Raw genomic sequence first — 56878 nt, 5'->3', positions numbered from 1 at the left:
GTCGTTCGCCCGCCGCTCGGCCTCGTGCCCCCGCCACAGCGGCGAGTCCGGTACGACGTCGGGTCCGGAGGCGATGGCGGCCTTGAACCGGTCCGGGTGCCGGAGGACGGACTTCAGCCCGACGAACCCCCCGGACGAGGACCCCATGAACGCCCATCCGTCCCGCGAGGCGAACGTCCGGAAATTCGCGCGGACGAAATCCGGTATGTCCTCGGTGATCCAGGTGCCCATGCGCGGCCGGCCCGGAATGTCACTGCCGTCGTAGTAGTAACGGGCGTCCGGGTTGAGAACGGGCATCACGACGACGAACGGCAGGCTTTTCCCCTCGCGGGACCACCGGGAGATGCTCGACTGGAGCCCGATTCCGGGTGACCTCCAGTAATTCGCCGGATATCCGTGCCCGCCCGGCAGGGCCACGAGAACGGGGAAGCCGCTGTGGGCGTACCTCGGTTCGAAATACTGCGGCGGCGCCCACACCCACACCCTGCCCGTGAAACCCGACTTCCGGCCGGTCAGCGTCGTGACGCCGATCCTGGTGCCGTCGCCCACCGTCCCCGCGACCGTGAACACCGCCCTCGGCCCGGTCGGGTAGACCGTCACGGGCCGTCCGGGCGCCGTTCCCGCGGCGGTCGCCGGACCGGTCGCGGGCCCGCCGAAGAAGAGCGGCACCTCCCCGTCGGTCTCGCCGCCGCCGGCGAGGGCGAGCACCGCGGCGAGCACGGGGACGAGCACGGCGGCGACGGGGGGAAACCTCCGGGACGGACGTGTCACGGCGCGACTCCGGTTCCTTCGGGACGGGGGGGCGGGGGACGGGGCGGTACGGGGGGGCGGTACGGGGCGGTGCGGGGACGGGAACGGCGGGGGCGATAGGGACGGTAGGGGCAGGGAGGCCCCGAGGGGGGCGAATCGGCCCGTTCCGAGCCGAAAGAGGGGGCGTGTCCGGCACGGCCACCCGTCCGCCACGGCCACCGCCCCGTCACGCGGAGGGCGGACGGAGGGCAGACGGAGGGCGCGCGGAGGGCACGCGGCGGGCGCGAGGGCGGCGCCCGGACGCCCCCGTCCCTCCCCGCACCACCCTGCGGAAGCCGCCGGAACCCCTGGCGTACGCTGGTTCGGTCCGTCAAATCCTCCGAAAGGGACGCGTCCGGTGACCGAGAAGGCCGAACTCCAGTCCGTTCTCGACCGCGCAGCCGAAGGCGGCCGGATCACCCCCGAGGAGGCGCTCGACCTCTACCGCTCGGCGCCCCTGCACGCCCTCGGCGCCGCCGCCGACGCCGTGCGCCGCCGCCGGTACGCGGGGACCGAGCACATCGCGACGTACATCATCGAGCGGAACATCAACTACACGAACGTCTGCGTGACGGCGTGCAAGTTCTGCGCCTTCTACGCCGCGCCGAAGGACACCAAGAAGGGCTGGACCCGGGACCTCGACGACATCCTGCGCCGGTGCGCGGAGACCGTGGAGCTGGGCGGCACCCAGATCATGTTCCAGGGCGGCCACCACCCGGACTACGGCGTCGAGTACTACGAGAAGCACTTCGCCGCCATCAAGGCCGCGTTCCCGCAGCTGGTGATCCACTCCCTCGGCGCCTCCGAGATCGAGCACATGGCCCGCATCTCCGGCGTCCCCGTCGAGGAGGCGATCGGCCGCATCCACGCCGCCGGCCTCGACTCCTTCGCCGGCGCCGGCGCCGAACTGCTGCCCGCCCGGCCGCGCAAGGCCATCGCCCCGCTCAAGGAGAGCGGCGAGCGCTGGCTGGAGATCATGGAGATCGCCCACGGCCTCGGCGTGGAGTCCACCTCCACCATGCTCATGGGCACCGGCGAGACCAACGCCGAGCGGATCGAGCACCTGCGGATGATCCGTGACACGCAGGACCGGACGGGCGGCTTCCGGGCCTTCATCCCGTACACGTACCAGCCCGAGAACAACCACCTCAAGGGACGCACGCAGGCCACGCTCTTCGAGTACCTGCGGATGATCGCGATCGCCCGGATCTTCCTCGACAACGTCGCCCACATCCAGGGCTCCTGGCTGACCACCGGCAAGGAGGTCGGCCAGCTCTCCCTGCACTACGGCGCCGACGACCTCGGCTCGATCATGCTGGAGGAGAACGTGGTCTCCTCCGCCGGGGCGAAGCACCGCTCCAACCGCCTGGAGATCATCGACCTGATCCGCAAGGCGGGCCGCGTCCCGGCGCAGCGCTCCACCACGTACGAGCACCTGGTCGTCCACGACGACCCGGCGAACGACCCGGTGGACGAGCGCGTCGCCTCCCACATCTCCTCGATCGCGATCGAGGGCGGCACGGCCCACCCGGAGCTGAAGCTCCTCGACGCCAACTGACGCGCGTGCAGACGATCCACGTCGCCGAGGCGTCGCCCGAGACCGCCGTCCTGGTCGACGGCGCCCTCGTCGCCGCCGTCGGCCCGTACGAGGACCTGGCCGCCGTCCGCCCCGAGGCACGGGTGCGGCGGTGGCCCGGCATCCTCACCCCCGGGCTCCTCAACCCGTTCGCGCCCGAACTCCTGGAGGGCATGTACCACCCGGACCCCCGGGAGGCCGAGGGGTTCGGCACCGAGCCGATCACCGGGGAACGGGCGCAGCGGATCTTCCGGGCCGACCCCTCCCGGCGCGGAGCCTCCGCGCGCCGGGGCGTGCAGCGGCTCCTCGCCCACGGGACGGTCGCCGTCGCGGGCGAACTGCGCGGCCGGGCCGCCGCGGACGCCGTGCGCCGGGCCGGCCTGGCCGTCGGCCGCCGTCCGGAGCGGCTTCCCGGACCGCCGTCCTTCTCCCCGGTGCCGCTGGTGCTCCTGCCCGCCCCGGTGCCGGGCGGCCCCGCCCGCTTCGCCGTCTTCGACGTCCCCGACCGGGCGGCCCTGGTCCGCCTCGGCGCCTCGACCTGCGTCGCCACCGTCCTGGGCGGCCGGCTGGTCCACCGGTCCCGCTGAACGCGCCCCGGCGGACCGCCCGTGCGCGCCCCGCCGGCCGGTCCGGTGCGTGCCCTGTCGACCGGTCTCGTGCGCACTCCGCCCACCGCTCCCGTGCGCACTCCGCCGGCCGGTCCCGTGCCCGTCCCGCTGGCCGGTCCCGTGCGTGCCCTGCCGGTCGGGGCGGCGGGCGCCCTGAGACAATGGGACCGCCCGCCCGTCTCCGATTCTGCGAGGCCGAACGCCCGTGACCCGCGCCACCCTGGACAAGCAGCCGCACGAAGTCGCCACCATGTTCGACGGCGTGGCGGCCAACTACGACCTCACCAACGACGTGCTCTCCCTCGGCCAGGACCGGCGCTGGCGCAAGGAGGTCGCCAAGGCGGTCGACGCCCGCCCGGCGCAGAAGGTCCTCGACCTCGCCGCGGGCACGGCCACCTCCTCGCAGCCCTTCGCCCGCGCGGGGGCGTACGTCGTCCCCTGCGACTTCTCCCTCGGAATGCTGCGGGTCGGCAAGCAGCGCCACCCGTGGATGCCGTTCACGGCGGGCGACGGCACGAGGCTGCCCTTCCGCGACGACGTGTTCGACGCCGTCACCATCTCCTTCGGGCTGCGCAACATCCAGGACACCGAGCGGGCGCTCCGCGAGCTGTACCGGGTGACGAAGCCCGGCGGCCGCGTCGTCATCTGCGAGTTCTCCCACCCCACCTGGGCGCCGTTCCGCACGGTGTACGAGGAGTACCTGATGCGCGCGCTGCCGCCGGTGGCCCGTGCCGTCTCCTCCAACCCCGACGCGTACGTGTACCTCGCCGAGTCCATCCAGTCCTGGCCGGACCAGCCCACCCTGGCGGGCCTGCTCCGGAAGGCCGGCTGGTCGAGGACGGCCTGGCGGAACCTGTCGGGCGGCATCGTCGCCCTCCACCGGGGCTTCAAGGCGTGACCCCCGCGCGGCGGTTCCGGGCGCGCCACCCGCGCCACGGCCCCGCGGCGCCCCCGGGCCGGCTCCGGGACGCACCCCCCCCGTGCCCCGCCCGCCCCTAGACTTCCCCCACCCTTCCCTCGACCCCTTAGGGAGACCCGCCGTGACCGAGCAGCAGCCCCTCTCCGAGCACAGCGCGGACGTGATCGTCGTCGGGGCGGGCCCGGCCGGCTCGACCACCGCGTACTACCTCGCCAAAGCGGGCCTGGACGTCCTCCTCCTGGAGAAGACCGCGTTCCCGCGCGAGAAGGTCTGCGGCGACGGCCTCACCCCCCGCGCCACCAAGCAGCTCGTCGCCATGGGCATCGACATCTCCGAAGAGGCCGGCTGGCTGCGGAACAGGGGCCTGCGGATCATCGGCGGCGGCGTCCGCCTGGAGCTGGACTGGCCGGAGCTCGCCTCGTACCCGGACTACGGGCTCGTCCGCAAGCGCGACGACTTCGACGAGCAGCTCGCCCGCCAGGCGCAGAAGGCGGGCGCCCGGCTGTACGAGCGCTGCAACGTCGGCGCCCCGGTCGTCGACGACCGCACGGGCCGCATCACCGGCGTCCACGCCAAGCTGGGCGAGGAGAAGCGCGAGGTCACCTTCCACGCCCCGCTGGTCGTCGCCGCCGACGGCAACTCCAGCCGGATCTCCCTCGGCATGGGCCTGCACCGGCGCGAGGACCGGCCGATGGGCGTCGCCGTCCGCACGTACTTCACGTCCCCCCGGCACGACGACGACTACCTGGAGTCCTGGCTGGAGCTGTGGGACCGGCGCGGTCCGCAGGACCGCCTCCTGCCCGGCTACGGCTGGATCTTCCCCATGGGCGACGGCACGTCCAACGTGGGCCTCGGCATCCTCAACTCCTCCAAGGCCTTCCGCGAGCTGGACTGGCGCGAGGTCCTCAAGGCCTGGTGCGCCTCCATGCCGGAGGACTGGGGCTACACCCCGGAGAACATGACGCAGCCGATCCGGGGCGCCGCCCTGCCGATGGCCTTCAACCGGCAGCCCCACTACACCAAGGGCCTGCTGCTCGTCGGCGACGCGGGCGGCCTGGTCAACCCGTTCAACGGCGAGGGCATCGCGTACGCCATGGAGTCGGGCCAGATCGCGGCGGACGTCATCGTCCAGGCCCACGCCCGCGCCACCCCGGCCCAGCGCGAACTGGCCCTGCGGAACTACCCGCAGGTCCTCAAGGACACCTACGGCGGCTACTACACGCTGGGCCGCGCCTTCGTGAAGCTCATCGGCAACCCGAAGGTCATGAAGATCGCGACCCAGCGCGGCCTCACCCACCCGCTCCTGATGAAGTTCACCCTGAAGATGCTGGCCAACCTCACCGACCCGACGGGCGGCGACGCGATGGACCGCGTCATCAACGGACTGTCGAAGGTGGCGCCCAAGGCCTGACCCCCGGCCCGGGGACCCGCCCGGCCGGGCGCGCCGGACCGCCGCACGGCCCATGGCGGTCCCGGACCGGGGACGGCCGGCGGGGTCGCGGCCGGAAGCGGACGCGACCCGGTCGCGGCCGGCCGCCGCGGATGCGGCAGCATGGGGCGCGCGGCCGGTCGTCGGGGGGAGTGTCGCGATGTCTCTGTTCTCCTTCGCCCGGGGGCGGCGCACCACCACGGCCACGAGGGGTCCGGGCGGCGGGCGGCTGCCGTGGACGGCGGTCACCGCGGGGATCGTGGCCATGACGGTCTCGTACGCGGGGCCGCTCGCGCTCGTCCTGGCCGCCGCGAGCGCCGCCGGACTGAGCGCCGCGCAGAGCGCGTCATGGATCTGGGCGGTGTCCGTCGGGGCGGGAGTGACCTGCGTCGGGCTGAGCTGGTGGAGCCGGACCCCGGTCGTCACGGCGTTCTCGACGCCGGGCGCGGCCATCCTGGTCACGGCGCTGCCGCAGCACGGGTACGCGGAGGCGGTCGGCGCCTTCCTCGCGGCGGGCGTCGCGGCCACGGCCCTGACGGCGACCGGGGTGTTCGCCCGGCTGCTGGCCCGCGTGCCGGAAGGCGTCGTCTCGGCGATGCTCGCCGGAATCCTCTTCTCGTTCGGGACCGGGATCTTCACCTCGGTCCGCTCCGCGCCGCTGCTCGCGGGCGGGATGCTGCTCGGCTACCTGCTGGCGCGGCGCTTCCTCCCGGCGTACGCGGTGGTGTGCGCGCTCGCCGCCGGTCTCGTCCTCGCCGGGGCGACCGGCGGGCTCCACCTCGCCGTGCCGGGCTCCGGACTCGCCCTGCCGCACCTGACCGTGCCGGAGTTCTCGGCCGGGGCGCTCGTCGGCATCGGCGTGCCGCTGCTCGTGGCGACGCTCGCCGGGCAGTACGCGCCGGGCATGGCGGTGCTGCGGGCGGACGGCTACGCGCCCGACGAGCGGGTGGTGTGCGGGACGACGGGCGCGGTGTCGGTGCTGCTCGCGCCGTTCGGCTCGCACGCGGTCAACCCGGCGGCCATCACGGCCGCCATCTGCACGGGCCCGGACGCGCACCCGGACCCGGCCCGGCGCTGGGTCGCCGGGGTGAGCTGCGGCATCGGCTACCTGGTGGTCGGCTGCTTCGGCTCGACGCTGGTGGCGCTCTTCACCGGCCTGCCCGGCGCGCTCGTCGCGACGCTGGCGGGGGTGGCGCTGCTGGGCGCCCTGTCGGGGAGCCTGGTGCGGACGGTCGCCGGGGAACGGGGCCGCGAGGCCGCCGTGGTGACCTTCCTCGCGACCGCGTCGGGGGTGACGGTCGGCGGGGTCGGCTCGCCCTTCTGGGGACTGCTCGCCGGTCTCCTCACCTACGCCCTGGTCGAGGCCCGGCGGACCGGCGGCGGGCCGGCCGTCCCGCCGGGCGGGGACCGCGCCCCGGAACCGGCCGGTGGCGCGGAACCGGCCGGTGGCGCCGGGCACGGAGGCGAGGCCGCCGACCACGCGACGCACCGCCCGTCCTGAGGCCCCCGCCGTCCTGAGGCCCCCGCCGTCCTGAGGCCCTGCCCTGCGGTCGGCCCCTGCCCGGCGGACGGTCCGCCCGTCCTGAGGCTCCCGCCCTGCGGTCGGCCCCTGCCCGGCGGTCGGCCCCCGCCCGTCCTGAGGCTCCCGCCCTGCGGTCGGCCCCTGCCCGGCGGTCGACGCCCGCCTGCCCTGAGGCCCTGCCCGGCGGACAGCCCTCGCCTGGCGGTCGCCCTCTGCCCGGCGGTCGGTGCCTGCCCGGCGGAGCGTCCCCGGCGCCGGTCGGCCTCCGGCCTCCGGTCGGCCCGGCGCCGGTCGGCCTCCGGCCTCCGGTCGGCCCCCGGTCGCCGGACGGCCGTCCCGCCGCCCGGCCCTTCCGCGCGGAGCCGCGCCCGTCCACCCGCTCCCGTCCGTCCGCCCGTCCCCGCCGGTCCGCCCGCCCGCCGGTCCTGCCTCCCCCCGCCCACGGCGAAGGGCCGTCACTCCCCCGAGGAGTGACGGCCCTTCGCCGCGGAACGGGAACGCTCAGAGGATGCGCACGGCGCCCGACGGCGGGTCCCAGTCGAGCGAGCGCTCGACCACGCCGGTGGACGAGTTCTGCGCGCCGACGTACTTGCCGCCGCCCACGTAGACGGCGACGTGGTACGAGCCGCTGCGGCTGCCCCAGTACAGGATGTCGCCCGGCTGGAGGTTGCCCAGGGAGACGGAGGTGCCCATGCTCGACTGCTCGTACGAGATGCGCGGCAGGTCGATGTTGGCCTGGCGGTAGGCCGCCTGGACGAGGCCGGAGCAGTCCCACGAGTTGGGGCCCGTGCCGCCGGTGACGTAGGAGTCGCCGATCTGCGCGCGGGCGAAGGCCACGATCGCGGCGGCGGAGCCGGTGGGGGCCTGGGCGCGCTCCTCGCCGCCGGAGGTGCTGGAGCCGCCGTCGGAGGACGACGACGAGCCGCCGTCGTCCGACGCGGTCGTGGTGACGGTGGCGAGCTGGGCGCGCGCGCGGCTGCGGGAGGCGCGCTCCGCGGCCTCCTCGGCGGCCTTGCGCTCCTGCTCGGCCTTGAGGCGGGCCTTCTCGGCGCGCTCGGCCGCGGCCTTGCGGTCCGCCTCGGCCTTGGCCTTCGCGGCCTCCTTGGAGGCGTTCAGGAGGGCCGCGTCCTCCATGCTGCGGAGGTTCTGGTCGAGCGCTTCCTGCTGGGACGCCTCGGCGGAGGCGGCGACCGCGCTCGCGAGGTCGGTACCGGCGCCGAGCGAGCCCAGGGTGGGCATCTCGATGGTCTCGGTCACCGGGTCGGCACTCGCCGGCCCGGCGGCACCGGCCACCGCGATGGTGCCGAGGACGCCACCGGCGACTCCGGCCCGGAGCGCGAGCTTCGAGGCGCTGCGGCGGGGTTTCCGGTGGCTGGGTATGTGAGCGGAGTGGGACATGGGAACAACCGCTATCAGGGCATCGAGGTTCCCTTCAAGAAACGTGGAGTGCGCCACAGTTGCGTCCGGAGCCTGTGAATCCGCTTCCTGCGCAGCCTTATTGACGCCGTAACGGGCAAAACGGGCACGAGCCATCTGGGCCTTGATCAAGGGTTTTCAATGAAAAGCCCGAATTGCCCGACGCTTACCACCTCTTGACGAGGTTGGCCAAGCCCTCTTCTTTCGGGGCGTCAGCCCCGTGACGCACGTCACAGTCGCGCTCGTGAAAACGCGCACGCGTCCACCTCCGTACGCGCGACCCCCCGACCGGACTACGGGCGGGCCCTTTACCACCCTCGCGAGTCCAGGGCCAATTTGCTTGTAACCGTCATCCCTTGATAGTGCGCACCCCCTCCGATCAGCGGTTTCCGGTCCGGTTGTCACATCTGGTGATCACCTGGGCGCTTCGCGCGACAAGATCACCGCTCATCCGGCTTCATGATCCTTCGTCAGGTGGTGGAGATCACAAACCCACTGTCGTACCCCGTGTCGCAGATCACAGAGGGGCAGGCATAAGATGCGGGGCAGCCGGGCTTGTGAACTGCCTCACATGGGGGCGATCTTTCACGGGCCGGTGGTGCGGTCCAACGGTCAAGGACGACTGGAAGGAGCGAGGAGCGTGAATGCGTACGCGCCCGTCCTCGTGCTCGGCGCCCTGGGTGCGGGGTTTGCGATCTTCTCCGTGGTCATGGCCACGCTTATCGGTCCAAAGCGGTACAACAGGGCGAAACTTGAGGCGTACGAGTGCGGCATCGAGCCGACACCCACGCCCGCCGGGGGCGGCCGCTTCCCGATCAAGTACTACCTGACGGCGATGCTCTTCATCGTCTTCGACATCGAAATCGTCTTCCTCTACCCCTGGGCCGTCACCTTCGACGCCCTGGGGCTTTTCGGGCTCGTGGAGATGCTGCTCTTCGTGCTCACCGTCTTCGTCGCCTACGCCTACGTGTGGCGGCGCGGCGGCCTGGAATGGGACTGAGGGGCTGAGGGACACACTCATGGGACTCGAAGAGAAACTCCCGAGCGGCTTTCTGCTGACGACGGTCGAACAAGCCGCGGGCTGGGTGCGCAAGGCGTCCGTCTTCCCCGCGACCTTCGGCCTCGCCTGCTGCGCCATCGAGATGATGACCACCGGAGCCGGCCGGTACGACCTGGCCCGCTTCGGCATGGAGGTCTTCCGCGGCTCGCCGCGCCAGGCCGACCTGATGATCGTGGCCGGCCGGGTCAGCCAGAAGATGGCCCCCGTCCTGCGGCAGGTCTACGACCAGATGCCCAACCCCAAGTGGGTCATCTCCATGGGCGTCTGCGCCTCCTCGGGCGGCATGTTCAACAACTACGCGATCGTGCAGGGCGTCGACCACATCGTCCCCGTCGACATCTACCTGCCCGGCTGCCCGCCGCGCCCGGAGATGCTGCTCGACGCGATCCTCAAGCTCCACCAGAAGATCCAAGGCTCCAAGCTCGGCGTGAACGCCGAGGAGGCGGCGCGCGAGGCGGAGGAGGCGGCGCTCAAGGCACTGCCGACCATCGAATTGAAGGGCCTGCTCCGGTGAGCGACGAGACACCCAACCCAGAGAAGGACCTCAGCGCGCAGAACCTGCCGGGCCAGCGCGGGGACCACGGCGAGGAGATCCGCGTCCAGCGCGGCATGTTCGGCGCGCAGAGCGGCGCCGACACCTCCGGCTACGGCGGCCTCGTCCGCTCCGTACGGCTCCCCGGCCCGGCCGTCCGCCCCTACGGCGGCTGGTTCGACGAGGTCGCCGACGAGCTCGAGGGCGCCCTGGAGGAGCAGGGGCTCCTCCCGGAGAACGCCATCGGGAAGACGGTCGTCGACCGCGGCGAACTCACCTTCCACATCGAGCGCGAGCATCTCGTCCGCGTGGCCCGCACCCTGCGCGACGACCCGGCGCTCCGCTTCGAGCTCTGCACCGGCGTCTCCGGCGTCCACTACCCCCACGACAAGGGCCGCGAGCTGCACGCCGTCTACCACCTGCGCTCGCTCACCCACGGCCGGCTGATCCGGCTGGAGGTCTCGGCCCCGGACGCCGACCCGCACGTCCCGTCCCTCGTCTCCGTCTACCCGACGAACGACTGGCACGAGCGCGAGGCGTACGACTTCTTCGGCATCGTCTTCGACGGCCACCCCGCCCTCACGCGGATCATGATGCCGGACGACTGGCAGGGCCACCCGCAGCGCAAGGACTACCCCCTCGGCGGCATCCCCGTCGAGTACAAGGGCGCCCAGATCCCGGCTCCGGACCAGCGGAGGTCGTACTCGTGAACACCCCCAACGCCTCCGCGCGGGAGACGACGGAAGGCACCGTCTACACGGTGACCGGCGGCGACTGGGACGAGGTCGCCCGTTCCGCCGCCCGCGCCGACGACGAGCGGATCGTCGTCAACATGGGCCCCCAGCACCCGTCCACCCACGGCGTGCTCCGCCTCATCCTGGAGATCGACGGCGAGACCGTCACCGAGGCCCGCTGCGGCATCGGCTACCTCCACACCGGCATCGAGAAGAACCTCGAATACCGGACCTGGACGCAGGGCACCACCTTCGTCACGCGCATGGACTACCTGACCTCGTTCTTCAACGAGACCGCGTACTGCCTCGGCGTGGAGAAGCTGCTCGGCGTCACCGACCGCATCCCGGACCGCGCGAGCGTCGTCCGCGTCCTGCTCATGGAGCTCAACCGGCTCTCCTCGCACCTGGTCTGCATCGCCACCGGCGGCATGGAACTCGGCGCCACCACGATCATGATCTACGGCTTCCGGGACCGCGAGATGATCCTGGACCTGTACGAGCTGATCACCGGCCTGCGCATGAACCACGCGTTCATCCGCCCCGGCGGCCTCGCCCAGGACCTCCCGCCCGGCGCCGTCGACGCCGTGCGCGAGTTCGTGAAGACCATGAAGAAGAACCTGCCGGAGTACGACAAGCTCGCCACCGGCAACCCCATCTTCAAGGCCCGCATGCAGGACGTCGGACACCTCGACCTCGCCGGCTGCATGGCCCTCGGCGCCACCGGGCCGATCCTGCGCTCCGCGGGCCTCCCGCACGACCTGCGGAAGACCGACCCGTACTGCGGCTACGAGACCTACGACTTCGAGGTCCCGACCGCCGAGACCTGCGACTCCTACGGACGCTTCCTGGTCCGCCTGGAGGAGATGCGGCAGTCCCTGCGGATCGTCGAACAGTGCCTCGACCGCCTGGAGCCGGGCCCGGTCATGATCGACGACAAGAAGATCGCCTGGCCCGCGCAGCTCGCGCTCGGACCCGACGGCCTCGGCAACTCCCTCGACCACATCAAGAAGATCATGGGCACCTCCATGGAGGCCCTGATCCACCACTTCAAGCTGGTCACCGAGGGCTTCCGGGTCCCGCCCGGCCAGGCGTACGCCGCCGTCGAGTCCCCCAAGGGCGAGCTGGGCGCGCACGTCGTCTCCGACGGCGGCACCCGCCCCTACCGGGTCCACTTCCGCGACCCGTCCTTCACCAACCTCCAGGCCATGGCCGCGATGTGCGAGGGCGGCCAGGTCGCCGACGTCATCGTGGCCGTCGCCTCCATCGACCCCGTGATGGGAGGCGTCGACCGATGACCGAGCAGATCAGCCTGGGCATGCCCCAGCTCCCCGCCCCCGGCTACCCGGCGGACGTCCGCGCCCGCCTGGAGGAGGACGCGCGGGCGATCGTCGCCCGCTACCCGGACTCCCGCTCCGCGCTCCTGCCGATGCTGCACCTCGTGCAGGCGGAGGAGGGCCACGTCACCCGCACCGGCATGGCGTTCTGCGCCGACGTCCTCGGCCTCACCACCGCCGAGGTCACGGCCGTCGCCACCTTCTACACCATGTACCGGCGCAAGCCCTCCGGCGACTACCAGGTCGGCGTCTGCACCAACACGCTCTGCGCGGTCATGGGCGGCGACGCGATCTTCGAGGAGCTGAAGGAACACCTCGGCGTCGGCAACGGGGAGACCACCGGGGACGGCAAGGTCACCCTCGAACACATCGAGTGCAACGCGGCCTGCGACTTCGCGCCCGTCGTGATGGTCAACTGGGAGTTCTTCGACAACCAGACCCCCGAGTCCGCCAAGAAGATGGTGGACGACCTGCGGGCCGGACGGACCGTCGAACCCACCCGCGGCGCCCCGCTCTGCACCTTCAGGGAGACCGCCCGCATCCTCGCCGGCTTCCCCGACGAGCGCCCCGGCGCCGTCGAGGCCACCGGCGGCGCGGGCCCCGCCTCCCTCGTCGGCCTGCGGCTGGCCAAGGGCGAGCGGCCGCACCACCGCGTCGTCCACCCGCGCGGCGAGACCTCCGGACCGGGCGAGGACCCCGGACGCGGCGAAACCTCCGGACAGGAGGGGAAGTGATGACCTTGGCAACCGAGATCAGCAACAACAGCAGCCCCGAGAAGCTCCTCGCCCCCGTCCTCTCGGCCTTCTGGGACGAACCCCGCTCCTGGACCCTGGAGACCTACGAGCGCCACGACGGCTACCAGGGGCTCCGGCGGGCCCTCGCGATGAGCCCCGACGACCTCATCGCCTACGTCAAGGACTCCGGCCTCCGCGGCCGCGGCGGTGCCGGCTTCCCCACCGGCATGAAGTGGCAGTTCATCCCGCAGGGCGACGGCAAGCCGCACTACCTCGTCGTCAACGCCGACGAGTCCGAGCCCGGCACCTGCAAGGACATCCCGCTCCTCTTCGCCAACCCGCACTCCCTCATCGAGGGCATCGTGATCGCCTGCTACGCGATCCGCTCGAACCACGCCTTCGTCTACCTGCGCGGCGAGGTCGTCCCCGTCCTGCGCCGCCTCCACGAGGCCGTCCGCGAGGCCTACGCCGCCGGCTACCTCGGCACGAACGTCCTCGGCAGCGGGCTCGACCTCGAACTCACCGTGCACGCCGGCGCCGGCGCGTACATCTGCGGCGAGGAGACCGCCCTGCTCGACTCGCTCGAAGGACGGCGCGGCCAGCCCCGGCTGCGGCCCCCCTTCCCCGCGGTCGCCGGCCTGTACGCCTGCCCCACCGTGGTGAACAACGTCGAGTCCATCGCGTCCGTTCCCGCGATCCTCCACAAGGGCAAGGAGTGGTTCACCTCCCTGGGCAGCGAGAAGTCCCCGGGCTTCACGCTGTACTCGCTCTCCGGGCACGTCGCCTCGCCCGGCCAGTACGAGGCCCCCCTCGGGATCACCCTGCGCCAGCTCCTCGACATGGGCGGCGGGATGCGCCCCGGCCACCGCCTCAAGTTCTGGACCCCCGGCGGCTCCTCCACCCCGATGTTCACCGACGAACACCTCGACGTGCCCCTCGACTACGAGGGCGTCGGCGCCGCCGGCTCCATGCTCGGCACCAAGGCGCTCCAGTGCTTCGACGAGACCACCTGCGTCGTCCGGGCCGTCACCCGCTGGACCGAGTTCTACGCCCACGAGTCCTGCGGCAAGTGCACCCCCTGCCGGGAGGGCACGTACTGGCTCGTCCAGCTCCTGCGCGACATCGAGGCCGGCAAGGGCGCGATGTCCGACCTGGACAAGCTCAACGACATCGCCGACAACATCAACGGCAAGTCGTTCTGCGCCCTCGGCGACGGCGCCGCCTCGCCGATCTTCTCCTCCCTGAAGTACTTCCGCGAGGAGTACGAACAGCACATCACGGGCAAGGGCTGCCCCTTCGACCCGGCCAGGTCGACCGCCTGGGCGGACAACCACAAGGAGGTGACCGCATGACCGTCACCGCGTCCGGACCGGCGGGCGGCAGCGGCCCGGCCGTACCGCCGGAGGACCTCGTCACGCTGACCATCGACGGCATCGAGGTCTCCGTCCCCAAGGGGACCCTGGTCATCCGCGCCGCCGAACAGCTCGGCATCGAGATCCCGCGCTTCTGCGACCACCCGCTCCTCGACCCCGCCGGCGCCTGCCGCCAGTGCATCGTCGAGGTCGAGGGCCAGCGCAAGCCCATGGCCTCCTGCACCATCACGTGCACCGACGGCATGGTGGTGAAGTCGCAGCTCACCAGCCCCGTCGCCGAGAAGGCCCAGCACGGCGTGATGGAGCTGCTGCTCCTCAACCACCCGCTCGACTGCCCCGTCTGCGACAAGGGCGGCGAGTGCCCCCTGCAGAACCAGGCCATGTCCCACGGGCAGGCCGAATCCCGCTTCGACGGCGTCAAACGCACCTACGAGAAGCCGGTCCCGATCTCCGCCCAGGTCCTCCTCGACCGCGAGCGCTGCGTGCTCTGCGCCCGCTGCACCCGCTTCTCCAACCAGGTCGCGGGCGACCCGATGATCGAGCTGATCGAACGCGGCGCGCTCCAGCAGGTCGGCACCGGCGAGGGCGACCCCTTCGAGTCGTACTTCTCCGGCAACACCATCCAGATCTGCCCGGTCGGCGCCCTCACCTCCGCCGCCTACCGCTTCCGCTCCCGCCCCTTCGACCTCGTCTCCACCCCGTCCGTGTGCGAACACTGCGCGGGCGGCTGCGCCACCCGCACCGACCACCGGCGCGGCAAGGTCATGCGGCGGCTCGCCGCCGAGGACCCGGAGGTCAACGAGGAGTGGATCTGCGACAAGGGCCGCTTCGGCTTCCGGTACGCCCAGCAGCGCGACCGGCTCACCACCCCGCTCGTCCGCGAACCCGCGACCGGTGAACTGCGGCCCGCCTCCTGGCCCGAGGCCCTGGAGGCCGCCGCCCGCGGACTCGCCCGCGGCCGGACCGGCGTCCTGACCGGCGGCAGGCTGACCGTCGAGGACTCCTACGCGTACGCCAAGTTCGCCCGGGTCGCCCTCGACACCAACGACGTCGACTTCCGGGCCCGGGTCCACTCCGGCGAGGAGGCCGACTTCCTGGCCTCCGCCGTCGCCGGACGCGGCCGGGACCTGGACGGGACGGGCGTCACCCACACCTCCCTCGAAGCCGCCCCGGCCGTCCTCCTCGTCGGCCTGGAGGCCGAGGAGGAGGCCCCCGGCGTCTTCCTGCGGCTCCGCAAGGCCTGGCGCAAGCGCGGCCAGAAGACCTACGCCGTCGCCCCCTTCGCCACCCGGGGCCTGGAGAAGGCGGGCGGCACCCTGCTGCCCGCCGCCCCCGGCACCGAGGCCGAGTGGCTCGACGCCCTCACCTCCCGGATCGGCCTGGAGGGCGACGGGCTCGCCGCCGCCGAGGCCCTCCGCCGGGACGGTGCCGTCATCGCCGTCGGCGAGCGCCTGGCGGGCGTGCCCGGCGCGCTCACCGCCGCCCTGCGCGCCGCGACCGCCACCGGCGCCCGGCTCGTGTGGATTCCGCGCCGCGCCGGCGAACGCGGCGCCGTCGAGGCGGGCGCGCTCCCGGCGCTCCTCCCCGGCGGCCGGCCCGCGACCCACCCCCGCGCGCGCGAGGAGGTCGCCGCCGTCTGGGGCGTCGGCGACCTCCCCGCCCGCCCCGGCCGCGACACCGGCCGGATGCTGGAGGCCGCCGCCACCGGCGAACTCGCCGCCCTGCTCGTCGCGGGCGTCGAGGTCGCCGACCTGCCGGACCCGGCCCGCGCGCGCGAGGCCCTGAACGCGGCCTTCGTGGTCTCCCTGGAGCTGCGGCCCGGCGAGGTCACCGACCGCGCCGACGTCGTCCTGCCGGTCGCCGCCGTCGCCGAGAAGGCCGGCACCTTCCTCAACTGGGAGGGCAGGGCCCGGATGTTCGAGGCCGCGCTCAAGCCGGAGCAGATGACCCGGCCGCTCGCCCCGAGCGACACCCGCGTCCTGCACATGCTGGCCGACGCCCTCGCCCGTGCCGGGGGCGCCGACGGACGCGGCCGGCTGGACCTGCCCGACGTCCAGGCCGCGCGACGGGAACTGGACCGGCTCGCCGGCCGGTCCCCCGAGCGGGCCGCCGAGCCCGCCGAGCCCGGCCGGCCGGCCCCCCGGCCCGGCGACGGCGAGGCCGTCCTCGCCGGACACCGGCTCCTCCTCGACCTCGGACGGCTCCAGGAGGGCGACACCGCCCTGGCCGGGACCCGTCACGCGGCGGTCGCCCGGCTCTCCGCCGCCACCGCCGCCGGCACCGGCGTCAAGGACGGCGACCTCCTGGAGGTCACCGGCCCCGCCGGCTCCGTCGCCCTCCCGCTGCGGGTCACCGAGATGCCCGACCGCGTGGTCTGGCTCCCGCTGAACTCGACCGGGCACGGCGTCCTCTCCGACACCGGCGCCCACCCGGGCGACCTGGTCCGCATCGGCCCGGCCGCCCCCCGCCCCGCCGACCTCACGGAGGTGCAGGCATGAGCGTGCCGCTCGCCGCCGAAGACCTGTCCATGTTCGGCACGGACCCCTGGTGGCTCGTCGCGGTCAAGGCCGTCTTCTGCTTCGCCTTCCTGATGGTGACCGTGCTCTTCTCCATCGTGTGGGAGCGCAAGGTCGTCGCCTGGATGCAGCTGCGCGTCGGCCCCAACCGTCACGGCCCCTGGGGCCTCCTCCAGTCCCTCGCGGACGGCATCAAGCTGATGCTGAAGGAGGACGTGATCGTCCGCCGCGCCGACAAGGTCGTCTACGTCCTCGCCCCGGTCGTCGCCGCGATCCCCGCCTTCATGGCCATCGCCGTGATCCCCTTCGGACCGGCGGGCAACGAGGTCTCGATCTTCGGCCACCGCACGGCGATGCAGCTCACCGACCTGCCGATCGCGATGCTGTACGTCCTCGCGGTCGCCTCGGTCGGCATCTACGGCATCGTCCTCGCCGGCTGGTCCTCCGGCTCCACGTACCCGCTCCTGGGCGGCCTGCGCTCCTGCGCGCAGATGATCTCGTACGAGATCGCCATGGGCGCGGCCTTCGCCTCCGTCTTCCTCTACTCCGGGTCGATGTCGACCTCGGCGATCGTCGAGGCGCAGGCGGACCGCTGGTTCGTGATCCTGCTGCCGGTCTCGTTCATCATCTACGTCGTCACGATGGTCGGCGAGACCAACCGCGCGCCCTTCGACATGCCGGAGTCCGAGGGCGACCTCGTCGGCGGCTTCAACACCGAGTACTCGTCCATCAAGTTCGCGATGTTCATGCTCGCCGAGTACGTGAACATGGTGACGGTCTCGGCCGTGACGACCACCCTCTTCCTGGGCGGCTGGCGGGCCCCGTACCCGCTCTCCGCCTTCTGGGAGGGCGCGAACCACGGCTGGTGGCCGATGCTCTGGTTCGTGATCAAGGTGCAGCTGCTGCTGTTCTTCTTCATCTGGCTGCGCGGCACCCTGCCCCGCGTCCGGTACGACCAGCTCATGAAGCTCGGCTGGAAGGTCCTGATCCCGGTCTCCGTGGTCTGGCTGATGCTGGTCGCCACCGTCCGGGCGCTGCGCAACGAGAACATCGCGTTCACCCACATCGTCCTGTACGTGGCGGGGGCCGTGCTCGCCCTGCTCCTCCTCTCCTTCGTGGTGGACCTGTTCCGCGACCGGAAGGCGAAGACGGCGGCGCCCGCGCCCGGGGACGAGCGCCCCTTCGACCCGATGGCCGGGGGCTTCCCCGTACCGCCCAAGCCCGGACAGTCCCTGCCGCCCGTGCCCCGGCGCCGGTCGCGGCACCAGCGGGACCTCGTCGCCAGTGGCGCCCCCGATACCGCTCCCGCGAGTGATGGAAAGGAGACGGACGGTGTCTGACTTCCAGAACCCGGTGGCCGGTTTCGGCGTGACCTTCAAGGCCATGTTCAAGAAGCGGCTGACCGAGCAGTACCCGGAGCAGCAGAAGACGACGGCGCCCCGCTTCCACGGCCGGCACCAGCTCAACCGTCACCCCGACGGCCTGGAGAAGTGCGTCGGCTGCGAACTGTGCGCCTGGGCCTGTCCCGCCGACGCCATCTACGTGGAGGGCGCGGACAACACGGACGAGGAGCGCTACTCGCCCGGCGAGCGCTACGGCCGCGTCTACCAGATCAACTACGCCCGCTGCATCCTGTGCGGCCTGTGCGTCGAGGCCTGCCCCACGCGCGCGCTGACGATGACCAACGAGTTCGAACTCGCCGACTCCTCCCGCGCGAACCTGATCTACACCAAGGAACAGCTCCTCGCGGGCCTGGAGGAGACCATGGTCGACACCCCGCACGCGATCTTCCCCGGCATGACCGAACAGGACTACTACCGGGGCCTCGTCACCGAGGCGGCGCCCGGGACCGTCCGCCAGACCGCCGTCTCCAAGGGCGAGAAGGACGACCACGAAGAGGTGGACGCATGAGCACCACCCTCGCGGCGTACGCGACCTCCACGGGCGAGGCCGTCCAGTTCTGGGTCCTCGGCACCGTCGCCGTCGCCGGCGCCCTCTGCACGATCCTGATGCGCAGGGCCGTCCACTCCGCGCTCTGCCTCGCCGGCACGATGATCGTCCTCGCGGTCTTCTACCTGGCCAACGGCGCGTACTTCCTCGGCATCGTCCAGATCGTCGTCTACACCGGCGCGATCATGATGCTCTTCCTCTTCGTCGTCATGCTCGTCGGCGTCACGGCGGCGGACTCGCTGAAGGAGACCCTGAAGGGGCAGCGCTGGTGGGCCGCCGCCTGCGGCCTCGGCTTCGGCGTCCTGCTCGCCGCCGGCATCGGCAACGCCTCGCTCACCGAGTTCGCCGGACTCGGCGCCGCCAACAGCGCGCGCGGCGGGAACGTCGAGGGCCTCGCCGCCCTGATCTTCACCAAGTACGTCTTCGCCTTCGAGATCACCGGCGCGCTCCTCATCACCGCCGCCGTCGGCGCGATGGTGCTCACCCACCGGGAGCGCACCGAACGCGCCCGCACCCAGCGCGAGCTGTCCGAGCAGCGCGTACGCGAGGGCACGCACGTGCCGCCGCTGCCCGCGCCCGGCGTCTACGCCCGGCACAACGCCGTGGACATCGCCGGCCTGCTGCCCGACGGCAGCCCGGCGGAACTCACCGTCATGGGGACCCTGCGCAAGCGGGGCCAGATCCGGGACGTGTCCGCCGAGGCCATGGCCGACCTCAAGGCCCTGGAACAGCGCTCCGAGGAACGGCTCGGCCGGAACCGGGACGAAGAGGAGGCCACCCGGTGAATCCCGTCAACTACCTGTACCTCGCCGCCCTGCTGTTCACCATCGGTGCGGCCGGGGTGCTGATCCGGCGCAACGCGATCGTCGTCTTCATGTGCGTCGAGCTGATGCTCAACGCCTGCAACCTCGCGTTCGTCACCTTCTCCCGCATGCACGGCAACCTCGACGGCCAGATCATCGCGTTCTTCACGATGGTCGTCGCCGCCGCGGAGGTCGTCGTCGGGCTCGCGATCATCGTGTCCGTCTTCCGTGCCCGCCACTCGGCCTCGGTCGACGACGCAAGCCTGATGAAGCTGTGAGGGGCTGACCGTGGAAAATCTCATCGCTCCGCTCATCGGGGCGCCCCTGCTCGGCGCGGTCGTCCTGCTCTGCGGCGGCCGGCGCCTCGACAAGGCGGGCCACTGGATCGGCACGCTCCTCGCAGCCGTGTCCTTCGCGACCGGCCTGGTGCTCTTCGCCGACATGCTCGGCAAGGGCGCCGGGGAGAGGGCCCTGCACCAGCGGCTCTTCACCTGGGTCCCCGTCGAGGGCTTCCGGGCGGACATGGCGTTCCAGCTCGACCAGCTCTCCATGACGTTCGTCCTGCTGATCAGCGGGGTCGGCACGCTCATCCACGTGTACTCCATCGGGTACATGGAGCACGACGAGCGGCGCCGCCGCTTCTTCGGCTACCTCAACCTGTTCGTCGCGGCGATGCTCCTGCTCGTCCTCGCCGACAACTACCTGCTCCTGTACTTCGGCTGGGAGGGCGTCGGCCTCGCCTCGTACCTCCTGATCGGGTTCTGGCAGCACAAGCCCAGCGCGGCCACCGCCGCCAAGAAGGCGTTCCTGGTCAACCGGGTCGGTGACATCGGCCTCTCGGTCGCCATCATGCTCATGTTCACCACCTTCGGGACCTTCGCCTTCGGGCCGGTCCTGGAGGCGAGCGGGCAGGCGTCCCGGGGCACGCTGACCGCGATCGGCCTGATGCTGCTCCTCGCGGCCTGCGGCAAGTCGGCCCAGGTGCCGCTGCAGTCCTGGCTCGGGGACGCGATGGAGGGCCCGACCCCGGTCTCCGCCCTCATCCACGCGGCCACGATGGTGACCGCCGGCGTCTACCTGATCGTCCGCTCCGCCGACATCTTCAACGCCGCGCCGGACGCGCAGCTCGTCGTCACGATCGTCGGAGCCGTCACGCTCCTCTTCGGAGCGATCGTCGGTTGCGCCAAGGACGACATCAAGAAGGCGCTCGCCGGTTCGACGATGTCGCAGATCGGCTACATGATCCTCGCGGCCGGCCTCGGCCCGATCGGCTACGTCTTCGCGATCATGCACCTGGTGACGCACGGCTTCTTCAAGGCCGGGCTGTTCCTCGGCGCCGGTTCGGTCATGCACGGCATGAACGACGAGGTCGACATGCGGAAGTACGGCGGCCTGCGGAAGTACATGCCGGTCACCTTCGTCACCTTCGGCCTCGGCTACCTCGCGATCATCGGCTTCCCCGGCCTGTCCGGCTTCTTCTCCAAGGACAAGATCATCGAGGCGGCCTTCGCGAAGGGCGGCACCGAGGGCTGGATCCTCGGCGCGGTCACCCTGCTCGGCGCGGCCATCACCGCGTACTACATGACCCGCGTGATGCTGATGACCTTCTTCGGCGAGAAGCGCTGGCAGCCGGCGCCCGACGCCGACCGGACGCCCGACGCCGAACCGGCCGCCGGGCACGCCGCGGACCGCATGCCGCACCCGCACGAGTCGCCGAGGTCGATGCTGATCCCGATGGTGCTGCTCGCCGTCGGATCGGTCGCCGGAGGCGCGGTCTTCGAGTTCGCCGGGTTCGTCGAATGGCTGGAGCCGGTCACCGGCTACGCCCACGGCCACCCGCCGATCAGCGCCGGGGCCGTCACCGCCGCCACCGTCGCCGTCATGGTGACCGGCGTCGGGCTCGCCTACCTCCAGTACGGGCGCCGGCCGGTCCCGGTCACCGCCCCGCGCGGCTCGCTCCTCACCCGGGCGGCCCGCCGCGACCTGCTCCAGGACGACTTCAACCACGCCGTCTTCGTCACGGGCGGCACCCGCCTCACCCGCTCGCTCGTCCACCTCGACCACTCCGTGGTGGACGGCGCGGTCAACGGCACCGCGGCGGCCTTCGGCGGCCTCTCCGGCCGGCTGCGCAAGCTCCAGAACGGCTACGCCCGCTCGTACGCGGTCTCCATGTTCGGAGGTACGGCGGTGCTGATCGCCGCGACCCTGCTGATGAGGGCGGTGTAACCATCATGTCCTTCCCGCTCCTTACGGCGACGGCGGTGCTGCCGGCGGCCGGTGCGATCCTCACCGCCGCCGTGCCCGCCGCCCGCCGCACCGCCGCCAAGTGGCTGGCGCTGCTCGTCTCGCTCGCCACGCTCGTCCTCACCGGACTCGTCTTCGCCCGCTTCGAACCGGGCGGCGAGCGGTACCAGCTCACCGAGTCGCACGCCTGGATCAAGGACTTCGGCGTCCGCTACGAACTGGGCGTGGACGGCATCGGGGTGGCGCTGATCGCGCTCACCGCCCTGCTGATCCCGTTCGTGATCCTGGCGGGCTGGCACGACGCCGACCCGCTGGAGACCTCCTCGAAGAGGTGGCGCCCGACCCAGGGCTTCTTCGCCCTGATCCTCATGGTCGAGGCGATGGTGATCCTCTCCTTCGAGGCCACCGACGTCTTCCTCTTCTACATCCTGTTCGAAGCCATGCTGATCCCGATGTACTTCCTCATCGGCGGCTTCGGCGACGGCGCCCACGCGGGCTCCGACGAGAACGCGGCGGCCCGGCGCTCCTCCGCGGCCGTCAAGTTCCTCCTCTACAACCTGGCCGGCGGCCTGATCATGCTGGCCGCCGTCATCGGCCTGTACGTGGTCGCGGGGAACTTCTCGCTCACCGAGATCGCCGGGGCGCGGGCCAACGGCTCCCTGGAGATCGCGACCGGCACCGAGCGGTGGCTCTTCCTCGGCTTCTTCTTCGCCTTCGCGGTGAAGGCGCCGCTGTGGCCGCTGCACACCTGGCTGCCGAACGCGATGGGGGAGGCGACCGCCCCGGTCGCCGTCCTCATCACCGCCGTCGTCGACAAGGTCGGCACCTTCGCGATGCTCCGCTTCTGCCTCGGGCTCTTCCCCGAGGCCTCGAAGTGGGCCACGCCCGCGATCGTCGTCCTCGCCCTGATCAGCATCGTCTACGGGGCGCTCGTCGCCGTCGGCCAGCGGGACATCAAGCGCCTGATCGCCTACGCGTCGCTCTCGCACTTCGGCTTCATCATCCTGGGCATCTTCGCGATGACGAGCCAGGGCCAGTCCGGCGCCACGCTGTACATGGTCAACCACGGCATCTCGACCGCCGCCCTGATGCTCGTCGCCGGCTTCCTGATCTCCCGGCGCGGCTCGCGGCTCATCGCGGACTACGGCGGGGTGCAGAAGGTCGCCCCGGTGCTCGCCGGCACCTTCCTGATCGGCGGCCTCGCGACCCTCTCCCTGCCCGGACTCGCGCCGTTCGTCAGCGAGTTCCTGGTCCTGGTGGGCACCTTCGCCCGCTACCCGGTGGCCGGCGTCGTCGCCACCACCGGCATCGTCCTCGCCGCGCTCTACACCCTCGTCCTGTACCAGCGGACGATGACCGGGCCGGTGAGGGAGGAGGTGCGGAGGATGCCGGACCTGCGGTCGCGCGAACTGGCCGTCGTCGTCCCGCTGATCGCCGTCCTGATCTTCCTCGGAGTCTTCCCGAAGCCGCTCACGGACGTCGTGAACCCGGCGGTCCGGCACACCATGTCCGACGTCCAGCAGAAGGACCCCGCACCCGAAGTGGAGGCGGCCAAGTGAGCACTTCCGCCGTCGCAACCCCCGTCCCCACCCTGTGGGCGACCGCCGCCGGGCCGCTGGAGAAGATCCCGGCGCCCCACATCGAGTACACCCAGCTCGCGCCGGTGCTCATCGTGGTCGGCGCCGCGCTCCTCGGCGTCCTCGTCGAGGCCTTCGTCCCCCGCAGGGGCCGCTACCACGTCCAGGTCTTCCTGACCGTCCTCGCGCTCGCCGCCGCCTTCGCCGCCGTCGTCGGCCTGGCGGCCGGCGGGTACGGCTCCACGAAGGCCCGCATCGCGGCCATGGGCGCCGTCGCGGTCGACGGACCGGCCCTCTTCCTCCAGGGGACCATCCTCCTCGCCTCGGTCGTGGCGGTCCTCACCTTCGCCGAGCGCAGGCTCGACCCGGCCGACCACGGCCACCGGGTCGACTCCTTCGCCGCCGAGGCCGCCGCCGTTCCCGGCAGCGACCAGGAGAAGGCGGCCGTCAAGGCGGGCTTCACCACCACCGAGGTCTTCCCGCTGGCGCTCTTCGCCGTCGCCGGCATGCTGGTCTTCCCGGCCGCCAACGACCTCCTGACGCTCTTCGTCGCCCTGGAGGTCTTCTCCCTCCCGCTGTACCTGCTCTGCGCCGTCGCCCGCCGCAAGCGGCTGATGTCGCAGGAGGCCGCCCTCAAGTACTTCCTGCTCGGCGCCTTCTCCTCGGCCTTCCTGCTCTTCGGGATCGCCCTGCTCTACGGCTACGCGGGCACCGTCTCGTACGCCGGCGTCGCGAACGTCGTCGACGGCGCGGTCACCTCGGTGAACCCGGCGCTCGCCGGCACCATGGGGAACGACGCGCTGCTCCTCATCGGCTTCGCCATGGTCCTCATGGGGCTCCTCTTCAAGGTCGGTGCCGTCCCGTTCCACATGTGGACCCCGGACGTCTACCAGGGCGCCCCGACCCCGGTCACCGGCTTCATGGCCGCCGCGACCAAGGTCGCCGCGTTCGGCGCGCTGCTCCGGCTGCTGTACGTGGTGCTCCCGGGCCTCACCTGGGACTGGCGGCCGGTCATGTGGGGCGTCGCGATCGTCACCATGCTGGGCGGCGCGATCATCGCCGTCACCCAGACCGACATCAAGCGGCTCCTGGCGTACTCGTCGGTCGCGCACGCCGGGTTCCTGCTCGCCGGCGTCATCGCCGCCACCCCGGACGGCATCTCGTCCGTCCTCTTCTACCTGGGGGCGTACTCCTTCGTGACGATCGGCGCCTTCGCCGTCGTCACCCTGGTCCGGGACGCGGGCGGCGAGGCCACCCACCTCTCCAAGTGGGCCGGCCTGGGCCGCCGTTCGCCGCTGGTCGCGGCGGTCTTCGCGGTCTTCCTGCTCGCCTTCGCCGGCATCCCGCTGACCTCCGGCTTCTCCGGCAAGTTCGCGGTCTTCAAGGCGGCGGCGGACGGCGGCGCGGGCGCCCTCGTCGTGGTCGGCGTGATCTCCTCGGCGATCGCCGCCTTCTTCTACATCAGGGTCATCGTGCTCATGTTCTTCAGCGAGCCGAAGGCGGACGGCCCCACGGTCGCCGTGCCCTCGGTCCTGACGTCGCTCACCATCGCGGCGGGCGTGGCCGTCACCCTCGTGCTCGGCTTCGCGCCGCAGTACTTCCTCGACCTGGCGAACCAGGCGAGCGCGTTCGTGAGGTAGCCGGTTCCGTACGGACGCGGAGGGGCCCGGCTCGACAGGAGCCGGGCCCCTCCGCGCACTTCACCGCCGGAAGCCGCCGTGTCATCGTGGAGCCGCCCCTCATGGTCTGTACCAGTAGCGGAGAGGGAGGCGGCCGATGCGCGGCACCACCGTCCCACCGGGAACCCCCTGCGCCGTCCCCAGGGCCGGCGACCCGCCCGTGCACCGCCTGGAGGTCCGGCTCCCCGACGGGGTGCCCTTCGCCGCCGGCAGCTTCGACGCCGTCGGCCCCCTCTCCCGGGCCGCCTTCCCGCACCGGCACACCTTCTACGAGATCGTCCACGTCACCGCGGGCACCGGCACCCACGTCGTCGACCTGGAACGCCGGGAGCTGCGCCCGCCCCAGCTCGGGGTGATCCTGCCCGGGCAGGTGCACCACTGGGAGGGCGTGCGCGGGCTCGACGGGTCGCTCGCGCTGTTCACCCCGGAGTTCCTGGTCGGCGGGGCCGACGAGGAACTGCTGCGGCGGCTCGGCGAGCGGCCCTGGGCGGGGCTCGACGCCGCCGCGCACGAGCGCACGAGCCGGCTGATGGAGGAGCTGGCCGAGGAGTACCGGCACGGGGCCGACGGGTTCGCCGGGGTGCTGCGGTCCCTGCTCCACGTCCTCCTCGTACGGGCCGCCCGGCTGCCCGGCGGGGAAGGGGAGGAACCCGCGCGGGGCCCGGCCGGCGGGGCGGACGGGCCGGCCGGGGAGTTCCTGCGGCTGGCCCGCACGGCCGGGACCACCGGCCTCTCCGTACGGGAGTGCGCCGAGCGGATCGGGGTGACGCCCGGACACCTCACCGAGGTGGTGCGGGCGGCCACCGGCCGCACCCCCGCCGCGCTGCTGCGCCAGGAACGGGTGCGGGAGGCGCAGCGGCTGCTCGTCGCCACCGGGCTGTCCGTGCGGCAGGTGGCCGCGCGGGTCGGGTTCGACGACGCCGCCTACTTCTGCCGCTTCTTCCGCAGGGAGGTCGGGCGCAGCCCCGGGCGCTTCCGAAAAGACCACGACCGCCGTGCTCCGTCCATCGAACCCGGTGCCGCGGGCCCCTAGGTTCGTTGCCGATCCCAGACCCCACCCGAGGAGCCAGGCACATGGACCACGAGAACAGCACCGGGCACGTCAGCCGGAAGACCGTCCTGCGCGCCGCGCTCGCGGCCGGCATGGCGGCGCCCGCGGTGCTCATGGGCGTGCCCGCGCTCGCCCGCACCCTGGGCGCGGGCGACGAGCCGCCCGCGCTCACCCCCACGTGCGACGACGGCGACGACCCCACGCCCGAGCAGATCGAGGGGCCGTACTTCAAGCCCGACTCCCCGCTGCGGACCAGCCTCCTGGAGGCCAACACCCCCGGTGTCCGGCTCACCGTCAGCGGGTACGTCTTCGGGCTCGCCTGCCGGCCGATATCCGGCGTCCTGCTGGACTTCTGGCAGGCCGACACCAACGGCGCCTACGACAACACCGGGTTCCGCTTCCGCGGCCACCAGTTCACCGGCGCCGACGGCTCCTTCAAGCTCACCACGATCGTGCCCGGCCTCTACCCGGGCCGCACCCGGCACATCCACGTCAAGGCGCAGGCCCCCGGCCGCCCGGTGCTCACCACCCAGCTGTACTTCCCGAACGAGCCCCGCAACAACACCGACAGCATCTTCGACCCGCGGCTGCTCATGACCGTGCGGGACGCGGGCGGCGCGCGCGAGGCCGCGTTCGACTTCGTCCTCAACGTGGCGCAGGACCCGGGCCCCACGCCGACGTCCACCGCGACCACCCAGCCGCCGGGGGGCACCTGGACGGTCGGCACCGCCTACCGGGCCGGGGACGCCGTCACCTACGCCGGGTCGGGCTACGCGTGCCTCCAGGCCCACACGGCCCAGCCCGGCTGGCAGCCGCCGAACGTCCCCGCCCTCTGGCGGGCCGCCTGACGGTCAGGCGGTGACGGCGGGGGCGATCCGGCCCCGGACCTCGCCCAGGGCGACCCGGGTGCCGTCCGGGCCGGGCGCCCACGCCGTGAGGACGACCTCGTCGCCGTCCTCCAGGAACGTCCGCTTCCCGCCCGGAAGTTCGAGCGGGTCCCGCCCGTTCCAGGTCAGCTCCAGGAGCGAACCGCGCTGGTTCACCCCGGGCCCGGAGACCGTCCCGGAGCCGTACAGGTCGCCCGTGCGCAGGGAGGCGCCGTTCACCGTCATGTGGGCGAGCTGCTGGGCAGCCGTCCAGTACATCGTCGAGAACGGCGGCTCGGCCACCACCTCGCCGTTGATCTCGACGGAGATCCGCAGGTCGAAGCCGCCCGGCTCCTCCTCGTCCGCGTCGTCCAGGTACGGCAGGAGGGGGAGGTCCCGCGCGGGCGGGGCGGTCCGGGCCGCGTCCAGGGCCTCCAGGGGCGTCACCCACGCCGAGACCGACGTCTGGAACGACTTGCCGAGGAACGGGCCGAGCGGCACGTACTCCCACGCCTGCACGTCCCGCGCCGACCAGTCGTTGAGCAGCGTCACCCCGAAGACGTGCTCCCGGAAGGCGGAGAGCGCGACCGGCCTGCCCGGCTCGGACGGGGTGCCGACGAGGAAGCCGACCTCCGCCTCGATGTCCAGCTTGACCGAGGGCCCGAAGACCGGCGCCGGGTCCGCGGGCGCCTTGCGCTGCCCGGAGGGGCGCACGACGTCGGTCCCCGACACCACGACCGTGCCCGCGCGCCCGTGGTAACCGATCGGCAGGTGCTTCCAGTTGGGCGTCAGCGGCTCGCCGTCCGGACGGAAGATCCGGCCCACGTTCGTCGCGTGGTGCTCGCTCGCGTAGAAGTCGACGTAGTCCGCGACCTCGTAGGGCAGGTGCAGCGTCACCGTGTCCAGCGGGTGCAGCAGCGGTTCGACGTCCGGCCGGTGCGCGGGCACCGTCACCCAGGCCGTGAGCGCCCGGCGCACGTCGCGCCAGACGTTCCGCCCGGCGGCGAGCAGCGGGTTGAGGCTCGGCCGCGCGAGCAGCGACGCGTACGGGGAGCCGAGCGCGTGCGCCGCGGCCCCCGCGTCCAGCACGTACCCGCCGATCCGGACGCCGAGCCGGCGCCGGCCGGGCTCGTCGGCGGTGGAGAAGACGCCGTACGGGAGGTTGTGCGGGCCGAAGGGATCGCCCTCGGCCAGGTCGAGCGGGCTGTGCTCGGACATCGGTGCTTGCCTCGCTTTCCACGGGTGTGGGGGACACGTTACGGGGCGGGCCGCCGGGCGCGGATGACATGGATCACAGCGAAAGCGCGGCCCCCGTGAGCAACTGTCCGCCTTTGCTCGGTTTATGGCCGGGACGGGCCCCGCACCCGTTCCGAGCTGCGCGAACAGGGAGTTCGGAGGGCGGTGCGAAGATCTACGATCGCCACGGCGACGTGCCGCGTGAAGCGACTGCGGGCACCCGCGCCCGCTCGTCCCCGGCCTCCCGACCAGGAAAAGGTCCCCCCATGAAGTTCCGCCGCATCCTCGCGACCGCCGTGGCCGCCGCCGCCACCGCGCCGGTCGTGTTCCTGTCCGCCGCGCCCGCCTTCGCCGACACCCCGCCGGCCCCCGCGCAGACGCGGGCGGCGTCCACGCACGAGGAGCTGAAGGCCGCCGTCGCCGAGGCGCGGAAAAAGGTCGACGCCCTGGTGGCGCGGCGCGCGGCCCTCCTGAAGGACATCAGGGAGGACAACGTCGACCCGGCGCTGAAGACCGAACTGGCCGAGGCGAGGAAGGCCGCCGCCCTCGCCAAGGCGGCCCGGGAGGAGGCCGACCGGAAGCTGGCCGAGGCCGAGAAGGCCCTGGAGACGCTTCCCGGGACCGCCACCGACGAGGAGAAGGCGCTCGCCGGGAAGAACGTCGCCGACGCGCGGAAGGCGGTCGGAACCGCCGTCGAGGCCGAGGCCGCCGCCGGTCTCCGGCTCGACAGGGCCGACACCGCCTCGGACGACGCGAGGGTCGCCCTCGCGCGGAGGTACGGCGTCCTCACGGAGGACCTGAGGAAGGCGGAGGAGGAGGCCGCCGACGCGCAGCGGGCCCTCGCCGCGTTCGAAGCCGCCGAGGGCGGGGGCGGCGGGACGGTCACGACACCGCCGGCCACGACACCGCCGGCCACGACGCCGCCGGCCACGACGTCGCCTTCGCCGGCCCCGCCGGCCACGGTGTCCGCCTCCGCGTCCGCGTCCGCCACCGGCGTCCCCCGCACCGCTCCGCAGGGCGGTCCGTCCTCCGCCCCCGCGACCGGCGCCCTCGCCGCCACCGGCTCGGACGACGTCCTGCCGGGGCTCGGTCTCCTCGCCGCCGGGACCGTCGCCCTCGGTGCGGGCGCCCTGGTCGTCGTCCGCCGCCGCGGGGCGGGTACCCGGGCGTAGGCGCGCACGGCGGCGGACCGGGCCCCGCGCACGCGCCCGGTCCGCCGTGCGGGAAGCCGGGGGCCGGCCCGCCGGCCGCCCGCCGCGCGCCACCGGGGGAGGGCGCTCACGGGCCGGACCGACCCGGACACCCGTTCGGGACGGAGCGCTCACCGGTGGACATATCCTCTGACATCGAACATACCGGGGCGACGGGAAGGCGCCCACGGTGATCGAAAGGTGACCGGATACGCTGGCTTGAGCGAATCCGGCGACACATCGACAATCCGTGTGATCGTTCCGGGCGCCCGTCACCCACCGTGTGAGCGCCGGCAGGCGTCAGCAGACAGGAGACTCCCTCGTGACCGTCGTCGGGCCGTTCGGTCTTAGCGTGCGGGACCAGGCTCTCGAGGCCGATGTCCAGACCGGTCTGGCGGCCGTGGAAGCAGGCCTCCTGGACGCCACCAAGAGCGATGTCCCCTTCATCACGGAGGCCGCGCAGCACCTCGTCCTGGCCGGGGGGAAGCGCTTCCGCCCGCTCCTGGTGATGCTCGCCGCCCAGTTCGGCGACCCGTACGCGCCGGGCGTCGTGCCCTCCGCCGTGGTCGTGGAGCTGACCCACCTCGCCACGCTCTACCACGACGACGTGATGGACGAGGCCGACGTCCGGCGCGGGGTCCCCAGCGCCAACAGCCGCTGGGGCAACTCGATCGCCGTCCTCACCGGGGACTTCCTCTTCGCCCGCGCCTCCCACACGCTCGCGGACCTCGGCCCGGAGGCCGTCCGCATCCAGTCCCAGGCGTTCGAACGCCTGGTGACCGGCCAGATCCTGGAGACCGCGGGACCGGCCGGCGACCGCGACCCCGTCGACCACTACCTCGACGTCCTCGGCGGCAAGACCGGCTCCCTCGTCGCCGTCGCCTGCCGCTTCGGCGCGATGATGGCCGGCGCCGACGACAGCGTGGTCGAGACCCTCACCCAGTACGGGGAGCGGCTGGGCGTCGCCTTCCAGCTCGCCGACGACGTGCTCGACATCGCCTCCGACTCCCACGAGTCCGGCAAGACCCCCGGCACCGACCTCCGCGAGGGCATCCCCACCCTGCCCGTCCTGCACCTGCGCGCGGCCGCCGCCGCCCACGGGCGCCCCGAGGACGTCGAGCTGGTCGCGCTCGTGGACGGCGACCTCACCGACGACGCCCGGCACGCCGAGGTCCTGCGCCGGCTGCGCGCCCACCCGGCCCTGGAGCAGGCCCGCCGGGACACCGTGCGGTACGCGGAGGAGGCGCGCGCGATGCTGGCGCCGCTGCCCGACGGGTACGCGAAGTCGGCGCTCGCGGAGCTGTGCGACGCGGTGGTCCACCGGGCGGGTTAGGGCCCGCCCGGCCCGTCGCCCCCGGGTCCCACCCCGGCCCGTCGCCCCCGGCCCCGCCCGGCCCGGCGTTCCCCGGTCCGTCCGGCTCAACGCCCCCGGTCCGTCCGGCCCGGTGTTCCCCGGTCCGTCCGGCTCAACGCCCCCGGTCCGTCCGGCCCGCCGCCGCCGGTCCGCCCGGGGCGGTCTCAGGGGCGGGTCATCCCGGAGGGGTACGCGAGGTTGATCCCGGGGGCTGACGCTTCCGGGCCCCCGTTCTGGTCAGATGGGTACATCGGCCGATCGGGGCCGTTCGAGACCACCTCAGGGCGCACGGAGGTAACGGAAACCATGGCAGCGAACGAAGTCCGTAGCGGGACCCGCGACGGGAAGCGGCGCGGAGCGGGCCGGTACGTCGTCCCGGTCGCGGTGGCCGGCGTGGCGGCGGCGACCATCGGTCTGGTCCCGGCGCTCGCGGCGTCCGGCGACCCGGACCTGCCGGAGATCACGGCCCAGCAGCTCATCGAGAAGATCGCCGCCTCGGACACCCAGGCCCTGTCCGGGACCTTCAGGATCTCCACCGACCTGGGCCTGCCGGCCCTCGGCGGCCTGGCCTCCGGCCTCACCGGGCCGGGCGGCGGCGGGTCCTCCACGGCCGACCCCTCGGCGAAGCTCACCGAACTGGCGGCGGGCACCCACACGCTGCGCGTGGCGGTGGACGGCCCCGAGCGCCAGCGGCTCACCCTGCTCGACGGTTCCGACGAGTACAGCCTGATCCACAACGGCGACGACGTCTGGGCCCACGACAGCAAGTCGAACGAGGTCTTCCACGAGAAGGGCGCGTCCGGCGGCCGGGAGGAGCACGAGGAGGCGCCCGCGACGCCCAAGGAGCTCGCGGACCAGGTCCTGAAGGCGGCGGGCGACACCACGTCGGTCACCGTCGACGGCACGGCCAGGATCGCGGGCCGGGACGCCTACCAGCTGGTGATCAGGCCCAAGCAGAGCGGATCGACCGTCGAGTCGGTGAAGATCGCGGTGGACGCGGCGAACGGCACCCCGCTGAAGTTCACCCTCGCCTCGGCCGAGGGCGGCAAGCCGGTCGTGGACGCGGGCTTCACGAAGGTCGACTTCTCCCGGCCCGCCGCCTCGGTCTTCGCCTTCGAGGCGCCGAAGGGCGCGAAGGTGACGGAGGGCGCGGCGGAGAAGGCGGACGGGCTTCCCGGGGGCGCCGGGAAGAACGGGACCGGAGACTTCGGGAAGGGCTTCCCCGGGGGCCTCGGCGAGATCCTTCCCGGACTGGGCGAGGGCGCGGGCGGGAAGGGTCCGGAGGTCGTCGGCGAGGGTTGGACGGCCATCCTCACGCTCGACACCGGCGCCCCGGCGCCGAAGACCGGCGAGGCGCCGAAGGAGCTCCAGGGCCTCCTGGACTCCTTCGGCGACAAGGTCACCGGGAAGTTCGGCTCGGGCACCCTCTTCAGGACGAAGCTGGTGAACGCGCTCCTCACCGACGACGGCAAGGTCTACGCCGGCGCGGTGACGAAGGACGCGCTGGTGGACGCGGCGAACGCCGGCAGGTGACGGACGGTTGGGACCCCGGGCGGGTCGGGGGCGATGGTCACCGGCCCGCCCGGGCGTTTCCGCGGCTTCCCCGCGCGGTTACGGGAAGGTCAGCTTGAAGCCGTTGATGTAGCCGGTGTCGGCGGCGGCCTTGTCCTGGACGCGGAGCTTCCAGACGCCGTTGGCGACCTCGGTGGAGGCGTTGACGGTGTAGGTCTGGACGATGTTGTCGGCGCTGCCGCCGGAGCGGTTGCTGAGGCTGTAGACCGACCCGTCGGGGGCGATGAGGTCGACGACGAGGTCGCCGCGGTAGGTGTGGACGATGTCCACGCCGACGGCGAGGTTGCTCGGGGCGTTGCCGGTGACGCCGGTGACGGTCACGGAGGAGGTCACCGCGGCGCCGTTGTCCGGGACGGTGACGTCGGCGGTGTTCTCGAAGACCTTGCCGGTGGGCGGCGTGGTGGTGCCGGCGGACAGCGTCCAGACCGCGTGCGCGACGGCGTCGCTGTTGCGGTCGAGGGCGGTGTCGTTGATGTTCGCGGTGGTGTCGCAGGAGGAGTGGTAGCAGCGGTCGAAGGCCTGGCCGGCGGTGCCGCCCCACTTCTGGGCCTGCGTCGTCGTCTTGGTGTAGTCGGCGCCGCTGAAGAGACCGCCGACCGGGACGCCGGCGTTCTTGAACGGGGCGTGGTCGGAGCGGCCGTCGCCCTCGGTCTCGATCTCCGTCGGGATGCCGAGGCCGGCGTAGTAGTCCTTGAAGGTCTTCTCGATGACCGGGTCGTCGTCGTAGACGAAGTAGCCCGGGTTGGGCGAGCCGATCATGTCGAAGTTGAGGTAGCCCTTGAGCTTCGAACGCTCGGTCGTCGGCAGGTTGTTGACGTAGTACTTCGATCCGACGAGGCCCAGCTCCTCGGCGCCCCACCAGGCGAACCGCAGGTGCTTGGAGGGCTGGTAGCCGGCGCGGGACACGGCGAGCGCGGTCTCCAGGACGGCGGCGGAGCCGGAGCCGTTGTCGTTGATGCCGGCGCCGGCGGCGACCGAGTCGAGGTGCGAGCCGGCCATGAGGACCTGGTTCGGGTCGCCGCCCGGCCAGTCGGCGATCAGGTTGTAGCCGGTGGCGCCGCTGGAGGTGAAGGTCTGGAGGGTGGTGGTGTATCCGGCGGCGTCCAGCTTCGCCTTCACGAAGTCGACGGACGCCTTGTAACCGGACCGGCCGTGGGCGCGGTTGCCGCCGTTGGCGCTGGCTATCGACTGGAGGTCCGTCAAGTGCTGCTTGACGTTGGCGAGCGATATGTCGGGCGCGGCGGTGGCGCCCGCGGCTCCGGACGGGGCGGCGGAGGCGCTGGTTCCGGCGAGGCCGCCGAGGGCGAGCGCCGCGAGGGCGGCGACCGCGGTGACGCGTCTGGGCACGGAGATGTTCATGTGGGGGCTCCGGATTCCGAACGGGGATGGGACGGAACGTGCGAGACGCCTCGGACCCGGGGGCCACGAGGCGTTGGAGCTGTGCGTGTGCGTGCGCTGTGTTCAGTTGTTCTGTCGTTCAGTTGTGCGTGCTGAATGTTCAGTTACGGTTTGACTTCGCGTCAAGAGCGGAAATCGGCCGGGGCCGTTCGCTCAGCGAACGGGCCGAACCGGGAACCGGCGGTTCCGCGCGGGCGCGCCCGGCTCCGGCCGTCCCGGGGGGCTTGCCCGGACACCGGCGCGGGGGAAGGATCGCGGCATGTCCGGCGACCGCCTCATGCGCATCCACAGTGACGAGTTCCAGGCCATGGCCGAGAGGGTCCTGCGGGTCACCGAGCTGACCTCCCGCCTGAACGTCCTGCCCTTCGGGGACGAGGCGGCCAAGGCGGAGCTGTTCGAACAGATCCTCGGCAAGCCGCTGCCGCCGAAGGTCACGGCCTATCCGCCCTTCTACACGGACCACGGCCTCAACATCGACTTCGCCGGACGCGCCTTCGTCAACCAGAACTGCACGTTCCTGGACTACGCCGGCATCCGGATCGGGGAGCGCGTGATGATCGGGCCGAAGGTCACGTTCATCACCGTCGGCCACCCGGTCGACCCCGGGGAACGGCGGCTGTACCTCACCGGCGCGCCCATCGACGTGGCGGAGAACGTGTGGATCGGCGCCGGCGCCATGATCCTGCCCGGCGTCAGCATCGGCCGTGACGCCGTGATCGCCGCCGGCGCGGTCGTGGCCGACGACGTGCCGCCGGCGAGCCTGGTGACCGGCGGCAAGGCGACCGTCCGCCGGGAGTGGTGACGACCTCTCCGGAGCCGGAGCGGGAGTCGGGGCGGGCCCAGAGCGGACCCGGAACGGATCAGGACTCGGCGATCGGGCCCGGACGTACCGCCGGGGGAGGAGCCCGGAGCCGTACCGCGCTTCCGGCTCACCGTCCCCGGCTTCAGAACACGGTGAACAAGGGGCGGCCGAACAGGTCGGCGAGCGCAGCCAGTCCGAGGGCCGCGCCGCCGGCCAGCAGGGGAAGGGCGAGGACGAGCAGGAGGAGCAGCCCGGCGGCGAACTGGGCGGCGTTGCGGCGCCGCAGCTGGTTGACGCCCGGGTTCCGCGGATCGTAGACGATCTCCTCCTCGTCGCGGCCCCCGTTCGATCCCCGGTACGCGCCCGGCGCCCCTTCCGCGTCGGTGAACAGGTAGACGTACAGCGCGTCGGGGTCCCCCCGGTCGACGGACCCGGAGTTCTTCCGGTGTCCGTCCACCGTGATCCCGCGCACGGCCAGGACCCAGCCCTCGCGGACGGGCTTCCCCCCGAGGGCGGCCAGGACGGTTCCCCCGCCGACCGTCATCGGGACGAACAGCCAGCAGAAGGCCCCGGTCCAGGAGCCGGTGACCAGCAGCGCCGCCAGCACCAGGAAGAACGCGGCGGCGAGGGCCGCGCCCGGCCGGACGGCGGGCAGCCCCGGACGCTCCAGGGGCTCGGTGGTGACCAGGGCCGCACCGGAGAGGTCCAGTTCGGCCCCGTCGCGCACCGGCAGCGCCTCGCGCAGGACGGTGGCGAAGCGTTCCACCGCGCCGGGCCCCAGGGAGGTCAGCGAGTGGGTCCGCGCGGCGTCGGGCTCCTGCCCGGTCAGGACGACGGCGAGCGTGCGCCCGCCGGGCCCGCGCACCTCCACCCGCTCGATCGCCGCCACGGGTATCCGCCGGAGCTCGCGTCCCGACCGGAGCAGCAGCTCCCCCGAACGCAGCCGGGCACGCCGTCCGAAGAGGCCGTGGAGCACGAGCGGGGAAGTGATCGCCGAGGTCATCGCCCCACTGTAGGGACGCCCCGGCCGCCCCGTGGGCGCGACCGGGGAAGTGCCCGGCCCGGCACCGCCGCCCGTTCCCGGCGCCGTTCCTCCGCCCCTACTGGACGCAGAACTCGTTCCCCTCCGGGTCCGCCAGGACCACCCACGACCCCGACGGCTCGTCCACCTCCCGCAGGACCGTCGCGCCGAGGCCGCGCAGGCGGGCCACCTCCTCGTCGCGGGCGCCCTCCTCCGCGTGGAGGTCCAGGTGGAGGCGGTTCTTGCCGGTCTTCGGCTCCGGGACGCGCTGGAAGAGGATGCGGCGGCCCCGGCCCATGTCGGTGGCCTCGTCGAAGGGGTCGTCCGGGTGGCGCACGGCGGCGAGGTCGCGCCAGCCGAGGCGCTCGCGCTCCGTGCCCCCGTGGACGGTGGCCGTCGCCTCCTGGGGGGCGGCGCCCAGGTCGAGGAGGCGGCGGACGAGGCCGCTGTGGTCCTCCTCCCGGTAGCGGAGGGCGGCGGCCCAGAAGGCGGCCTGGGCGTGCGGGTCGGTGGCGTCGAGGACGAGCTTCCAGTGAAGAGCGTTCATGTAACCAGTTATAGTGGTTACATGCCTCGGACCGCCACCGGAATGACCCTCACGCACCACGACGGGCAGACCTTCCGCTTCGACGCGGGCGCCCTCTGCCTCGAACTGCTCCTCACCGGAGGACCCGGTCCGGTCGCCTCCCGGTACGAAGTCCTCGACCGCGCCGAGGGCCTGCTCGCCTGGGCGCGGAACTGCCGGCTCGCCCCCGGCCCCGACCTGACCGTCACCGGCGCGGAACTGGCGGCGGTGCGGGAGACGCGGGACGCCCTCTGGGGCCTCGCCCTCGCACGGGCCGGGGGGAGGCCGTACGCCCCCGGGGAACTGGCGGTGGTCAACGCCGCCGCCGCCGGCACGCCCCTCGCCGCCCTGATCGCCGCCGACGGCACGCGCGCGTGGGCCCCCGGCGCCACCGGGGCCGGGCTCCTCGCGACGGTGGCCCGCGACGCGGTGGACCTCCTGACCGGGCCGTACGCCGACCGGGTCCGGGTCTGCGGCGCCGACGACTGCTCCCTCGTCTTCGCCGACACCTCGCGTCCCGGACGCCGCCGCTGGTGCTCGATGGACCGGTGCGGCAACCGCCACAAGGTGCGGGCCCACCGGTCCCGCACCCCCCGGGAAGGAGAAGCGTGACGCCCGTGGGACTGACGCGGGACGCCGGCTGGCAGATCGGCGTCTCGAAGACCCTGCCCCTGCCCGTGGCGGCCGTCTGGGACTTCCTGGTCTCCCCCGGGGGCCTGGCCCTGTGGCTCGGCCCGGGCGCCTCGCTGCCCCCGGAGGGCGACCCCGCCCTCCGGAGCCTCCGGCCCCGCGACCGGGTCCGCCTCTCGTACGGCGGGACCGTCCTCCAGGTCACCGTCTCCCCGGCGGGCGACGGCCGGACCGTCCTCCGCTTCCACCAGGAGCACCTGGCCGGCGCGGAGGAGCGCGAGCGCCGGCGCGCCCACTGGAAGGGCGTGGCGGCGGAGATCGCGCGGACCCTCGCCCCCCAGGGGGCGCCGTCACACGCCGTACGCCCGCCCCGGACCGGAGGCGGGGGCGGGCGTCCCGCCGTGAGGCAAACCGGGTGACCGGCCGCCCGGCGGTGGCATGTCGGCGGCTGTTCCTAAGCTTCCAGTCGTGAACATGGATGATCTTGCATGGCAGGCGAGCGGCAATCGCGGTATTTCTCCGAGAAGTACGGCTCTCCTGCTGGAGCACGGTCACCTGGACCTGGTGGTCCGGGCGGCGGAAGAGCGCGGTGAGTGGTTCTGCGCGGAGGGCGCGGCGCGGGAGTTGTGCCGGTCGGGCGGGTTCGAGCGGGCATCGCGGGTGATGGAGCCGTTCGTCGCGACCGGGTGGCGGACGGCCCTGTGGGCGAAGGCGGAGATCCTGGTGCGGGCGGGCCGGGTGGACGAGGCCGCGGATCTGGTGCGCCCGGACGACGAGGGCCGCGCTTCACGGACCGTGTGCCGTAACGCCGCCGCGCTGCTCGCCGAGGCAGGGTACGTGGATGAGGCCGTCGACCTGCTCGTGCCGCACATCGACGCGTCGTGGATCCGGACGGTCCTGGTCGGGATCACCGAGGGCCGGGGCCGCGACGAACGGGTGCTGGAGCTGATCGCCCCGCACGCCGAAGCCGCGCGACGATCCCGCGAGGAGGGCCGATGGGACTACTCCCGCGCGGACGCGCAGGAGCTCCAGGCCCGGGTACTGGAACGCGCGGGCCGTGCCGACGAGGCGATCCGGCTCCTCGGCGAGGACATGGCCAAGGGCCGTTTCCCCTCCGAGAACACCCTCACCGCCTACGCCGGACTCCTGGCACGTCATGACCGGCTCGACGAACTGCGCGAACTGGCCACCGGACGGAACGCGCGCAGCGTCCTGGACGTCCACGCCCGTGCCCTGCGAGAGCGCGGGCGGGCGGAGGAGGCCGAGACGGTGATGCGTGAGGCCATCGCCGCCGACGACTGGGTCGGGTACCGGGCCTGGCTGTCCTCGGTCCTGCTGCGGGACGGCCGGCTGGACGACGCGATCGCCGTGGCCGAACCCGGCTTCGGCCGGAACGACTGCTCCGACCTCCTGGACCCCCTCGTCCACATCCTTCTCGACCGGCCCGCGGAACTGCTCCGCCTCCTGGACCATCCCCTCACCGTGCCCCACCACGACCACAAGGAGTTCCCGCACGGGTGGCGGGCCTTCGCCCTCGCCGGCCTCGGCCGTGCCGAGGAGGCGATCGCCGTGGTCGAAGCCCGCCCCGACCCGTGGGCCGACCCCCGCGTCGTCCGGGCCGGCCTCCTCGGCGCCGCGGGGCGCCTCGCCGACGCCGCCGCCGAGCTGCGGGGCATCGACACGATCGAGGCGCGCGAGGAACTGTTCGAGGTGCTCGTCCTGCAAGGGCGGGCGGCCGAGGCGATCGACGTCCACCCGACCGTGGCCGAACAGCGAGCCGCCGGAGCGGCGGAGGAGGCGGCCCTCCTCCGCGAGGACGGGTACTCCCCGGAGCCGCCCTTCTAAGGCGTGCGTGCCGGGCACCGCCGGGCAGGCGGGACTTTCGGCACACGCCCCAGGGCGGCTCCGTCGCGCCCGCGTCAGGAGCGGGGCGGGGGCGATCACCGCTTCGGGCGGGCGGAGCGCCGTTCCACGGCATCGCGGTGCTCGTACGCCCCACAGCCGGACGAACCCCCCCTCGGCACCGGCCGGCTCATGCCGGTGCGTCACGGCGCCGTGGTCCACCGGTGGTGATCACGTGAAGGCGCCGTCCCGGGGGGCGGGGACCCGCAGGTGGTCCAGCAGCCCCTCCGGTTCCGGGTACGGCTCCTCGCGGGGGAGCGCCGCGCGGGCCCCGTCGAGGTCGCCGGACCGGACCAGCGCGTGGACGCGGTGGGCGAGCGGGGTCACGTCGGTGACGGACACCGTCCACTCGTCCGCGTACCGCCGGGCCGCCTCGCCCGACAGGCCGAGCTGGAGCGAGCGGTACGGGAGGGGCTGGAGGCGCAGGTCCCGCTCCGGGTCCCACTGGACCCGGGCCGGGGCGTGCCCCAGCTCCCGCCGCCACGCGTCCCGGTCGGGGTGGAGGCCGGGCCCGTGGTGGGAGAGGCAGGCGTTCCGCAGGGCCCACTCGAAGCCCTCGCGGGTGATCTCCACGGCGAGGACCGTCTCCTGGCCCTCCTTCGTGCCCCAGCCCGAGCGGTACATCATCCACAGGAACGACGGCTTGATCCACGTCATCCGGTCCCGCTTCCAGGTGGCCGGAAATCGTCCCTCGCGGGCGGCCGGCAGCCCGATCGCGGGCGGGTACGCCTGGTAGACGGTGACGGTACGGGCGGTGTGCAGCGCGCGCACGCGGTGTCTCGGCTCTTCCGGTTCTTCCATGCGCCTCAGGGTGGGCGAAGTCCCCGGCCGTGGCCATCGATTATCCCGGCCGGAGCGGCTCCGCCGTCACGTCCGGTGCGTCGGGGCCGCGGGTGCCCCGGCCCCCGCCGGACGCTCGGCTCCCGCCGGAGCCCCGGCCTCCGGAGCCCCGGCCGCGGCCGCCTGGACCGCCGCCGCCTCGGCCGCCGCCCTGCTGCGGCGGCCCGTGCGCAGCGCGTCCCAGGTGAGGACCGTCAGGGCCAGCCAGACGAGGGAGAAGCCCGCCCACCGCTCCGGCGGCATCGCCTCGTGGAAGTAGAGGACGCCCAGGAGGAACTGGAAGGTCGGCGCGAGGTACTGGAGGAGCCCGAGCGTCGACAGCGGCACGCGGATCGCCGCCGCGCCGAAGCAGACCAGCGGGACCGCCGTGACCAGGCCGGTGGCGGCGAGCAGCACGGTGTGGCCGGCGCCGTGCGCGCCGAAGGCGAGGGTTCCCCGGGTCCCCAGCCAGACGAGGTAGCCGAGGGCGGGCAGGAACTGGACGGCGGTCTCGGCGGCCAGCGACTCCAGGCCGCCGAGGTTGACCTTCTTCTTCACCAGGCCGTAGACCGCGAAGGAGAAGGCGAGGACGAGCGAGATCCACGGCGGCTGCCCGTACCCGATCGCGAGGACGAGCACGGCCGCGAAGCCGATGCCGACCGCCGTCCACTGTGCCGGGCGCAGCCGTTCCTTGAGGACGAGGACGCCGAGCGCGATGGTGACGAGCGGGTTGATGAAGTAGCCGAGGGAGGCCTCGACGACGTGGCCCGTGTTGACGGACCAGATGTACAGGCCCCAGTTCACCGTGATGACGGCGGCGGCGACGGTGATCAGGCCGAGCTTGCGCGGGCTGCGCACCAGCTCCCGCATCCAGCCCCGGCGGCGCAGCGCGAGGAGGGCGAGGGCGACGAACACCAGGGACCACGCCATGCGGTGGGCGAGGATCTCGATCGCCCCGGCGGGCTTGAGGAGCGGCCAGAAGAGCGGGACCAGGCCCCACATGCCGTAGGCGCCCATCCCGTAGAGCAGACCCGCTCGTCCCTCGTCGTCCTTCTTCACCGGACCTCCCGCCCTGTGCCCCGCCGCCCTGTCGGCCGCTCTGCCGACGGTAGCTCCGCGCGGGGCGGGTTGTCATGCCCGTACCGCTATACGGTCATGACGGCCGGTGCTCCGCGCGGGAGGCGGCCAGCGCCTCCGCGATCGAGACGGCGACCGGGGTGGTCGGGCGGCCGGCCAGCCGGGCCAGGTCGCCGGTCCGCAGGGCGAGCGCGCCGTGCTCGACGGCCCGGTCCACGTCGACCAGGATCTCCGCGAAGGGGCGCGGGACCCCGGCGCCGGTCAGGATCTCCAGATGGGTCCCGGCGGGGACGGGGGTGTACGTGACCTCCCGGCCGGACTGCGCGGCGACCTCGGCCGCGTACTCGGCGAAGGACCAGGCGGTGTCGCCGCTCAGCTCGTACGTCCTGTTCAGGTGCTCCCCGGCCGGACCGGTCAGGACGGCGGCCGCGGCGGCGGCGTAGTCGGCGCGGGAGGCGGAGGCGACCCGGCCCTCCCCGGCGTTGGAGACGACGGTGCCGTGGGCCAGGACCGGGCCGAGGTGGGCGGTGTAGTTCTCGCTGTACCAGCCGTTGCGGAGGAAGGTGTACGGCAGCCCGGAGGCGAGGATCAGCCGCTCGGTCTCCTGGTGCTCGGCGGCCAGCGTGAAGTCGGCGTCGTCGCCGCCGAGGACCCCGGTGTACGCGAGCTGGGCCACGCCCGCCGCCCTCGCCGCGTCGATCACGGCGGTGTGCTGTGCGACGCGCCGCCCGACCTCGCTGCCGGAGACGAGGAGCACCCGGTCGCCGGCCTCGAAGACGCCCGCCAGGGTCTCCGGGTGGTCGTAGTCGGCGACCCGCAGTCCGACCCCGCGCTCCGCCAGGCCGGCGGCCTTCTCCTCGTTCCGGACGACGGCGACGACGTGTTCGGCGGGGACGGCGTCGAGGAGGGCGTCCACGACGAGGCGGCCGAGCTGTCCGGTGGCTCCGGTGACGACGATGCGCATGGGTTTCTTCTCCCGTGGGGGGTGTGGGGTGACGCGTTCACCGTACGACGGGCGCTAACCGAGAGAAAGTACCCACTTTCGAGTAAGGTACTGGCATGAAGGTAAGCATCGGAGAGACGGGCGTGCGGCCCGACGTGTACGAGCCGGCGTGCCCCTCGCGGCTCGTCCTGGAGCACGTCACCAGCCGCTGGGGCGTCCTCGTCCTGGCGAGCCTCCTGGAGCGCTCGTACCGCTTCAGCGAACTGCGCCGCCGCATCGGGGGCGTCAGCGAGAAGATGCTCGCCCAGACCCTGCGGACCCTGGAACGCGACGGCCTCGTCCACCGCGACGCCCGCCCCGTCATCCCGCCCCGCGTCGACTACGCCCTCACCCCGCTCGGCGCCGAGGCCGCCCACCAGGTGCGGGAACTCGCCCACTGGACCGAGCGCCGGGTCCCCGCCGTCCAGGAGGCCCGCGCGCGGTACGACGAGGCGCACCGCGAGGGCGTCACCGGCCCGTGACGGGGCGGGGGCCCGGTCCGTGCGGACCGGGCCCCCGCCTCCGGCCCGCGCTCCCCGGGCCTCCGGGACCGCGTCAGCCGACGACCGTCCAGGTGTCGTTCCCGGCGAGGAGCCGTCCCAGGTCGCCCTCGCCGTGCCGTTCCACGGCCGCGTCGAGCTGCTCGGCCATCAGCGTGTCGTAGACCGGCCGCTCCACAGCGCGGAAGACCCCGACGGGGGTCCGGTGGAGGGTGTCGGGGTCGGCGAGCCGGGAGAGCGCGAAGGCGGTGGTGGGGGAGGCGGCGCGGGCGTCGTGGACGAGGACGCGCGCCTCGTTCTCCGGGGTGACCGTGACGACCCGGAGGTCGCCGGTGGTCGGGTCGCGGACGACGCCCTTCTCGTTCTCGGCGCCGAAGCGGATCGGCTGCCCGTGCTCCAGGCGGATCACCGCCTCCTTGGCCCGGTCCTTGTCCTTCAGGGCGTCGAAGGCGCCGTCGTTGAAGATGTTGCAGTTCTGGTAGATCTCCACGAGCGCGGTGCCGTTGTGGTCGGCGGCCTGCCGCAGCACCTCGGTCAGGTGCTTGCGGTCGGAGTCGACCGTGCGGGCCACGAAGGAGGCCTCCGCGCCCAGCGCGAGCGAGACGGGGTTGAAGGGCGCGTCGAGCGAGCCCATCGGCGTCGACTTGGTGATCTTGCCGACTTCGGAGGTGGGGGAGTACTGGCCCTTGGTCAGCCCGTAGATCCGGTTGTTGAAGAGCAGGATCGTGAGGTTCACGTTGCGGCGCAGGGCGTGGATCAGGTGGTTGCCGCCGATGGAGAGCGCGTCGCCGTCGCCGGTGACGACCCAGACGGACAGGTCGCGGCGCGAGGTCGCCAGGCCGGTGGCGATGGCGGGGGCGCGGCCGTGGATGGAGTGCATCCCGTAGGTGTTCAGGTAGTACGGGAAGCGGGAGGAGCAGCCGATGCCGGAGACGAAGACGATGTTCTCCTTCGCCAGGCCCAGTTCCGGCATGAAGCCCTGGACGGCGGCGAGGACGGCGTAGTCGCCGCAGCCGGGGCACCAGCGGACCTCCTGGTCCGACTTGAAGTCCTTCATGGACTGCCGGGCCTCGGCCTTCGGCACCAGGTTCAGGAGCGGCTCAGCCATCGATGGCCTCCTTGAGGACGGCGGCGAGCCGTTCGGCCTTGAACGGCATGCCGTTGACCTGGGTGTGGCTGCGGGCATCGACCAGGTACTCCGCCCGGATCAGGGTCGCGAGCTGACCGAGGTTCATCTCGGGGACCACGACCTTCTCGTACCGCTTCAGCACCTCCCCGAGGTTCTTCGGGAAGGGGTTGAGGTGGCGCAGGTGGGCCTGGGCCACGGGCAGGCCGGCGGCCCTGAGGCGGCGGACGGCCGCCGTGATCGGCCCGTAGGTGGAGCCCCAGCCCACGACCAGGGTGGCCGCGCCGTCCGGGTCGTCCACCTCCAGGTCCGGGACCTCGATGCCGTCGATCTTGGCCTGGCGGACGCGGACCATGAAGTCGTGGTTGGCGGGGTCGTACGAGATGTTCCCCGTGCCGTCCTGCTTCTCGATGCCGCCGACGCGGTGTTCCAGGCCGGGTGTGCCGGGCACGGCCCACGGGCGGGCGAGGGTCTCCGGGTCCCGCTTGTACGGCAGGAAGACCTCGGTGCCGTCGGCGAGCTCGTGGTTCGGCCCGGTCGCGAAGGGCGTCCTCAGGTCGGGGAGCCCGTCGACCTCGGGGACGCGCCAGGGCTCGGAGCCGTTGGCCAGGTAGCCGTCGGAGAGCAGGAAGACCGGCGTGCGGTAGGTGAGCGCGATGCGGGCGGCGTCGAGGGCCGCGTCGAAGCAGTCGGCGGGCGTCCTCGGCGCGACGACCGGGACCGGCGCCTCGCCGTTGCGGCCGTACATCGCCTGGAGGAGGTCGGCCTGCTCGGTCTTGGTCGGCAGCCCGGTCGACGGGCCGCCGCGCTGGATGTCCACGACCAGCAGCGGCAGTTCGAGGGAGACGGCCAGGCCGATCGTCTCCGACTTCAGGGCCACGCCGGGGCCGGAGGTGGTCGTCACGGCGAGGGAGCCGCCGAAGGCCGCGCCCAGCGCGGCACCGATCCCGGCGATCTCGTCCTCGGCCTGGAAGGTCCGCACGCCGAAGTTCTTGTGCCGGCTCAGCTCGTGCAGGATGTCCGAGGCCGGGGTGATCGGGTACGAGCCGAGGTAGAGCGGCAGCTCCGCCCGGCGGGCGGCGGCGATCAGCCCGTACGACAGGGCCAGGTTCCCGGAGATGTTGCGGTACGTGCCGGCCGGGAACGCCTTCGTGGCCGGGGCGACCTCGTAGGAGACGGCGAAGTCCTCGGTCGTCTCGCCGAAGTTCCAGCCGGCCCGGAAGGCGGCCACGTTGGCCTCGGCGATCTGCGGCTTCCCGGCGAACTTCCGGCGCAGGAAGGCCTCCGTGTTCTCGGTAGGCCGGTGGTACATCCACGACAGGAGCCCGAGCGCGAACATGTTCTTCGACCGCTCGGCCTCCTTCCTGGGGAGGCCGAACTCCTTCAGCGCCTCCAGGGTCAGCGTGGTCAGCGGCACCGGGTGGACCCGGTAGCCGTCCAGCGAACCGTCCTCCAGGGGCGAGACCGCATAGCCGACCTTGGCCATGGCGCGCTTGGCGAACTCGTCGGTGTTGACGATGACCTCGCCGCCGCGCGGCACGTCCCCGATGTTCGCCTTCAGGGCGGCGGGGTTCATCGCGACCAGCACGTTCGGCGCGTCGCCCGGGGTCAGGATGTCGTGGTCGGCGAAGTGGAGCTGGAAGGACGACACGCCCGGCAGGGTCCCGGCGGGGGCCCGGATCTCGGCCGGGAAGTTCGGCAGCGTGGAGAGGTCGTTCCCGAAGGACGCCGTCTCCGAGGTGAAGCGGTCACCCGTGAGCTGCATGCCGTCGCCCGAGTCGCCCGCGAAGCGGATGATCACCCGGTCGAGCCGGCGGACTTCCTTCCCGGTGCCGTGCGGGGGCGTCGCCGGGGCACCGCGCTGCTCCCCGAGCAGGGCCTCACCGGCCTCGCTGCTGACCTGGCTGGTCACTGAACTGGACCTCCCTCGTCGCAAGGGGACTCTCCGCCGGAGGCGGGGAGCGGCTCGGGGCGCGGCCGGCCGATCACCGTCCGTCCCGTCGCCCACCCTACGACGGGAAGGGGGAACAGCCGGGGACTTCTCGCATCGCGGACCCTGTTTCGAGACGTCCCTTTGTCCGGTGACGTCCCGTTCTGTCGTCACCCCACGCACTTGGAAGATCGCGTTCCGTTTCGCTCCGGCGGCGGACCGGCGGCGGACCGGCGGACGTCCGGCCGGGCCGTGGACCCGGGCGTCCGGCCCGGCCCCGGGCCCCCGGGAGCCCCCGGCCCCGGGACCTCGGAGCCCGGGACCTCGGGCCCACGACCTCAGGACCTCAGGTACCTCACGACCTCAGGTACCTCACGACCTCAGGTACCTCACGACCTCAGGTACGTCAGCACCGCCAGCACCCGCCGGTGGTCGCCGTCGCTCGGCGAGAGCCCCAGCTTCAGGAAGATGTTGCTGATGTGCTTCTCCACCGCGCCGTCGCTCACGACCAGCGCCTTCGCGATCGCCGAGTTCGTCCGCCCCTCCGCCATCAGGCCCAGCACCTCCCGCTCGCGCGGCGTCAGGTTCGTCAGGACGTCCTGCCGGCGGCTCCGGCCGAGCAGCTGCTGCACGACCTCCGGGTCCAGGGCCGTACCGCCGCCGGCCACCCGGACGACCGCGTCCACGAACTCGCGGACCTCCGCCACCCGGTCCTTCAGGAGGTACCCCACGCCCCGGGTGGAACCGGCGAGCAGCTCGGTGGCGTACTGCTCCTCCACGTACTGCGAGAGGACCAGGACGCCGAGCCCCGGGTACTCCCCGCGCAGCCGCACCGCCGCCCGCACGCCCTCGTCCGTGTGCGTCGGCGGCATCCGCACGTCCGCCACCACCACGTCCGGCAGCGCGCCCCCGGCGGCCAGCTCCGCCACCGTCTCCACCAGCGCCTCGCCGTCACCGACCTTGGCCACGACCTCGTGCCCCAGATCGGTCAGGAGCCGGGTCAGCCCCTCCCGCAGGAGCACCGAATCCTCGGCGATGACCACTCGTACCCGCCCCGCCACGTCCCGCTCTCCCACGCCCCACAGCCCTCACGTTCCGGTCTTCGGATGAGGCCCCAGCATCCCACCCCGGGGCCCGCCGGCGGCTACGCCCGCCAGGGCAGTTCGACGGTCGCCGTGGTCGGACCGCCCGCCGGGGAGTCCACCACCAGCACGCCGTCCACCGCCCCGATCCGCTCGGAGAGCGCCTCCAGGCCCCGTCCGGCCGCCTGCTCCGCCCCGCCGACGCCGTCGTCCCGGACCTGGAGCATCAGCCGGTCCCCCGCCCGCCACACGTCCACGGAGGCCGACCGGGCGCGGGAGTGCTTGGAGACGTTCCGCAGCAGCTCCGAGACCGTGAAGTACGCGATGCCCTCGACGGCCGCGGCCGGCCGCTCCGGCATGTCCACGTTCACCGACACCGGGACCGCGCAGCGCGAGGCCACCGCCGAGAGCGCCGCGTCCAGACCCCGGTCGGTGAGGACGGCCGGATGGATGCCCCGGGCCAGGTCCCGCAGCTCCCGGAGGGCCAGCTTCACCTCGCCGTGCGCCTCCTCGACCAGGACCGCCGCCGCCTTCGGGTCCTCCGCCAGCTTCGCCTTCGCGAGCCCCAGCTCCATGGCGAGCGCCGAGAGGCGGGCCTGCGCGCCGTCGTGCAGGGCGCGCTCGATGCGCCGCAGGTCGGCGGCGGCGGTGTCCACCAGGACGCCCCGGTCCGACTCCAGCTCCGTCACGCGCGAGGCCGGCCGGGACGGGCCGAGCAGCCCGGAGACCAGGAACCGGTCGACGGCGACGAACCCGCGCAGCACCCACGGCCCGGCCATCACGACCACCAGGCCGACCAGACAGGTCGCCGTGACCTCGAGGGGCGAGTCGAGGAAGAAGTCGTGCGTCCCGTCGCCGTACAGCTGGAGGCCGTCCTGGCCGACGTACGCGGGGAACACCCACCGCCACAGCGGATAGGTGAGGAAGGCCCAGCCCCACGCCCAGAACGCCGTCGTCACCGAGAAGGTGAACACCGCCCAGGGCATGTGCACGACCGCGTACAGCAGGTGCCGCCAGGACGCCCCGCTCTTCAGCATCGCCCCCATCCACGAGAGCGCCCCGCCGGTCCGGCCCCGCACCGGCTCCGGCGCCGCCACGTCGAGACCGAGCAGGACCCGTGCCCGCGCCCGCTCCACGGCCCCGAACCCCCGGCACACGGCGAGCGCCCCGGCCAGGACCGGCACCCCGAGGAAGGTGATCAGCAGGCCGGCGCCGGCCGAGACGAGGGAGACGGAGAGCGAGAACCAGCAGACGCTCAGGGGCAGCCCGATCAGCACGTACCCGAGGGCGCGCCAGGTGCGGCCCTCGAACGGCGCGCGGATCGCGGCGGGAAGACGGGGAGAGGCCATGACGGACGTCCTTCTCTGCTGGTGGGCCGGGGTCGCACGGTCCAGGGTTCCGTCCCGGCGGGCGCCGGACCATGAGGGGAGTCGGCGTCCTGGGGCGGGGGTTTGCCCCACCCCGGACGGGGACGGGGCCGGGCGGCCGGCCACGGGAAGGGACGGGCCGGAAGGGGGCGGGCGGGCCACGGGAAGGGGTGGACCGGTCACGGGAAGAGGCAGGCCGGCCACGGGAAGGGGTGGACCGGTCACGGGAGGGGGTGGACCGGTCCGTCACGGGGCGGGCCGGGCGGTCGCGGGACGGGTCGGGTGGACATGGGGCGGGTCGACCGGGCAGGGGGCAGCTCGGCCGGGCACGGGGCGGGGCGGCCGGACATGGGCCGGGGCGGGGCAGGGCGGGGGGTCACGGGACGGGCCGGCCGGTCACGGCGCCGTCCGGTCCGTCACCGGGCCGTCGGCCGCCCCCGCCACGGCAGTTCCGCCGTGACCGTCGTCGGACCGCCCTCCGGGGAGTCCAGGACGAGCACGCCGTCGACCGCGCCGAGCCGTTCCGCGAGCCCGGCGAGCCCCGTACCGCCGTCGAGGCGCGCCCCGCCGACGCCGTCGTCCCGGACCTGGAGCATCAGCCGGTCCCCCGCCCGCCACACCTCCACGGAGGCCGACCGGGCGCGGGAGTGCTTGGAGACGTTCTGGAGCAGCTCCGAGACCGTGAAGTAGGCGATGCCCTCGATGGCCTCCGCCGGCCGCTCCCGCAGGTCGGCGGAGACCGTCACCGGCACCGTGCAGCGCGCGGAGACGGAGGACAGGGCGGGACCGAGCCCCCGGTCGGTGAGGACGGCCGGATGGATGCCCCGGGCCAGGTCCCGCAGCTCCTGGAGGGCCAGCTTCACCTCGCCGTGCGCCTCGTCGACCATCGCGGCGGCGGCCTCCGGATCGTCGAGCAGCTTCTCCTTGGCCAGGCCGAGCCCCATGGCGAGGGCGACGAGCCGGGCCTGCGCGCCGTCGTGCAGGTCGCGCTCGATGCGCCGCAGGTCGGCGGCGGCGGTGTCCACGACCACGCCCCGGTCCGACTCCAGCTCGGCGATCCGCCGCTCCAGCTCGTCGGAGGGCGCGAGCAGCCCCCGGACCATGGCCCGGTCGGCGTTGCCCAGCCACCGGGACACGAAGGGCAGGACCGGCCAGAGGACGAACAGCGAGACCAGCGTGACCGTGAACGTCAGGACGCCCCAGGGCAGCCGGACCAGTCCGTACAACTGGGTCCGCCAGGCCACCGGGTCCTTCAGCGCGGTCCACAGCCAGGGCAGGAAGCCGTCGTGCCGGGGCAGCGGGGACGGCTCCGGAACCGCGACGCCGAGCAGCGCCCGGCCCCGCGCCCGCTCCGACCGGCCGAGCAGACGGGCGCCGCCGAGCCCGACGGCCAGCAGCGGCAGGCCGATCACGGTGACCGAGAGCCCCACGCCCAGCAGGACGCTCACCACCGCGTACACGAAACCCACCAGCGTCGTGAGGAGGTTGGAGAGGTGGAAGGCGATCTCCTTCCACGTCTCCTTCCCGTAGACGGGACGCGGGCGCGCCGGGGCGGCGGGCGTGACGGCGGGATCGTGATCGGTGGTCATGGCCCTCAGGGTGCCCGGTGGGGGACGCGCGGCACCATGGGGGAGGTGGGCCGGTGACAGGGGGGATATCCCCACCGGAGCACCGTCCGGGCACCGTCCGGACACCGCCGGAGGAGCGCCCGCGCCTGCTTACGGCCCCTTGGTCAGGCCCTAGACTCGCGTCTGTACAGAACAGAAGTGACCCATGGGGCACCTGGACCGAGGGGCGGACGTGCGGGAACCGACCGTTGTCGCGGCCGACGCGGCGGACTACTTCCAGACGTACTCCGCCGTCGGCCTGCTCGCCGTCGTCGGCGTGCTCTTCGTCGCCGTGGCGTTCGCCGCCGGCCGGCTGCTGCGGCCCGTCGTGCCGACGCCGGAGAAGCTCCTCACGTACGAGTGCGGCGTCGACCCCGTGGGGGAGGGCTGGGCGCACACCCAGGTCCGCTACTACGTGTACGCCTTCCTCTACGTGGTCTTCGCCGTCGACTCGATCTTCCTCTTCCCCTGGGCGACGGTCTTCGCCGCGCCCGGCTACGGCGCCACGACCCTGGTCGAGATGTTCGTCTTCCTCGGCTTCCTGGCCGTGGGGCTGCTCTACGCGTACAAGAAGGGCGTCCTGGCATGGACGTAACACCCGGAACCGGTCCCGTGGCTCTGCCCGCCCCGAAGCTGGGCACGCTCGCCCGCCTGGCCCCCGAGCCGATGAAGGTGGTCCTCAACTGGGGCCGCCGCTACAGCCTGTGGGTCTTCAACTTCGGCCTCGCCTGCTGCGCGATCGAGTTCATCGCCGCGTCGATGGCCCGGCACGACTTCATCCGGCTCGGCGTGATCCCCTTCGCGCCCGGCCCGCGCCAGGCCGACCTGATGATCGTCTCGGGCACGGTGACGGACAAGATGGCGCCGGCCGTGAAGCGCCTGTACGAGCAGATGCCCGAACCGAAGTACGTCATCTCCTTCGGCGCCTGCTCCAACTGCGGCGGACCGTACTGGGACTCGTACGCGGTGACGAAGGGCGTCGACCAGATCATCCCGGTGGACGTGTACGTACCGGGCTGCCCGCCCCGTCCCGAGGCGCTGCTCCAGGGCATCCTCAAGCTCCAGGAGAAGATCGCCCGGGAGAGCCTGGCGGACCGGTACGCGACGGCGCCCCGGGCGTCGGTGGCCGAGCTGACGAGCCCCCTGACGCCCCCGCCGGGAGGCACCGCATGAGCACGCACGCGCACGCGTACGACTCCCTCCCGGACGCCGTGACGGAGGTCTTCGGCGCGGAGGCGACGGCGGAACGGGCGTACGACCTGCTGACGGTCGACGTCCCGCCGGCCTCCTGGATCGCGGCCCTGACCACGGCCCGCGACGCCCTGGGCTGCACCTACTTCGACTGGCTGAGCGCGGTGGACGAGCCGGGCACCGGCTTCCGGGTCTGCGCGCACGTGGTGGCCCTCGGCGGGGGCCGTCCGCGCCGCCTCCTCGTCCGCACGACGGTCCCGCACTCCGCGCCCGTCCTCCCCACGGCGGTGGAGGTGTACGCGGGCGCGGGCTGGCACGAGCGCGAGACCCACGAGATGTTCGGCGTGGACTTCACGGGCCACCCGAACCTGGTCCCGCTCCTCCTCCCCGAGAACTTCGAGGGCCACCCGCTGCGCAAGGACTTCGTCCTCGCGGCCCGGGTCGCCAAGGCGTGGCCGGGCGCGAAGGAGCCGGGCGAGTCCCACGACGGCGGCCCCAAGCGCCGCCAGATGCTCCCCCCGGGCGTCCCGGACCCCAACGAGTGGGGCCCCCTCAAGGGCCAGCTCCCCCCGGCCCCGGCCCGCGCCGAGCGCCCGGCCCGCCGCACCCGCTCGGTGACGGAGGGCTCCGCGACCCAGGACCCGGCGGCGGCTCCGGTGCGGCGTTCACGTTCCGTGTCGGAGGGTTCGGCGTCCCAGGCGGCGGGGGAGCCGGCGGCTCCGGTGCGGCGTTCGCGTTCGGCGTCGGAGGGTTCGGCGTCCCAGGCGGCCCGGGACCCGGCGGCGGCTCCGGTGCGGCGTTCGCGTTCGGCGGCCGACGGTTCGGCGAGCCAGGCGGCGGCACCGGGCACCACCCCGCCCGGGGCACCGCGCCCGCCGCGCCGCTCCCGTTCGGCCTCGGAGGGCTCGGTGAGCCAGGCGCCCCGGGAGCCGGCACCGTCCGGCCCCCGGAACACCGTCGGCTCCGACGCCCCCTGGCACCACGCCCGCCCGGCCTTCGACGAGGAACCCGCGACGCCCGGCACGACCCGGCCCGGGACGGACGCCCCGGAACCGGACGCCGGTCCCGCCGAGGCCCCGCCGGCCGGGCGCCCCAACGTCCCGGACACCGGTCCCGCCGAGGCCCCGCCGGCCGGGCGCCCCAACGACCCGGACACCGAACCCGCCGAGGCCCCGCCCACCGAACGCCCCGCCCACCCGGACGCCGAGTCCGGTGAGCACGGTGCCGACCCCGGTGACGGCACCGTCCCGCCCCCCGACCCCACCCACCCCGCCGGAGGCGATCCCGCGTGAACGACGTACTCGACGTCGCCCTCCGGCTGCTCGTCGTCTTCGCCGCCTTCCTGGTGCTGCCCCTCGTCGTCGGACAGGCCGAGCACAAGGTCATGGCCCACATGCAGGGCCGCCTCGGCCCCATGTACGCCGGCGGCTTCCACGGCTGGGCCCAGCTCGTCGCGGACGGGGTGAAGTTCGCGCAGAAGGAGGACGTGGTCCCGAAGGACGCCGACCGGCGGGTCTTCCGGCTCGCGCCGGCCGTCGCCCTCCTCCCGTACCTCCTCGTCCTCGTCGCGATCCCGGTCGGCCCGGGTGAGGGGGCCGTCGGCCGGGTCGTCGACGCCGGGATCTTCTTCGTGCTCGCCGTGATGGGCGTCGGCGTCCTCGGCAGCCTCATGGCCGGCTGGGCGTCCGCGAACAAGTTCTCGCTGCTCGGCGGCCTGCGGACGGCCGCCCAGCTCCTCGCGTACGAACTCCCGATGCTGCTCGCCGCCGCCTCCGTCGCGATGGCCGCCGGCACCGTCTCCCTCCCCGGCATCCTGGACGCCTTCGCGTGGTGGTGGGTGCCCTGGCAGATCACCGGCGCGCTCGTCTTCTTCGTGGCCGGCCTCGCGGAGCTCCAGCGGCCGCCGTTCGACATGCCGGTCGCGGACTCGGAGATCATCTTCGGCGCGTACACCGAGTACACCGGTCTCCGCTTCGCGCTCTTCCTGCTCGCGGAGTACGCGGGCATCGTCGTCCTCTGCGGCCTCACCACCGTCCTCTTCCTCGGCGGCTGGCACGGCCCCTTCGGCGCCGACGGCCTCGGCTGGGTCTGGACCCTCCTGAAGACCGCCGTCCTCGCCTTCGTCGTCATCTGGCTGCGGGTCAGCTATCCCCGCCTGCGCGAGGACCAGCTCCAGAAGCTGGCCTGGACGACGCTCGTCCCGCTCGCCCTCGCGCAGATCGCGCTCACCGGCATCGTGAAGGTGGCGATCCAGTAACCATGCCCCCTCTTCTCCCGCCCTCCCGGCCCGGCATCCCCGGCTCCGGCCTCGCCAAGGGCCTCGCCGTCACGCTCCGCACGATGACGAGGAAGACCGTCACCGCGCAGTACCCGGACGTGCAGCCCGAACTCCCGCCCCGCACCCGGGGCGTCATCGGCCTGTTCGAGGAGAACTGCACGGTCTGCATGCTCTGCGCCCGCGAGTGCCCCGACTGGTGCATCTACATCGACTCCCACAAGGAGACGGTGCCGCCCGCCGCCCCCGGCGGCCGCGAGCGCAGCCGGAACGTCCTCGACCGGTTCGCCATCGACTTCGCGCTCTGCATGTACTGCGGCATCTGCATCGAGGTGTGCCCCTTCGACGCGCTGTTCTGGTCGCCCGAGTTCGAGTACGCGGAGACCGACATCCACGAGCTGACGCACGAGCGCGACAAGCTCCGCGAGTGGATGTGGACGGTCCCCGAACCGCCCGCGCTCGACCCGCGCGCGGAGGAACCGAAGGAGATCGCCGCCGCCCGCAAGGCGGCGGAGAAGGCGGCGGCAGCGGCGGCCGCCGAGGGGGAACAGCGGTGATCCTGACAGCAGCGCGGACAGCCGTGGAGGCGGCACAGCAGAGCCACGGCTTCCTCTCGCCCACCGGCGTCGAGATCGCCTTCCTCCTCGTCGGCCTCGTCACCCTCGGGGCCGCCCTCGTCACCGTCACCACCCGCCGGCTGGTGCACGCCGCCCTCTGGCTGGTCGTGGCGCTCGGCGGGCTCGCCGTCGAGTACCTGCTCCTGACCGCCGAGTTCATCGCCTGGGTCCAGGTGCTGATCTACGTCGGTTCCGTCGTCGTCCTCCTCCTCTTCGGCCTCATGCTCACCAAGGCCCCCATCGGCCGCTCCCCGGACACCGACTCCGGCAACCGGCCGGTCGCGCTCGCCGTCGCCGCGTCCGCCGCGGCCGCGCTGGTCTGGGTCGTCGTGGACGCGTTCCGCACGACCTGGATCGACCTGGACGGCGCCGTCCAGGGCTCCACGGAGGTCACCGGCTCCGTCCTCTTCCGGCACTGGGTCCTGCCCTTCGAGGCCCTGTCGGTGCTGCTGCTCGCCGCGCTGGTCGGCGCGATCGTCCTCTCCCGCAAGAAGGACGCCGGGGAGACCGCGACGCCCGACGGAGGCACCCGCTGATGCACCTCGCCTACCCCGCCGTCCTCGCCGCCCTCCTCTTCTGCACCGGCGTCTACGGCGTCCTCGCCCGCCGGAACGCGATCCTGGTCCTGATGTCCGTCGAGCTGATGCTCAACGCCGTCAACCTCAACCTGGTCGCCTTCGACGTCTGGCTCCGCGACGCCCTCCACGCAGGCCAGGCCCTCACCCTCTTCACCATCGCCGTCGCCGCGGCGGAGATCGGCATCGGTCTCGCGATCGTCCTGATGGTCCACCGCACCCGCGGCACCGCGGACGTCGACCGCCTCCGCGACACGGCGGAGAACCCGCACCCGGACATGGACGAGACCTCCGACGAGAAGACCGAGGCCACCGCGTGACCACCACCACCCTCGCCGTCCTCGTCCCCCTCCTGCCCTTCCTCGGCTCGGCCGCCGGACTCCTCCTCGGCCGCGCCGCGCCCGGCTTCGTCCGCCCGCTCGCCGTCCTCCCGACCCTCGCCTCCGCCGTCCTGGCCGTCCTCGTGGCGGCCCGCCAGGGCGGCGGGAGGGCGATCGACGCCGCCACCCAGCTCACCCCCACCGGCTCCGTCCCGATCGACCTGGCCCTCCACGTCGACGGCTTCGCCGCCCTCGTCGCCGTCCTCGTCGGCGTGGTCGCGACCTGCGTGCAGATCTACTCGACCGGCTACCTCCGCGAGGACCCCCGCTACCCCTCGTACGCCGCGCTCGTCTCCCTCTTCACCGCCGCGATGCTCCTCGTCGTCTACTCCGGCGACCTGATGGTGCTCCTGGTCGGCTGGGAGGTCATGGGCATCTGCTCGTACTTCCTCGTCGGCCACTACTGGGAGACCCCCGAGGCCCGGTCCGCCTCCCTCAAGGCCTTCCTCGTCACCAAGCTCGGCGACGTCCCCTTCCTCATCGGGCTCTTCGCGCTCGCCGTCGACGCGGGCACCTTCCGGATCACCGGCGTCCTCGGCGCCGTCGCGACCGGCGGCCTCGACCACCCCACCGTGATCGCGCTGCTGCTGCTCGCCGGGGTCGCGGGCAAGTCCGCCCAGTTCCCGCTGCACACCTGGCTCCCGGACGCCATGGCCGGCCCCACCCCCGTCTCCGCGCTCATCCACGCGGCGACGATGGTCGCCGCCGGCGTCTACTTCACGGCCCGGCTGCTGCCCGTCTTCGCCGCCTCCGCCGCCGCGATGACCGTCCTCGCCGTGATGGCCGCGGTCACCATGACCGGCTCCGCGCTCGCCGCGCTCGCCCAGGACGACATCAAGCGGGTCCTCGCGTACTCGACGATCGGCCAGCTCGGCTACATGGCCGGCGCCCTCGCCGTCGGCGACCGGGGCGCCGCCGTCTTCCACCTCCTCTCGCACGCCGCGTTCAAGGCGCTCCTGTTCCTCGCCGCCGGCGCGGTCATCCACGCCGCCGGCACGAACTCGCTCACCGCCATGTCCCGCGTGAGCGGCCTCGCGAAGCGCGTCCCGGACGCGTACTGGACGATGACCGTCGCCCTCCTCGCGCTCGCCGCGATCCCGCCCTTCGCCGGCTTCTTCTCCAAGGAGGCCGTCCTCGTGGCCGCCGAGCACACCGCGCTCGGCGACCGGACCGCCGCCCCCGCCGCGGCCGGCTGGACCGTCCTCGTCGCGGGCCTCCTGACCGCCCTGCTCACCGCCGCCTACGCCCTCCGCCTCTGGCTGCGGACCTTCCGGGGCCGGGGCGCGGAGGCTCCCGACCACGGACGCCAGCCGATCGCGATGACGAGCGTCCTGTGGGTCCTCGCGATCCCCTCCCTCGGCTTCGGCCTGGCCGTCCGGTACCTCCCCGACCGGTTCGACGGGCACGAGCTGACCCCGACCGTCACCACCGCCGTCCTCGGCACCGGCCTCGCCGTCGCCGGAGCCGCCGTCACCTACGCGGTCTGGCGCACCCTCGCCGTCCGGACCCCCACCGCCCCCGCCACCCCGCACGTCGCCCACCCGGACGCCGACCCGGGCCTGGTCGAGGCCGAGGCGCTGGACCTGCCGCACCCCGCCGAGGACCCGGCCGACCCCGGCCGCGCCCTCCTCGGACCGCTGTACCGCCCCGCCGCCGACGGCTTCCACCTGGACGCCGCCTACCGGGCCGCCTTCGTCCGTCCCGTCCTCGCCGCCGCCTCCCTGGTCCGCTTCCTGGACCGCGAGGTCGTCGACACGTACGTCCGGGGCGCCGCCGGCACCGCCAGGGGCCTGGGCCTGCTCGTCCGCCGGGCCCAGACCGGCAACGTCCAGACCTATCTGAGCGCCCTGCTCGCCGGCTCGATCGTCCTGGCGATCGCCGCGGTCGCCCTCGCCAACGCCGTCGCCGGAGCGTGAACCGTGATCGACATCAGTGAATCCGTGATGCAGTTCCTCCTGGCGGCGATCGTCGCCGGACCGCTCCTGGGCGCCGTCGCCGCCCTCCTCCCGGCCCCGCCCGGGCTGAAGGGGACGTCACCCGACCAGGCCGTCCTGCGCCACGGCGTCACCGTCACCGGCGCGGTCCTGCTCGCCGCGCTCGTCCTCGCGGCCGGCTTCGACCACGACCACCCGTCGGCGATGCAGGCCACGACGGACATCGGCTGGATCGGGGCGCTGGACGTGCGCCTCCACCTCGGTGTCGACGGCATCTCCCTCCCCCTCCTGGTCCTGACCGCGCTGCTGACCTTCCTCTGTGCGCTGTACAGCTACTTCAGGATGCCGGCCGGGCCCTCCCCCAAGGCGTTCGTCGCCCTCCTCCTCGTCCTGGAGTCCGGCACCCTCGCCACCTTCGCCGTCCTCGACCTCGTCCTGTTCTTCCTCGCCTTCGAGACGGTCCTCGTCCCGATGTACTTCCTCATCGCCCGCTGGGGCGGCGAGGGCAGGGGCGCCGCCGCCGCGAAGTTCGTCCTCTACACCCTCCTCGGCTCCGTCGTCATGCTGCTCGGCCTGCTCCTCATCGGCGTCAAGGCGGGCACGTTCGACATGGTGGCGCTCGCCGCCGACGGCGGCCGCGGACTGTCCACGGCCGTGCAGGTCACCGCCGTCCTCGCGATCGGCCTCGGGCTCGCGGTGAAGACCCCGATGTGGCCGCTGCACAGCTGGCTCCCGGACGCCCACACCGCCGCCCCCACCGCCGGCTCCGTCCTCCTCGCCGGCGTCCTGCTCAAGATGGGCACGTACGGCTTCGTCCGCGTCGTCCTGCCGATCGCCCCCGACGGCATGCGGACCTTCGCCCCGTACCTCGCCGCCTTCGCCGTCGCCGGGATCGTCTACGGCTCGCTCGCCTGCCTCGCCCTCGCGCGGCCCGGCGCCCGGGGCGACCTCAAGCGGCTCATCGCGTACTCCTCGGTCGGCCACATGGGCTTCGTGCTCCTCGGCATCGCCACCATGACCCCCACCGGGGTCAA

52 protein-coding genes (2 of these 52 cut by a window edge) are annotated in these 56878 nt (G+C 73.2%); 38 read left to right on the top strand and 14 right to left on the bottom strand.

The window, feature by feature from the left end; genetic code table 11:
* Positions 1-771, bottom strand: the 5' portion of a protein-coding gene (locus ACZ3IL_RS05045; protein WP_467386606.1) for an alpha/beta hydrolase. It extends 321 nt beyond the left edge of the window; the window shows 771 of its 1092 coding nt (coding positions 1-771); its start codon is at positions 769-771; its stop codon lies beyond the left edge, outside the window.
* 376 nt (positions 772-1147) lie between these two features.
* Between ACZ3IL_RS05045 and mqnC the strand changes: the two genes are divergently transcribed.
* The 5 genes from mqnC (at position 1148) to ACZ3IL_RS05020 (ending at position 6822) form a co-directional block, all read left to right on the top strand.
* Entirely contained in the window at positions 1148-2347 is a 1200-nt protein-coding gene (gene mqnC, locus ACZ3IL_RS05040; RefSeq protein WP_467386604.1) for a cyclic dehypoxanthinyl futalosine synthase, read from the top strand.
* A 5-nt stretch (positions 2348-2352) separates the two neighbouring features.
* Positions 2353-2952 carry a hypothetical protein gene (locus ACZ3IL_RS05035; protein ID WP_467386602.1) on the top strand — a complete coding sequence of 200 codons (600 nt, stop codon included), beginning with the start codon at positions 2353-2355 and terminating at the stop codon, positions 2950-2952.
* A gap of 226 nt (positions 2953-3178) precedes the next feature.
* Positions 3179-3871 carry a demethylmenaquinone methyltransferase gene (locus ACZ3IL_RS05030; RefSeq protein WP_467386600.1) on the top strand — a complete coding sequence of 231 codons (693 nt, stop codon included), beginning with the start codon at positions 3179-3181 and terminating at the stop codon, positions 3869-3871.
* Positions 3872-4013: 142 nt separating this feature from the next.
* Positions 4014-5303 carry a geranylgeranyl reductase family protein gene (locus tag ACZ3IL_RS05025; protein WP_467386598.1) on the top strand — a complete coding sequence of 430 codons (1290 nt, stop codon included), beginning with the start codon at positions 4014-4016 and terminating at the stop codon, positions 5301-5303.
* A gap of 178 nt (positions 5304-5481) precedes the next feature.
* Positions 5482-6822, top strand: coding sequence for a benzoate/H(+) symporter BenE family transporter (locus ACZ3IL_RS05020; RefSeq protein WP_467386596.1), 1341 nt, complete (start codon positions 5482-5484; stop codon positions 6820-6822).
* 522 nt (positions 6823-7344) lie between these two features.
* Here ACZ3IL_RS05020 and ACZ3IL_RS05015 read toward each other — a convergent pair.
* Positions 7345-8241 carry a C40 family peptidase gene (locus ACZ3IL_RS05015; RefSeq protein WP_467386594.1) on the bottom strand — a complete coding sequence of 299 codons (897 nt, stop codon included), beginning with the start codon at positions 8239-8241 and terminating at the stop codon, positions 7345-7347.
* Between the two features lie 658 nt (positions 8242-8899).
* On the opposite strand from ACZ3IL_RS05015, the gene ACZ3IL_RS05010 reads away from it, so the two are divergent.
* The 16 genes from ACZ3IL_RS05010 (at position 8900) to ACZ3IL_RS04935 (ending at position 26694) form a co-directional block, all read left to right on the top strand.
* Positions 8900-9259, top strand: a complete 360-nt coding sequence (locus ACZ3IL_RS05010; RefSeq protein ID WP_019888619.1) for an NADH-quinone oxidoreductase subunit A — start codon at positions 8900-8902, stop codon at positions 9257-9259.
* Positions 9260-9278: 19 nt separating this feature from the next.
* Positions 9279-9833 carry a NuoB/complex I 20 kDa subunit family protein gene (locus tag ACZ3IL_RS05005; RefSeq protein ID WP_319310819.1) on the top strand — a complete coding sequence of 185 codons (555 nt, stop codon included), beginning with the start codon at positions 9279-9281 and terminating at the stop codon, positions 9831-9833.
* Positions 9830-10561 carry an NADH-quinone oxidoreductase subunit C gene (locus tag ACZ3IL_RS05000; protein ID WP_467386592.1) on the top strand — a complete coding sequence of 244 codons (732 nt, stop codon included), beginning with the start codon at positions 9830-9832 and terminating at the stop codon, positions 10559-10561. The genes ACZ3IL_RS05005 and ACZ3IL_RS05000 overlap by 4 nt, the downstream gene beginning before the upstream one ends.
* Positions 10558-11880, top strand: coding sequence for an NADH-quinone oxidoreductase subunit D (locus ACZ3IL_RS04995; protein WP_467386590.1), 1323 nt, complete (start codon positions 10558-10560; stop codon positions 11878-11880). Before ACZ3IL_RS05000 ends, ACZ3IL_RS04995 begins: the two co-directional genes overlap by 4 nt.
* Positions 11877-12653 (top strand): NADH-quinone oxidoreductase subunit NuoE, encoded by a 777-nt coding sequence (gene nuoE / locus ACZ3IL_RS04990; RefSeq protein ID WP_467386588.1) that lies wholly within the window; start codon positions 11877-11879, stop codon positions 12651-12653. The genes ACZ3IL_RS04995 and nuoE overlap by 4 nt, the downstream gene beginning before the upstream one ends.
* Complete coding sequence (gene nuoF, locus ACZ3IL_RS04985; RefSeq protein WP_467386586.1) at positions 12653-14005, top strand: NADH-quinone oxidoreductase subunit NuoF; 1353 nt, start codon at positions 12653-12655, stop codon at positions 14003-14005. The genes nuoE and nuoF overlap by 1 nt, the downstream gene beginning before the upstream one ends.
* Positions 14002-16524 (top strand): NADH-quinone oxidoreductase subunit G, encoded by a 2523-nt coding sequence (locus ACZ3IL_RS04980; protein WP_467386584.1) that lies wholly within the window; start codon positions 14002-14004, stop codon positions 16522-16524. The genes nuoF and ACZ3IL_RS04980 overlap by 4 nt, the downstream gene beginning before the upstream one ends.
* A complete protein-coding gene (gene nuoH / locus ACZ3IL_RS04975; RefSeq protein ID WP_467386582.1) occupies positions 16521-17882 on the top strand; it encodes an NADH-quinone oxidoreductase subunit NuoH in 1362 nt (453 codons plus the stop codon). Before ACZ3IL_RS04980 ends, nuoH begins: the two co-directional genes overlap by 4 nt.
* Entirely contained in the window at positions 17857-18453 is a 597-nt protein-coding gene (gene nuoI, locus ACZ3IL_RS04970) for an NADH-quinone oxidoreductase subunit NuoI (RefSeq protein WP_467386826.1), read from the top strand. The genes nuoH and nuoI overlap by 26 nt, the downstream gene beginning before the upstream one ends.
* Positions 18450-19277, top strand: a complete 828-nt coding sequence (locus ACZ3IL_RS04965; protein ID WP_467386580.1) for an NADH-quinone oxidoreductase subunit J — start codon at positions 18450-18452, stop codon at positions 19275-19277. Before nuoI ends, ACZ3IL_RS04965 begins: the two co-directional genes overlap by 4 nt.
* A complete protein-coding gene (gene nuoK, locus ACZ3IL_RS04960; protein WP_017239464.1) occupies positions 19274-19573 on the top strand; it encodes an NADH-quinone oxidoreductase subunit NuoK in 300 nt (99 codons plus the stop codon). Before ACZ3IL_RS04965 ends, nuoK (ACZ3IL_RS04960) begins: the two co-directional genes overlap by 4 nt.
* Positions 19574-19583: 10 nt before the next feature.
* Complete coding sequence (gene nuoL / locus ACZ3IL_RS04955) at positions 19584-21521, top strand: NADH-quinone oxidoreductase subunit L (protein ID WP_467386578.1); 1938 nt, start codon at positions 19584-19586, stop codon at positions 21519-21521.
* 5 nt (positions 21522-21526) lie between these two features.
* Entirely contained in the window at positions 21527-23098 is a 1572-nt protein-coding gene (locus tag ACZ3IL_RS04950; RefSeq protein WP_467386576.1) for an NADH-quinone oxidoreductase subunit M, read from the top strand.
* Positions 23095-24756, top strand: a complete 1662-nt coding sequence (gene nuoN, locus ACZ3IL_RS04945; RefSeq protein ID WP_467386574.1) for an NADH-quinone oxidoreductase subunit NuoN — start codon at positions 23095-23097, stop codon at positions 24754-24756. The genes ACZ3IL_RS04950 and nuoN overlap by 4 nt, the downstream gene beginning before the upstream one ends.
* Positions 24757-24892: 136 nt before the next feature.
* Positions 24893-25828: a helix-turn-helix transcriptional regulator gene (locus tag ACZ3IL_RS04940; protein ID WP_467386572.1), complete on the top strand. Its 936-nt coding sequence runs from the start codon at positions 24893-24895 to the stop codon at positions 25826-25828.
* A 41-nt stretch (positions 25829-25869) separates the two neighbouring features.
* Positions 25870-26694 (top strand): dioxygenase family protein, encoded by an 825-nt coding sequence (locus ACZ3IL_RS04935; protein WP_467386570.1) that lies wholly within the window; start codon positions 25870-25872, stop codon positions 26692-26694.
* A gap of 3 nt (positions 26695-26697) precedes the next feature.
* Here the strand turns inward: ACZ3IL_RS04935 and fahA are convergent, their stop codons facing one another.
* Positions 26698-27930: a fumarylacetoacetase gene (gene fahA / locus ACZ3IL_RS04930; protein WP_467386569.1), complete on the bottom strand. Its 1233-nt coding sequence runs from the start codon at positions 27928-27930 to the stop codon at positions 26698-26700.
* Positions 27931-28214: 284 nt separating this feature from the next.
* On the opposite strand from fahA, the gene ACZ3IL_RS04925 reads away from it, so the two are divergent.
* The 3 genes from ACZ3IL_RS04925 to ACZ3IL_RS04915 all read left to right on the top strand — a co-directional run bounded on the left by ACZ3IL_RS04925 (position 28215) and on the right by ACZ3IL_RS04915 (position 32025).
* On the top strand, positions 28215-29120 hold the full coding sequence (locus ACZ3IL_RS04925) for a hypothetical protein (protein WP_467386567.1): 906 nt from the start codon (positions 28215-28217) through the stop codon (positions 29118-29120).
* 340 nt (positions 29121-29460) lie between these two features.
* The gene (locus tag ACZ3IL_RS04920; protein ID WP_467386565.1) at positions 29461-30471 is read left to right on the top strand and encodes a polyprenyl synthetase family protein; all 1011 of its coding nucleotides are present in this window, start codon (positions 29461-29463) and stop codon (positions 30469-30471) included.
* A gap of 327 nt (positions 30472-30798) precedes the next feature.
* Positions 30799-32025 (top strand): LolA family protein, encoded by a 1227-nt coding sequence (locus tag ACZ3IL_RS04915; RefSeq protein WP_467386563.1) that lies wholly within the window; start codon positions 30799-30801, stop codon positions 32023-32025.
* 78 nt (positions 32026-32103) lie between these two features.
* On the opposite strand, the gene ACZ3IL_RS04910 is transcribed toward ACZ3IL_RS04915, so the two are convergent.
* Complete coding sequence (locus tag ACZ3IL_RS04910; protein ID WP_467386560.1) at positions 32104-33423, bottom strand: M28 family metallopeptidase; 1320 nt, start codon at positions 33421-33423, stop codon at positions 32104-32106.
* Positions 33424-33721: 298 nt separating this feature from the next.
* On the opposite strand from ACZ3IL_RS04910, the gene ACZ3IL_RS04905 reads away from it, so the two are divergent.
* A complete protein-coding gene (locus ACZ3IL_RS04905; RefSeq protein ID WP_467386558.1) occupies positions 33722-34264 on the top strand; it encodes a DapH/DapD/GlmU-related protein in 543 nt (180 codons plus the stop codon).
* 142 nt (positions 34265-34406) lie between these two features.
* Here the strand turns inward: ACZ3IL_RS04905 and ACZ3IL_RS04900 are convergent, their stop codons facing one another.
* Positions 34407-35267 carry a hypothetical protein gene (locus ACZ3IL_RS04900; protein ID WP_467386556.1) on the bottom strand — a complete coding sequence of 287 codons (861 nt, stop codon included), beginning with the start codon at positions 35265-35267 and terminating at the stop codon, positions 34407-34409.
* A gap of 97 nt (positions 35268-35364) precedes the next feature.
* On the bottom strand, positions 35365-35832 hold the full coding sequence (locus ACZ3IL_RS04895) for a VOC family protein (protein ID WP_467386554.1): 468 nt from the start codon (positions 35830-35832) through the stop codon (positions 35365-35367).
* Positions 35833-35853: 21 nt separating this feature from the next.
* Here ACZ3IL_RS04895 and ACZ3IL_RS04890 point away from each other — a divergent pair, with 21 nt between their 5' ends.
* Genes ACZ3IL_RS04890 through ACZ3IL_RS04880 form a run of 3 tightly spaced genes read left to right on the top strand, consistent with a single transcriptional unit; the run spans position 35854 to position 38325 of the window.
* Positions 35854-36462 carry a CGNR zinc finger domain-containing protein gene (locus tag ACZ3IL_RS04890; RefSeq protein ID WP_467386552.1) on the top strand — a complete coding sequence of 203 codons (609 nt, stop codon included), beginning with the start codon at positions 35854-35856 and terminating at the stop codon, positions 36460-36462.
* Between the two features lie 5 nt (positions 36463-36467).
* Positions 36468-36899: an SRPBCC family protein gene (locus tag ACZ3IL_RS04885; RefSeq protein ID WP_467386550.1), complete on the top strand. Its 432-nt coding sequence runs from the start codon at positions 36468-36470 to the stop codon at positions 36897-36899.
* Positions 36900-36954: 55 nt separating this feature from the next.
* Positions 36955-38325: a hypothetical protein gene (locus ACZ3IL_RS04880; protein WP_467386548.1), complete on the top strand. Its 1371-nt coding sequence runs from the start codon at positions 36955-36957 to the stop codon at positions 38323-38325.
* A 228-nt stretch (positions 38326-38553) separates the two neighbouring features.
* On the opposite strand, the gene ACZ3IL_RS04875 is transcribed toward ACZ3IL_RS04880, so the two are convergent.
* The 3 genes from ACZ3IL_RS04875 to ACZ3IL_RS04865 all read right to left on the bottom strand — a co-directional run bounded on the left by ACZ3IL_RS04875 (position 38554) and on the right by ACZ3IL_RS04865 (position 41242).
* Complete coding sequence (locus tag ACZ3IL_RS04875) at positions 38554-39183, bottom strand: DUF4291 domain-containing protein (protein ID WP_467386546.1); 630 nt, start codon at positions 39181-39183, stop codon at positions 38554-38556.
* Between the two features lie 66 nt (positions 39184-39249).
* On the bottom strand, positions 39250-40260 hold the full coding sequence (gene rarD / locus ACZ3IL_RS04870) for an EamA family transporter RarD (protein ID WP_467386544.1): 1011 nt from the start codon (positions 40258-40260) through the stop codon (positions 39250-39252).
* A gap of 94 nt (positions 40261-40354) precedes the next feature.
* Entirely contained in the window at positions 40355-41242 is an 888-nt protein-coding gene (locus ACZ3IL_RS04865) for an SDR family oxidoreductase (RefSeq protein WP_467386542.1), read from the bottom strand.
* 95 nt (positions 41243-41337) lie between these two features.
* Between ACZ3IL_RS04865 and ACZ3IL_RS04860 the strand changes: the two genes are divergently transcribed.
* Positions 41338-41742: a winged helix-turn-helix transcriptional regulator gene (locus ACZ3IL_RS04860; protein WP_467386540.1), complete on the top strand. Its 405-nt coding sequence runs from the start codon at positions 41338-41340 to the stop codon at positions 41740-41742.
* A gap of 73 nt (positions 41743-41815) precedes the next feature.
* On the opposite strand, the gene ACZ3IL_RS04855 is transcribed toward ACZ3IL_RS04860, so the two are convergent.
* From ACZ3IL_RS04855 to ACZ3IL_RS04835, 5 genes are all read right to left on the bottom strand, one after another.
* Positions 41816-42868: a 2-oxoacid:ferredoxin oxidoreductase subunit beta gene (locus tag ACZ3IL_RS04855; protein ID WP_467386538.1), complete on the bottom strand. Its 1053-nt coding sequence runs from the start codon at positions 42866-42868 to the stop codon at positions 41816-41818.
* Positions 42861-44798 (bottom strand): 2-oxoacid:acceptor oxidoreductase subunit alpha, encoded by a 1938-nt coding sequence (locus tag ACZ3IL_RS04850; protein WP_467386536.1) that lies wholly within the window; start codon positions 44796-44798, stop codon positions 42861-42863. Before ACZ3IL_RS04850 ends, ACZ3IL_RS04855 begins: the two co-directional genes overlap by 8 nt.
* Before the next feature lie 407 nt (positions 44799-45205).
* On the bottom strand, positions 45206-45877 hold the full coding sequence (locus ACZ3IL_RS04845) for a LuxR C-terminal-related transcriptional regulator (RefSeq protein WP_467386824.1): 672 nt from the start codon (positions 45875-45877) through the stop codon (positions 45206-45208).
* A gap of 83 nt (positions 45878-45960) precedes the next feature.
* The gene (locus ACZ3IL_RS04840) at positions 45961-47247 is read right to left on the bottom strand and encodes a sensor histidine kinase (protein WP_467386534.1); all 1287 of its coding nucleotides are present in this window, start codon (positions 47245-47247) and stop codon (positions 45961-45963) included.
* 434 nt (positions 47248-47681) lie between these two features.
* Positions 47682-48854, bottom strand: coding sequence for a sensor histidine kinase (locus ACZ3IL_RS04835; protein WP_467386532.1), 1173 nt, complete (start codon positions 48852-48854; stop codon positions 47682-47684).
* Positions 48855-49038: 184 nt separating this feature from the next.
* Here ACZ3IL_RS04835 and ACZ3IL_RS04830 point away from each other — a divergent pair, with 184 nt between their 5' ends.
* The 9 genes in view from ACZ3IL_RS04830 to ACZ3IL_RS04790 are tightly spaced (at most 27 nt apart) and all read left to right on the top strand, a layout consistent with a single transcriptional unit that may run on beyond the window.
* Positions 49039-49467, top strand: a complete 429-nt coding sequence (locus tag ACZ3IL_RS04830; RefSeq protein ID WP_467386530.1) for an NADH-quinone oxidoreductase subunit A — start codon at positions 49039-49041, stop codon at positions 49465-49467.
* Positions 49458-50045 (top strand): NADH-quinone oxidoreductase subunit B, encoded by a 588-nt coding sequence (locus ACZ3IL_RS04825; protein WP_467386528.1) that lies wholly within the window; start codon positions 49458-49460, stop codon positions 50043-50045. Before ACZ3IL_RS04830 ends, ACZ3IL_RS04825 begins: the two co-directional genes overlap by 10 nt.
* Complete coding sequence (locus ACZ3IL_RS04820) at positions 50042-51355, top strand: NADH-quinone oxidoreductase subunit C (RefSeq protein ID WP_467386526.1); 1314 nt, start codon at positions 50042-50044, stop codon at positions 51353-51355. The genes ACZ3IL_RS04825 and ACZ3IL_RS04820 overlap by 4 nt, the downstream gene beginning before the upstream one ends.
* Positions 51352-52320, top strand: a complete 969-nt coding sequence (locus ACZ3IL_RS04815) for a complex I subunit 1/NuoH family protein (RefSeq protein ID WP_467386524.1) — start codon at positions 51352-51354, stop codon at positions 52318-52320. The genes ACZ3IL_RS04820 and ACZ3IL_RS04815 overlap by 4 nt, the downstream gene beginning before the upstream one ends.
* Before the next feature lie 2 nt (positions 52321-52322).
* Entirely contained in the window at positions 52323-52895 is a 573-nt protein-coding gene (locus ACZ3IL_RS04810; RefSeq protein WP_467386522.1) for a NuoI/complex I 23 kDa subunit family protein, read from the top strand.
* The gene (locus ACZ3IL_RS04805) at positions 52892-53491 is read left to right on the top strand and encodes an NADH-quinone oxidoreductase subunit J family protein (protein WP_467386520.1); all 600 of its coding nucleotides are present in this window, start codon (positions 52892-52894) and stop codon (positions 53489-53491) included. The genes ACZ3IL_RS04810 and ACZ3IL_RS04805 overlap by 4 nt, the downstream gene beginning before the upstream one ends.
* Positions 53491-53850, top strand: a complete 360-nt coding sequence (nuoK, locus tag ACZ3IL_RS04800; RefSeq protein ID WP_467386518.1) for an NADH-quinone oxidoreductase subunit NuoK — start codon at positions 53491-53493, stop codon at positions 53848-53850. The genes ACZ3IL_RS04805 and nuoK (ACZ3IL_RS04800) overlap by 1 nt, the downstream gene beginning before the upstream one ends.
* On the top strand, positions 53847-55826 hold the full coding sequence (locus ACZ3IL_RS04795; protein WP_467386516.1) for an NADH-quinone oxidoreductase subunit 5 family protein: 1980 nt from the start codon (positions 53847-53849) through the stop codon (positions 55824-55826). The genes nuoK (ACZ3IL_RS04800) and ACZ3IL_RS04795 overlap by 4 nt, the downstream gene beginning before the upstream one ends.
* A gap of 27 nt (positions 55827-55853) precedes the next feature.
* Positions 55854-56878: the 5' portion of a complex I subunit 4 family protein gene (locus tag ACZ3IL_RS04790; protein WP_467386822.1), read on the top strand. It continues 529 nt past the right edge of the window; 1025 of the gene's 1554 nt are visible here — the first part of the coding sequence; its start codon is at positions 55854-55856; the stop codon falls past the right edge of the window.

The organism is Streptomyces sp. NPDC014907, assembly GCF_055562975.1.
Note: the sequence above shows the minus strand (reverse complement) of the source record. Positions and strands in the feature narration are given on the sequence as shown.

Bases quoted from the DNA above. Each gene is read 5' to 3' on its own strand.
- ACZ3IL_RS05020 (WP_467386596.1), top strand. From the start codon at position 5,482: ATGTCTCTGTTCTCCTTCGCCCGGGGGCGGCGCACCACCACGGCCACG.
- ACZ3IL_RS05015 (WP_467386594.1), bottom strand. From the start codon at position 8,241: ATGTCCCACTCCGCTCACATACCCAGCCACCGGAAACCCCGCCGCAGC.
- ACZ3IL_RS05005 (WP_319310819.1), top strand. From the start codon at position 9,279: ATGGGACTCGAAGAGAAACTCCCGAGCGGCTTTCTGCTGACGACGGTC.
- nuoE (WP_467386588.1), top strand. From the start codon at position 11,877: ATGACCGAGCAGATCAGCCTGGGCATGCCCCAGCTCCCCGCCCCCGGC.
- nuoF (WP_467386586.1), top strand. From the start codon at position 12,653: ATGACCTTGGCAACCGAGATCAGCAACAACAGCAGCCCCGAGAAGCTC.
- ACZ3IL_RS04980 (WP_467386584.1), top strand. From the start codon at position 14,002: ATGACCGTCACCGCGTCCGGACCGGCGGGCGGCAGCGGCCCGGCCGTA.
- nuoH (WP_467386582.1), top strand. From the start codon at position 16,521: ATGAGCGTGCCGCTCGCCGCCGAAGACCTGTCCATGTTCGGCACGGAC.
- nuoI (WP_467386826.1), top strand. From the start codon at position 17,857: ATGGAAAGGAGACGGACGGTGTCTGACTTCCAGAACCCGGTGGCCGGT.
- ACZ3IL_RS04965 (WP_467386580.1), top strand. From the start codon at position 18,450: ATGAGCACCACCCTCGCGGCGTACGCGACCTCCACGGGCGAGGCCGTC.
- ACZ3IL_RS04950 (WP_467386576.1), top strand. From the start codon at position 21,527: ATGTCCTTCCCGCTCCTTACGGCGACGGCGGTGCTGCCGGCGGCCGGT.
- ACZ3IL_RS04940 (WP_467386572.1), top strand. From the start codon at position 24,893: ATGCGCGGCACCACCGTCCCACCGGGAACCCCCTGCGCCGTCCCCAGG.
- ACZ3IL_RS04935 (WP_467386570.1), top strand. From the start codon at position 25,870: ATGGACCACGAGAACAGCACCGGGCACGTCAGCCGGAAGACCGTCCTG.
- fahA (WP_467386569.1), bottom strand. From the start codon at position 27,930: ATGTCCGAGCACAGCCCGCTCGACCTGGCCGAGGGCGATCCCTTCGGC.
- ACZ3IL_RS04925 (WP_467386567.1), top strand. From the start codon at position 28,215: ATGAAGTTCCGCCGCATCCTCGCGACCGCCGTGGCCGCCGCCGCCACC.
- ACZ3IL_RS04915 (WP_467386563.1), top strand. From the start codon at position 30,799: ATGGCAGCGAACGAAGTCCGTAGCGGGACCCGCGACGGGAAGCGGCGC.
- ACZ3IL_RS04910 (WP_467386560.1), bottom strand. From the start codon at position 33,423: ATGAACATCTCCGTGCCCAGACGCGTCACCGCGGTCGCCGCCCTCGCG.
- ACZ3IL_RS04905 (WP_467386558.1), top strand. From the start codon at position 33,722: ATGTCCGGCGACCGCCTCATGCGCATCCACAGTGACGAGTTCCAGGCC.
- ACZ3IL_RS04900 (WP_467386556.1), bottom strand. From the start codon at position 35,267: ATGACCTCGGCGATCACTTCCCCGCTCGTGCTCCACGGCCTCTTCGGA.
- ACZ3IL_RS04895 (WP_467386554.1), bottom strand. From the start codon at position 35,832: ATGAACGCTCTTCACTGGAAGCTCGTCCTCGACGCCACCGACCCGCAC.
- ACZ3IL_RS04890 (WP_467386552.1), top strand. From the start codon at position 35,854: ATGCCTCGGACCGCCACCGGAATGACCCTCACGCACCACGACGGGCAG.
- ACZ3IL_RS04880 (WP_467386548.1), top strand. From the start codon at position 36,955: ATGGATGATCTTGCATGGCAGGCGAGCGGCAATCGCGGTATTTCTCCG.
- ACZ3IL_RS04875 (WP_467386546.1), bottom strand. From the start codon at position 39,183: ATGGAAGAACCGGAAGAGCCGAGACACCGCGTGCGCGCGCTGCACACC.
- ACZ3IL_RS04865 (WP_467386542.1), bottom strand. From the start codon at position 41,242: ATGCGCATCGTCGTCACCGGAGCCACCGGACAGCTCGGCCGCCTCGTC.
- ACZ3IL_RS04860 (WP_467386540.1), top strand. From the start codon at position 41,338: ATGAAGGTAAGCATCGGAGAGACGGGCGTGCGGCCCGACGTGTACGAG.
- ACZ3IL_RS04855 (WP_467386538.1), bottom strand. From the start codon at position 42,868: ATGGCTGAGCCGCTCCTGAACCTGGTGCCGAAGGCCGAGGCCCGGCAG.
- ACZ3IL_RS04840 (WP_467386534.1), bottom strand. From the start codon at position 47,247: ATGGCCTCTCCCCGTCTTCCCGCCGCGATCCGCGCGCCGTTCGAGGGC.
- ACZ3IL_RS04835 (WP_467386532.1), bottom strand. From the start codon at position 48,854: ATGACCACCGATCACGATCCCGCCGTCACGCCCGCCGCCCCGGCGCGC.
- ACZ3IL_RS04830 (WP_467386530.1), top strand. From the start codon at position 49,039: ATGGGGCACCTGGACCGAGGGGCGGACGTGCGGGAACCGACCGTTGTC.
- ACZ3IL_RS04825 (WP_467386528.1), top strand. From the start codon at position 49,458: ATGGACGTAACACCCGGAACCGGTCCCGTGGCTCTGCCCGCCCCGAAG.
- ACZ3IL_RS04820 (WP_467386526.1), top strand. From the start codon at position 50,042: ATGAGCACGCACGCGCACGCGTACGACTCCCTCCCGGACGCCGTGACG.
- ACZ3IL_RS04810 (WP_467386522.1), top strand. From the start codon at position 52,323: ATGCCCCCTCTTCTCCCGCCCTCCCGGCCCGGCATCCCCGGCTCCGGC.
- nuoK (WP_467386518.1), top strand. From the start codon at position 53,491: ATGCACCTCGCCTACCCCGCCGTCCTCGCCGCCCTCCTCTTCTGCACC.